Source organism: Eleftheria terrae (assembly GCF_030419005.1).
Taxonomy (GTDB): Bacteria; Pseudomonadota; Gammaproteobacteria; order Burkholderiales; family Burkholderiaceae_C; genus Caldimonas; species Caldimonas terrae.
This window is the reverse complement of record NZ_CP106952.1, coordinates 1-57,671: the sequence shown is the minus strand read 5'-3', so window position 1 is coordinate 57,671 and position 57,671 is coordinate 1. Positions and strand designations below refer to the sequence as shown.

At 69.9% G+C, this 57,671-nt stretch carries 31 protein-coding genes and 3 pseudogenes (1 of these 34 running past the window's edge); 25 read left to right on the top strand and 9 right to left on the bottom strand.

All coding sequences use genetic code 11. The annotated features are described in order from the left end of the window. The 5 genes and pseudogenes from N7L95_RS24625 to N7L95_RS24605 form a co-directional block, all read right to left on the bottom strand. Nucleotides 1-403: the start of a phytoene desaturase family protein gene (locus N7L95_RS24625; protein WP_301260726.1), read on the bottom strand. The gene continues 1,301 nt to the left of window position 1, outside the view; 403 of the gene's 1,704 nt are visible here — the first part of the coding sequence; its start codon is at nt 401-403; its stop codon lies beyond the left edge, outside the window. Between the two features lie 72 nt (nt 404-475). After that, nucleotides 476-2,143 carry a phytoene desaturase family protein gene (locus N7L95_RS24620; protein ID WP_301260264.1) on the bottom strand — a complete coding sequence of 556 codons (1,668 nt, stop codon included), beginning with the start codon at nt 2,141-2,143 and terminating at the stop codon, nt 476-478. Then, nucleotides 2,133-11,539, bottom strand: a pseudogene (locus tag N7L95_RS24615) (amino acid adenylation domain-containing protein). The gene N7L95_RS24620 and the pseudogene N7L95_RS24615 overlap by 11 nt, the downstream one beginning before the upstream one ends. 115 nt (nt 11,540-11,654) lie before the next feature. Continuing rightward, on the bottom strand, nt 11,655-12,461 hold the full coding sequence (locus N7L95_RS24610) for a sterol desaturase family protein (RefSeq protein WP_301260725.1): 807 nt from the start codon (nt 12,459-12,461) through the stop codon (nt 11,655-11,657). 1,258 nt (nt 12,462-13,719) lie between these two features. Beyond that, a pseudogene (locus tag N7L95_RS24605) lies at nt 13,720-13,959 on the bottom strand (NAD(P)-binding domain-containing protein); the annotation flags it as partial. A gap of 35 nt (nt 13,960-13,994) precedes the next feature. Between N7L95_RS24605 and N7L95_RS24600 the strand changes: the two are divergent. From N7L95_RS24600 to N7L95_RS24505, 20 genes are all read left to right on the top strand, one after another. Beyond that, the gene (locus N7L95_RS24600; RefSeq protein WP_363324889.1) at nt 13,995-14,369 is read left to right on the top strand and encodes a LysR substrate-binding domain-containing protein; all 375 of its coding nucleotides are present in this window, start codon (nt 13,995-13,997) and stop codon (nt 14,367-14,369) included. Between the two features lie 308 nt (nt 14,370-14,677). After that, a complete protein-coding gene (locus N7L95_RS24595; protein ID WP_301260263.1) occupies nt 14,678-16,231 on the top strand; it encodes a methyl-accepting chemotaxis protein in 1,554 nt (517 codons plus the stop codon). A gap of 1,104 nt (nt 16,232-17,335) precedes the next feature. Beyond that, nucleotides 17,336-20,956, top strand: a complete 3,621-nt coding sequence (locus tag N7L95_RS24590) for an IPT/TIG domain-containing protein (protein ID WP_301260262.1) — start codon at nt 17,336-17,338, stop codon at nt 20,954-20,956. Nucleotides 20,957-21,058: 102 nt separating this feature from the next. Then, nucleotides 21,059-22,603 carry a hypothetical protein gene (locus N7L95_RS24585; RefSeq protein ID WP_301260261.1) on the top strand — a complete coding sequence of 515 codons (1,545 nt, stop codon included), beginning with the start codon at nt 21,059-21,061 and terminating at the stop codon, nt 22,601-22,603. Between the two features lie 66 nt (nt 22,604-22,669). After that, nucleotides 22,670-29,035: an Ig-like domain-containing protein gene (locus tag N7L95_RS24580; protein WP_301260260.1), complete on the top strand. Its 6,366-nt coding sequence runs from the start codon at nt 22,670-22,672 to the stop codon at nt 29,033-29,035. Nucleotides 29,036-29,061: 26 nt separating this feature from the next. Continuing rightward, nucleotides 29,062-33,651, top strand: a complete 4,590-nt coding sequence (locus tag N7L95_RS24575) for an RHS repeat domain-containing protein (protein ID WP_301260259.1) — start codon at nt 29,062-29,064, stop codon at nt 33,649-33,651. A gap of 16 nt (nt 33,652-33,667) precedes the next feature. After that, nucleotides 33,668-34,210, top strand: coding sequence for an ankyrin repeat domain-containing protein (locus tag N7L95_RS24570; protein WP_301260258.1), 543 nt, complete (start codon nt 33,668-33,670; stop codon nt 34,208-34,210). A gap of 273 nt (nt 34,211-34,483) precedes the next feature. Then, nucleotides 34,484-38,506 (top strand): hypothetical protein, encoded by a 4,023-nt coding sequence (locus N7L95_RS24565; RefSeq protein WP_301260257.1) that lies wholly within the window; start codon nt 34,484-34,486, stop codon nt 38,504-38,506. 8 nt (nt 38,507-38,514) lie between these two features. After that, on the top strand, nt 38,515-38,973 hold the full coding sequence (gspG, locus tag N7L95_RS24560) for a type II secretion system major pseudopilin GspG (RefSeq protein WP_301260256.1): 459 nt from the start codon (nt 38,515-38,517) through the stop codon (nt 38,971-38,973). A gap of 34 nt (nt 38,974-39,007) precedes the next feature. Continuing rightward, nucleotides 39,008-40,261: a type II secretion system F family protein gene (locus tag N7L95_RS24555; protein WP_301260255.1), complete on the top strand. Its 1,254-nt coding sequence runs from the start codon at nt 39,008-39,010 to the stop codon at nt 40,259-40,261. Then, complete coding sequence (locus N7L95_RS24550; RefSeq protein ID WP_301260254.1) at nt 40,258-41,964, top strand: GspE/PulE family protein; 1,707 nt, start codon at nt 40,258-40,260, stop codon at nt 41,962-41,964. The genes N7L95_RS24555 and N7L95_RS24550 overlap by 4 nt, the downstream gene beginning before the upstream one ends. Next, nucleotides 41,951-43,411 (top strand): hypothetical protein, encoded by a 1,461-nt coding sequence (locus N7L95_RS24545; protein ID WP_301260253.1) that lies wholly within the window; start codon nt 41,951-41,953, stop codon nt 43,409-43,411. The genes N7L95_RS24550 and N7L95_RS24545 overlap by 14 nt, the downstream gene beginning before the upstream one ends. 1 nt (nt 43,412) lies before the next feature. Continuing rightward, on the top strand, nt 43,413-44,057 hold the full coding sequence (locus N7L95_RS24540) for a hypothetical protein (RefSeq protein WP_301260252.1): 645 nt from the start codon (nt 43,413-43,415) through the stop codon (nt 44,055-44,057). After that, a complete protein-coding gene (locus N7L95_RS24535; RefSeq protein ID WP_301260251.1) occupies nt 44,054-44,623 on the top strand; it encodes a hypothetical protein in 570 nt (189 codons plus the stop codon). Before N7L95_RS24540 ends, N7L95_RS24535 begins: the two co-directional genes overlap by 4 nt. A gap of 4 nt (nt 44,624-44,627) precedes the next feature. Then, a complete protein-coding gene (locus tag N7L95_RS24530) occupies nt 44,628-47,012 on the top strand; it encodes a secretin GspD/PilQ domain-containing protein (protein WP_301260250.1) in 2,385 nt (794 codons plus the stop codon). A 13-nt stretch (nt 47,013-47,025) separates the two neighbouring features. Next, the gene (locus tag N7L95_RS24525) at nt 47,026-47,502 is read left to right on the top strand and encodes a type II secretion system protein (protein WP_301260249.1); all 477 of its coding nucleotides are present in this window, start codon (nt 47,026-47,028) and stop codon (nt 47,500-47,502) included. Next, nucleotides 47,496-47,903 (top strand): type II secretion system protein, encoded by a 408-nt coding sequence (locus tag N7L95_RS24520; RefSeq protein WP_301260248.1) that lies wholly within the window; start codon nt 47,496-47,498, stop codon nt 47,901-47,903. The genes N7L95_RS24525 and N7L95_RS24520 overlap by 7 nt, the downstream gene beginning before the upstream one ends. After that, the gene (locus tag N7L95_RS24515; RefSeq protein WP_301260246.1) at nt 47,893-48,450 is read left to right on the top strand and encodes a type II secretion system protein; all 558 of its coding nucleotides are present in this window, start codon (nt 47,893-47,895) and stop codon (nt 48,448-48,450) included. Before N7L95_RS24520 ends, N7L95_RS24515 begins: the two co-directional genes overlap by 11 nt. Beyond that, entirely contained in the window at nt 48,447-49,370 is a 924-nt protein-coding gene (locus N7L95_RS24510; RefSeq protein ID WP_301260245.1) for a rhodanese-like domain-containing protein, read from the top strand. Before N7L95_RS24515 ends, N7L95_RS24510 begins: the two co-directional genes overlap by 4 nt. 2 nt (nt 49,371-49,372) lie before the next feature. Then, nucleotides 49,373-50,269, top strand: a complete 897-nt coding sequence (locus tag N7L95_RS24505) for a transglutaminase-like domain-containing protein (protein WP_301260244.1) — start codon at nt 49,373-49,375, stop codon at nt 50,267-50,269. A 310-nt stretch (nt 50,270-50,579) separates the two neighbouring features. Here N7L95_RS24505 and N7L95_RS24500 read toward each other — a convergent pair whose 3' ends face one another. The 3 genes and pseudogenes from N7L95_RS24500 to N7L95_RS24490 all read right to left on the bottom strand — a co-directional run. Continuing rightward, entirely contained in the window at nt 50,580-51,239 is a 660-nt protein-coding gene (locus N7L95_RS24500) for a PEP-CTERM sorting domain-containing protein (protein ID WP_301260242.1), read from the bottom strand. Nucleotides 51,240-51,606: 367 nt separating this feature from the next. Next, nucleotides 51,607-52,143 carry a DUF4291 domain-containing protein gene (locus N7L95_RS24495; protein ID WP_363324888.1) on the bottom strand — a complete coding sequence of 179 codons (537 nt, stop codon included), beginning with the start codon at nt 52,141-52,143 and terminating at the stop codon, nt 51,607-51,609. A 111-nt stretch (nt 52,144-52,254) separates the two neighbouring features. Continuing rightward, nucleotides 52,255-52,581 (bottom strand): annotated as a pseudogene (locus N7L95_RS24490) (hypothetical protein); the annotation flags it as partial. Between the two features lie 231 nt (nt 52,582-52,812). Here N7L95_RS24490 and N7L95_RS24485 point away from each other — a divergent pair. Further along, the gene (locus tag N7L95_RS24485; protein ID WP_301260722.1) at nt 52,813-53,274 is read left to right on the top strand and encodes a macro domain-containing protein; all 462 of its coding nucleotides are present in this window, start codon (nt 52,813-52,815) and stop codon (nt 53,272-53,274) included. Nucleotides 53,275-53,428: 154 nt separating this feature from the next. On the opposite strand, the gene N7L95_RS24480 is transcribed toward N7L95_RS24485, so the two are convergent. Further along, the gene (locus tag N7L95_RS24480; protein ID WP_301260241.1) at nt 53,429-54,460 is read right to left on the bottom strand and encodes an MBL fold metallo-hydrolase; all 1,032 of its coding nucleotides are present in this window, start codon (nt 54,458-54,460) and stop codon (nt 53,429-53,431) included. 90 nt (nt 54,461-54,550) lie between these two features. On the opposite strand from N7L95_RS24480, the gene N7L95_RS24475 reads away from it, so the two are divergent. The 4 genes from N7L95_RS24475 to N7L95_RS24460 form a co-directional block, all read left to right on the top strand. Then, entirely contained in the window at nt 54,551-55,492 is a 942-nt protein-coding gene (locus tag N7L95_RS24475; RefSeq protein ID WP_301260240.1) for a LysR family transcriptional regulator, read from the top strand. A gap of 214 nt (nt 55,493-55,706) precedes the next feature. After that, nucleotides 55,707-56,597, top strand: coding sequence for a hypothetical protein (locus tag N7L95_RS24470; RefSeq protein WP_301260239.1), 891 nt, complete (start codon nt 55,707-55,709; stop codon nt 56,595-56,597). Nucleotides 56,598-56,665: 68 nt separating this feature from the next. Further along, nucleotides 56,666-57,253: a PDZ domain-containing protein gene (locus N7L95_RS24465; protein WP_301260238.1), complete on the top strand. Its 588-nt coding sequence runs from the start codon at nt 56,666-56,668 to the stop codon at nt 57,251-57,253. 14 nt (nt 57,254-57,267) lie between these two features. Then, nucleotides 57,268-57,671, top strand: a 404-nt coding sequence (locus N7L95_RS24460) for a hypothetical protein (protein WP_301260237.1), incomplete at its 3' end; no start/stop codon positions are given.

Below are 57,671 nucleotides of genomic sequence, written 5' to 3'. Positions count from 1 at the left end.
CGGCCAGGCACTTCCTGAACTGGCGCAGGCCCTTGCAGAAGTCGCGGATCAGCTTGCTGTCGGCCGGGGAGAGCGACTTCAGGTGGGCCTCCAGCCGGTCCGGGTCGGAGTAGAAGTAGACCGAGCGGCCGTCGCGACCGCGCACGATGTTGAAGACGTCGAAGTGCCGCATCTGCTTGCCTTGCAGCGCGCCCAGCTCCAGCCAGATCTGGTGCATCTCGTTGCCCGGCCCGTTGCCGAGCAGCCAGCTGATGCAGCAGTCGAAGGTGAAGTCGCCGCGGTCCCAGGCGGTGCAGCAACCGCCGGGGATCTCGTGCATTTCCAGTACGTGGCTGCGGTAGCCGTTCATCTGCGCGTAGCAGCCGGTGGACAGGCCGCCGAGGCCGCCACCGATGATGAGCATCGTCTCTCGCGTGGATTTCGCTTGTGGCATGTCTGTGTGTCCCTGCCGGGCCCTGCGGCCCGGCGTGAGTGCTCAGGCCTCGGCCTGCTCTTCGCTGTGCAGCAGCCCGAGCTGCCCGACGTGCCAGGCCTTGCCGCCCTGGCTGGGATAGGCCTGGAAGGCGCGCCCCTGCTCGTCGCAGATGTACTGCACGACATAGCGCCCGGAGGAGGCGGCCCGAATCAGACCGCCGCCGCCGATCCACTGGCCGGCCATGTAGAAGCGCTGCAGCCCTGGCAGCTGCATGCGGCCCTGGTTGAGCAGCTTGTTGGCCAGGTCTTCGGCTTCGGTGAAGGCCTTCCAGGCCAGGATGCTGCCGTTGTGGTTGCCGGTGTAGCGTTGCGTGGTGGCCGGCGAGGAGACGTTCACCACCTCCACCCGCTCGTTCAGGCCCGGGTAGAGGCGCTCCAGGTAGGCACGCACGAAGTCGGCCACCCGGCGCTTCTGGGCCCAGTATTCCTTGCGGTCCTCGCTGCGCAGCCGGTGCCAGTAGGCGTAGTCGCTGAAGTAGGTGCAGTGGATGACCGAGCGGCCCGGTGGGGTGAAGCTGTCGCTGTAGTGCGAACGCAGCTGCACCACCAGGCTGCCCTGCGGTGCGCTGGGCAGCTGCTGGCGCTCGCTGTCCGACAACAGGTAGGTGGTGGTGTGCGGCTCGCTGCGGTCGAACTCGCCCTGCACGCCGAGGAAGACCGACACCACGCCCGGGTAGAGGATGTCGGGGCGCAGCAGCAGGTCCTTGTACAGCTTCTCCACCGTGTCGTTGACATAGCGGCCCTGCAGCATCTTGTAGATGGTGGTGTGGCCGTCGCAGGCAGAGACGACATAGTCGGCGTAGTGCCGGGTGCCGTTCTTCAGCTCAACGCCGACCGCCCGGCCGTCTTCCACCAGCACCTTCTCGACACGGGCGCGGTAGTGCACCCTGCCGCCGAGCGACTTGTAGCGTGCCTCCACCGAACGGGCCAGCGCCAGCGATCCGCCTTGCGGGAAGCCGGCGTTGTTCTTGTGTGCGCAGGCCAGGTTGTAGAGGTAGGGCAGCACCGGGAAACAACCCGGGTCCTGGAAGAAGATGTTGCGCATCGCGCGCCGCAGCAGCGGGTCGCGGAACTTGTCGGCGAAGGTGTCCATCTGCATGGCGCCGCTGCGCCAGAACAGCCGGAAGGACGGCAGGATGCCCATCCATTCACCCAGGCGCTCGCGCCAGGTCTTCAGCGGGTCGGGCTTGAGGACCGGGTACATCTCCAGCTTGACGAAGCGGCGCACGTCGGCGCAAAAGCTGCGGATCAGCGCCTCGTCCTGTGGCGAGACCTCCAGCAGGTGCTGCTCCAGCCGGTCGGGGTCGTTGTAGAAGGTGACCTCCCGGCCGTCCGGGCCCACCACCCGGTTGAACATTTCGAAGTTCACCACCGTCTTGCCGTCCAGCGCACCCAGCTCCTGCCACACCTGGTGCGCCGCATTGCCGGCCCCCGAGCCGATCAACCACTCGATGCAGTAGTCGAAGGTGTAGCCCTTGCGGACCCACCCGGTGCAGCAACCACCCGGCATCACGTAGGACTCGTAGATGCGGCTGTCCATGCCGTTCATTTGCGCATAGACGCCGGTGGACATGCCGCTGATGCCGGCGCCGATCACGATGACGCGCGGCTTGCCGGCGCCGGGGCGCCTGGGCTCGCACCAGTCGAGCGGAAGGTCTTCACGCGACATGGTCGGCCTCCCCGGTCAGGATGCGGCGGGTCAGCCCCGCGTTGCGGCCCACATGCTCCTTGCCCAGCATGTCCGCGTGCTTGCCGAACCCGCAGAACACCGCGGTGGCGGTGCGGGAGCTGCCATGCCAGGTGCCCTTGGCGCCGGCGGCGTAGAAGCCGACCTTCTCCTCGTCCGAGATCACGTTCACCGCGGCCGCCACCATGCCGAGGTTGGGGCGCCGGCTGACGAAGTCGATGTAGTCGCGTGCCTGCTCCCGCGTCTCGTTGGCCACGATCTCCGAGCCGGTGTGGCGGCGCAGGTGGTCGGCCAGCTCACGCTCGAAGGCATCGAAGTCCACCAGGGCCGGATCGAAGGACTCGGCGATGCGGTACGAGTCCATGATCACCACGTCCGGCACGTCCCGGCCACGGCGTTCCAGCTCCTTGGCCACCTCGAAGGCCAGGTTGCCGCCGAGCGAGTAGCCCATCAGCCGGCAGACCCCGGTGTCCTGGATCGACTCGATCAGGTCGGCGTAGCGTTCCACCTTGTCGTCGCCCACCAGGTAGTTGAAGGACACCAGCTCGTAGTCCTGCAGGTGCAGCGACAACTCCCGGTACACCAGGCCGTGCCCGCCCGCCGGCGGGAAGCAGAAGATCCTGGCGCCCTGGCCGACATTGAAGCGCAGGTAGGGTTGTGCCCCGGAGATCCGGCCGGTGATGATGTGCTCCACCGTGCGCGCCATGCCGCGCAGCGTGGTCAGCTTGAACAGCTCGCTCACCGGAATGGCGATGTTGAACTCGGTCTGCAGGTGGTAGATCAGCTCGATCAGCTTGATGGAGCTGCCGCCAATCTCGAAGAAGTCCTGCTGCAGGCCCACCGCCTGCAGCCCGAGCAGGGCGCCCCAGTGCGCCGCGACGCGCTGCTCGTAGAGCGTCACCGGCGGCTCCAGCGCGGTGTCGGCGGCGCCGAACTGCGGTGCCGGCAGCGCCTCCAGGTCCACCTTGCCATTGGGCGTCAGCGGCAGGCTCGGCAGCTGCACGAAGCCGGCGGGCACCATGAAGCCGGGCAGCCGGGCCGCCAGGTGGTCGCGCAGCTCCGACCAGTTCAGCGTTGCCCCTTCGCTCGGCACGCAGTAGGCGCACAGCTGCTGTTCACCGCCCGGGTCGAGCCGGGTGGCCACCACCGCCTGGGCGACGGCGGGCCACTCGGCCAGGCCGGCCTCGATCTCGCTGATCTCGATGCGGTGCCCCCGTACCTTCACCTGGCGGTCGGCGCGGCCCAGCAGCTGCACGCTGCCGTCGGCGCTCCAGCGCGCCAGGTCTCCGGTGCGGTAGAGGCGCAGCTGGCGGGCAGCGTCGCCGCGGCCAAGCGTCAGGCTGACGAAGCGACGGGCGGTCTGCTGCTCGTCGCCCAGGTAGCCGGCCGCCACACCGGCGCCGCCGATCCACAACTCGCCCGGCACGCCGGGGGGCACCGGACGCGCCTGCTCATCGAGGATGTAGAGCGCGCTGTTCGGGAAAGGCCGCCCGATCGGCACCATCTGGCCGGGGTCGAGCCCGTCGGTGGGACCTTCGAAGTAGGTGCTGTCGATGGTGGCCTCGCTGAGGCCGTAGGAATTCACCACCCGCGTGTGCGCCTCGCACAGCGCGCGCAGCCGGCGGTATTCCTCCACCTTCCAGACGTCCGAGCCGACGATCATCAGCCGCAGCATCGGCAGGCGCTTGTGCTCGCGCTCGCAGAAGTCCATCAGCGCTCGGGCGATGGCCGGGACGAACTCGGCGCAGTCCACTTCCTCCACCGTCATGGTGCGGTACAGCGCGGCGGTGTCGAACAGCAGGTCGCGGCCGGCCAGCACCAGCTTGCCGCCGGAGCACAGGGCCCGCACCAGGTCGCCGGCGAACACGTCGAACGAGAAGCTGGCCATCTGCAGGTGCGCGTGCACCTCGCTGCCGAGCCGGTAGGCCTGGTGCCAGGCCGCCTGCGCCGAGGCCAGGTTGCCGTGCGTCACCTGCACCGCCTTCGGCCGCCCGGTCGAGCCGGAGGTGTAGATCACATAGGCCAGGTCGTCCAGGGCAGGGGCCGGTGCCGGCACGCTGGCCGGCGTGCCGGCATCGAGCGCGAGCCGCGGGTCGGCCAGCGACAGCCGCTCGCCGGCCCAGCCCGCCAGGCCGGCACCACCGCCTTCGTCGATCAGCACGAGGCCCGCCCCGGCGTGCTCGGCCATGTAGACGAGGCGCTCGTCCGGATAGTTGGGGTCCAGTGGCAGGTAGGCGCCGCCTGCCTTCAGTACCGCCAGCAGCGCAACGATCAGCCGGGGCGATTTCTGCATGCACAGGCCGACGATGCTGCCGCGTTCAACGCCCAAGGCGCGCAGCCGGTGCGCCAGCTGGTTGGAGCGGCGCTCCAGCTCGCCATAGCTGAGGCGCTCACTCGGCCCCCCCGGGCGCGGCGCCGAGACGGCCACAGCGCTCGGCCGCTGTGCCGCGACGCGGCTGACCAGCGCGGGCACCGGCAGCTCGGCAGCCACGCGCTCGCCGGCGCCGCTCCACTGGTCGAGAATCCGACGGCTTTCCTCGGCGCCCAGCATGTCGAGCTGGGCGATCGGCTGCTGCGCCGGTGCCTGCGTCAGCGCCTCCAGCAGGCCCGTGTAGTGCGATGCCACGCGCTGCACGGTCTCGGGCAGGAACAGGTCGGTGTTGTACTTGAAGACGCAGTGGAAGCGGCCTTCGGCTTCGTCCTCGTAGACCGACAGGGTCAGGTCGAACTGGCCTTCTTCCTCCGGCAGCTCGATGTACTCCAGCCGGAAGCCGTACTTCTCGGTGGCGACCTTGTGCGACAGCAGGATGAACATGGTCTGGAACACCGCCGAACGGCTGGCGTCGTGCTTCAGCCCGAGCTTTTCCACCAGCAGCACGAAGGGGTACTCCTGGTTGTCCAGGCCGTTCAGCACGGTGCGCTGCACCTGCGCCAGCAGTTCCGCCACCGTGGGCGTCTGGCTCAGGTCGACGTGCAAGGGCAGCGGGTTCACGAAGTAGCCATAGACCGACGCGAACTGGCGCTCGGTGCGGCCGGTCACCGGGCTGCCGACGATCAGGTCGCTCTGGCCGGTGTAGCGCTGCAGCAGCAGGTAGTAGGCGCTCATCAGCACCATGAACACGGTGGCGCTGTGCTCGCCGGCCAGGCGGTGGATGCGGGCGCTCAACTCCGCGTCGAGCACGAAGAACTCGGAGGCGCCGTTGTGGGTCTGCACCACCGGCCGGGGCTTGTCGGTGGGCAGGTTGAGGATGGGCACCTCGGCCGGCAGGTGGCTCTTCCAGTAGCCCAGCATGCGCTGCGCCTGCGGGCCGGCCAGCAACTGGTTCTGCCAGTTCAGGAAGTCGAGGTAGCGGGCGCCCACCGGCGGCAGGGCGGCCGGCTCGCCGCGCCGCAGGCCGTCGTAGATCGCCAGCAGCTCCTCGATGAAGGTGAAGGTCGAGATGGCGTCCGAGATGATGTGGTGGACCGCCTTCATGATGATCCAGCGGTCCTCGCCGCGCTTGAACAGCCGGAAGCGGATCAGCGCGTCGTGCGCCAGGTCGTAGGGCTTGCGGTACTCGTGGATGATGGCCTGGTAGATCTCGTCCCAGCTGCGGTCCTGCACGTCGTGCAGCGCGACATCGAGCTGGCCCTCGGGCGCGATGCGCTGCAGCGCCTGCCCGTCTTCCATCACGAAGTGGGCCCGCAGGCTGGGGTGGCGGGCCACCAGCTGTCGCACCGCCTCGAACATCAGCTGCGGCTGCAGCACGGTGCGTACCTCCACCGCGCCGCCGATGTTGTAGGCGAAGCCCTCCGGATCGAGCTGCTTCAGGAACCACAGCGCCTTCTGGTTCTGCGTCAGCGGATAGGCCGCTTCGTCCTCATGGAGCGGCGCTGCCTCGCCGCTGGCGCTGCCGCCGTCGTCGGCCGCGATCAGCTCGCTCAGGCCGTCGTGCAGCTGGTCGATCAGCTCGTCGACGGCCGCATTGCTCAGCAGGGTCACCATCGGCAGCGCGTACTTCAGCTCGGTGTGCACGCGCGCCCGCAACTCCATGGCCAGCAGCGAGTCGAGGCCCAGGGTGTTGAGGCTGGTGCCCGGCTCGACCTGCTCCACCTTCACCTTGAGCACCTGAGCCGCCACGGCGCTGAAGCGCTCGGCCAGCAGCGTGCGGCGGCCGGCCGGGCCGGCATCGCGGAAGGCCTCCAGGAAGCTGCCGCTGTCGGCCTGCGCGGTGGCGGCGTCGCGTGCGGCCAGCTCGCTCACCAGCGGGGGCGGTGAGGCGTACCACGACAGGAACAGCGGCCAGTCCACCACCGTGGCCACGAGCAGCTGCGCCCGGTCCTGCCCGATCACCCGCTCGAGCACGTCCATGCCGGCCTCCGGCGACAGCGAGCTCATGCCGCGGCTGTGCCGGTAGTGATCGATCAGGCCCAGCTCCTCGATCATGCCGGTGGCCCAGGGGCCCCAGTCCAGGCTGAGGGCCGGCAGGCCACGGGCGCGGCGATGGTGCGCCAGCGCATCGAGGAAGGCATTGCCCGCCGCATAGTTGGTTTGCCCGGCGGTGGTGAGCAGCGAGGCGATCGAGGCGAACAGCACGAAGTGCTCGATCGGCTCGTCGGCCAGGTGGCGGTGCAGCAGCCAGGCGCCGGCCACCTTGGGGTCGTGCACCCGGGCGAAGGTCGGCTCGTCCATCTCGGCCAGCAAGGTGTCGTTGACCTGGCCGGCGAGGTGGAAGACGCCGCGGATCGGCGGCAGTCCCTGGCTGCGGAAATCGGCCAGCCAGGCCTGCAACGCCGCTTCGTCGGTGATGTCCAGCGGCGCCAGCAGGGCCTGCGCGCCCAGCCGCTCCAGCTCCTTGACGAACTGCACTTGGCGGCCGGTGGGGGTGTGCGGGTCGAGTTGCCGCCACTGGCTGCGCTCGGGCAGGCGGCTGCGGCCCACCAGCACCAGCTTGCGCGCACCGCGGCGCACCAGCGTGCGGCACAGCAGCCGGCCCAGGGCACCGAAGGCGCCGGTGACCAGGTAGCAGCCGTCGCTGCGCAGCCGCAGCGGCAGCGGCCGGGTCAGTCCGGCAGCCGGCTGCAAGCGGCTGCTGTAGCGGCGGCCATTGCGCAGCGCCACTTCGTCCTCGTCATGCCGGCGCAGTTCCTCGAGCAGGGCCAGGGCTTCCGCCGGCCGTTGCCCGGACCAGGGGCCGCTGGCCGGGTCGAGGTCGATCAGCTTGCCGCGTTGCGCCATCAGCTCCTGGTACCACAGCACCCGGCCGACGCCCCAGGCCGGCGCGCCCAGCGGCTCCACCGGATCGCCGGCGGCCACCGCCTGGGTGCCGCGCGTGACGACGTGCAGCCGCGCCGGCAGCGGCTGGGCCAGCAGGGCCTGGCCGAGGGCGACCAGCGACTGGCTGCCCAGCGTGCGAAGCCGCGCCAGCTGCGCCGGCTCGCTCGCGTCCAGCGCCGGCAGGTCGAGGTTCCAGAGGTGCACCAGCGTGTCGGGCGGCGGGCCATCGGCAGCGGCCAGGTCGGCCAGCAGGCGCCGCAAGTGCTCGGCGTTGCCCGGCTCCACGGTCGCCTCGTCATGCGACCGGGCCAGCTCATAGGCAGCACCCGCGCGCACCAGGTGCACCCGGGCGCCGGCCGCACGCGCCTCAGCGGCCAGCGCGTCGCCCAGGCCCGTGGTGTCGGCGAACACCAGCAGGCGCTGCGGGCCGGACTGGGCCGGCGAAGGGGCCGCGGTGGCCTCGCTGCCAGCCGGCGCCTGGGTGTCTTCGGCGGACGGCAGCTCGATCCAGCGCAGGTCGGCCAGCCACTGGTCGATGGTGGCCAGGCTCACCTTGGCAGCGGCCTTCTCGATATTGGCCGCGCGCAATCCCACCACCTGGCCCAGCGGCCGGCCGTCGTCGGCATAGAGGGCAAGGTGGCCGAGCAGCTCGTCCTCCCCGCCGGTGGTGACGCTGGCATGCACCCATAGCGGCTGGTCGCCGATGGGCTCGGTGCGCAGCAGCTCGAGCGACAGCGGCAGGCGAATGCCGGTGGTGCCAGGCTGCGCCTCCTGCTGCAGGATCTGTGGCGTCAGCAGGGCCTGGAAGCAGGCGTCCAGCAGCACCGGATGGAAGTGGTGGCCAGCGGCCGACCGGCCCAGGAGGTCGGTGGGCCGGATGCGGGCCAGCGCCTGGTCGGCCGAGATCCACACCTGCTCGATGCCCTGGAAGCCCGGGCCATAGTGGTAGCCCAGCGTGCCCAGCGCGTCGTAGCAGGCCGCCCGGTCCAGGTGGCGCAGCGCGCCGGCCTGCAGGGCCGGCAGGTCGAGCGGCGGCAGGCGCAGGCTGTACTGCCCGGCGCGCACGCAGCCGGTGGCATGCACCGTGCGCTCCTGGCCGGCCGCCGGCAGGGTGGCCACATTGAAGCTCGCGCCGTCCGAGGAGAAGGAGAACTGCACCGCCTTGGCCTCCTGCTCGGGCAGGAACAGCGCCTTGCGAAACTCGACGTCGGCGATGGCGGCTGCGCTTCCGCCGGTCATGGCCCTGAGCGCCTGCAACGCCATCTCGAGGTAGCCGGCGGCGGGAAACAGCACATTGCCCTGGATGCGGTGGTCACGCAGGTAGGGCAGTTGCTCGGCGTCCAGCCGGGCTTCCCAGGTCGGCTCGGCATGGGCCATCCGGCGACCGAGCAGCGGGTGATCCAGCTGGCCGAGGCGGATCTGTTCCACCGGCTGCGGCGCCACCCAGTAGCGGTCGCGTTTCCAGGCATAGCAGGGCAGCGGCACCGGCCGGCCGGCCGGATACTGGCGCCGCCAGTCGATCGCCACGCCGCAGCCGTGCAGCGCGGCCAGCGAGGCGGTGAAGCGGGCCTGCTCGTTCTCCTGCCTGCGGATCGAGGGGACGGTGGTCGCCTTCGCCTGGCGGGCCGCGAAGCACTCCTGGATGGAGTGGCCCAGCACCGGATGCGGGCCGATCTCCAGGAACAGGTCGTGGCCGTCGTCCAGCATCCGGTCCACCGCCGAACGGAAGCCGACGCTGTTGCGCACGTTGAGCCACCAGTAGTGCGCATCGAGCTCGCTGCCCTCGGCCCGGCCCGGCTGGCCGGTGGTGTACAGCGGCACCTGCGCCGGGCGGGGCGCCAGCTCGGCAAGCGCGGCGAGCAGCTCGTCCTTGATCAGCTCCATCCGGGCGCTGTGGTACGGCACCCGCACCGCCAGCCGCTTGGCGAAGAGGCGCTCCTCGCGCAGCTCGGCGGCGATCTGTTCGAGCGCGTCCTCGTCGCCCGCCAGGGTCAGGGCCGTGGGACTGTTGATGGCCGCCACCGACAGCCGGCTGCCATAAGGCTGCAGGCGCTGCAGTGCGTCGGCCTCTGTGAGGCCGACCGCCAGCATGCCGCCGGTGTCCACCAGCTTCTGCTGCAGGCGGCTGCGGTGCAGCACCACCATGACTGCCTGCTCCAGCGTGTAGACGCCCGCTTCGTAGAAGGCGGCGACCTCGCCGGTGCTGTGGCCGACGATCGCGTCCGGCTGCACGCCGTGCGATCGCCACAGCGCTGCCAGCCCGATCTGCACCGCGAAGTTGGCCGGCTGGGCGAGCCAGGTCTCGCTCATCTGCGACTCGGCTTCGCCGGCTTGCAGGCCCTCGATCAGCGACCAGCCGGCCTGGCGCATGATCTCGCGGTCGCAGCGCTCGATCACCTCGCGGTAGACCGGCTCGGCCTCGAACAGCTGGCGGCCCATCGCCCACCATTGCGGCCCCATGCCGGTGAAGACCCACGCCAGGCGCTGCCGCTCGCCCTCGCGGCGCTGGCCGCCAACGACGTGCGCGTGCGACTCGCCCTGCAGGAAGCCGGACAGGCGCTGCTGCAGGTCCTCGCGGTCGCGATAGACGAAGGACAGCCGCGACTCCAGGTGCTGGCGCCGATGCGCCAGGGTGTAGCCCAGGTCGTCGAGCGAGACCTCCGCCTCACCGCTGCGGGCCAGTTCATCGCGGATGCCGGCCACCATCGCGGCAAAGGCCGCCGTGTCGCGCGCCGTCAAGGGCAGCACGCGCCAGTCGGGCCGGGCGGCTTGCCCGGGCCCGGCAGGCGCCGGCTCCGCCGTCGCGGGCGCTTCTTCGAGCAGCACATGCGCGTTGGTCCCGCCGAATCCGAAGGAGTTGACGGCCGCACGCGCCGGCCCTTCATGGGCCGGCCAGTCGGTCGGCTGGGTGGGAATCTCGTACGGCAGCGAGGCCGGATCGATGCTCGGGTTGAGCTGCTGCAGGTTGATGTGGGGCGGGATCTTCCGGTACTTCAGGCTCAGCGCCGTCTTGATCAGGCCGGCCACGCCAGCGGCCGCCTCGGTATGGCCGATGTTCGTCTTGACCGAGCCCACATAGCACTTGGCGCCCGGCTGCCGGCCGATGGACAGCGCCCGCCCGAGCGCCTTGGCCTCTATCGGGTCGCCGACCGGCGTGGACGTGCCGTGCGCTTCCATGTACTGCAGGCTGCCGGGCAGCACGCCCGCCTCGGCACAGACCCGCTCGATCAGGCGCACCTGCGCATCGGGGTTGGGCACCGTGATGCCATTGGTGCGGCCGTCCTGGTTGGCCCCGCTGCCGATGATCACGGCATAGATCGGGTCACCGTCGCGCAGTGCGTCGCTCAGGCGCTTGAGCACCACCAGGCCCACCCCTTCCGCGCGCACATAGCCGTTGGCGCTGGCGTCGAAGGTGCGCGACTGGCCCTCCGCCGACAGGAAGCCGCCCTTGGTCTCGGCATGGTGTACTGCGGCGTCATGTGCAGCAGCGCGCCACCGGCCAGGGCCAGGCTGCTTTCGCCGCGGCGCAGGCTGGCGCACGCCAGGTGCACCGAGACCAGCGAGGAGCTGCAGGCCGTGTCGATCGACATGCTCGGGCCGCGGAAGTCGAAGCAGTACGAGATGCGGTTCGACAGCATCGTCATCATCGTGCCGGTGGCCGTGTGGGCTGCCAGGGTCTCGAAGCTGAGGTCGGCGAACTGGACGATCTTGTAGTCCAGGGTGAAGCCGCCCACGAACACGCCGACGTCCTTGCCGGCCAGCTCCAGCGGATGCTGGCCGCCGTCTTCGAGTGCTTCCCAGGCCGCTTCCAGCAGCTTGCGCTGCTGCGGGTCCATGTAGTCCGCCTCGCGGGGGCTGATGCCGAAGAAGGCCGGGTCGAACTCGTCGAAGCCGCTGATGTAGCCGCCGCGCCCGGCCACCAGGCGGCCGGGCTTCGCCTTGTCGGCGCTGCGCAGCGTCGTCACGTCGTAGCGGTCGGCCGGTGTGGCGGTGATGCAGTCGCGGCCTTCGATCAGGTTGCGCCAGAAGGCACGGGGGTCCGACGCGTCGCCGGGAAAGCGGCAGCCCATGCCGATGATGGCGATTCGTTCATCGGACGCGGCGTTGCTGGGGTCGATCATGCTCGGGGTCCTTCCGTCAATGGGTCGTGATGCGGGGGGCGGTGGTGGGCGAGCCCGAAAGTCGGGCGAAGGCGGGCCTCGCACGCACGGTGCGAGACGCATCGCTCCTTCGGGCTCAGTGGCGGGTGGGGCGGCGCTTGCGCCAGGGATGCAGCAGGGTGGCTCCGATGGCCCCGGTGGCGGGGAACGAGTCGGGCTCTGCCAGGCCGATGCCGCGGGGACGGCGTTGCGGCTGCCAGGTGAAGCTGCCGAAGAGCCGGTCCCAGATCGACAGGTCGGAGCCGTAGTGGCCGGCTTCATCGAGGTCGGTGCTGTGGTGCAGCCGGTGCTGCTCGGGGCTGGCGAGCAGGTGGTTGAGGCGGCCGAGCCGGACGTCGATGTTGGCGTGCGTGAAGTAGCCCTGCGCGATGACGAACAGTCCCACCGCGAAGCGCGCCGTCTGCGACAGCCCGAGCAGCGACAGCGTGGCCTGTACCACCAGCTGCGCGATCAGCACGTCGGCCAGGTGGTTGACGCCGTTGTTGGCCACGTTCACCTTCTGCGGCACATGGTGCACCCCGTGCAGCCGCCACAGCCACGGCACGGTATGGCCCAGCCGGTGCACCCAGTAGCTCGCCAGGGAGCCGGCAAGCAGGGCCAGCAGCAGTTCCAGGGGCAGCGGCAACCTGCCGTGCTCAGGCCCTTCGCCGCTGAAGACCGCCAGCAGCACGGCCTGGGCCATCGCACCGCCCACCACGGTCAGCAGGAAGTAGATGCCGTAGTGGCCCCATTCGCGTGCGGTGGGGTGCCAGCTCCTGTCGTAGGGAATGAACCGCTCCAGCAGCGCCAGGTAGCCGATGGTGGCGAGCAGGAAGGCGAAGCTGACCGTCCCGCGGTCCAGCCGCCAGGCCTCTGCCAGCACTGTGGTGCCGCAGCAGGCCATGAGCAGCAGCGGGTAGGCGGCCCGGCGGAGGTGGCGGCGGGAGGCATCGAGTTCAGCCGGGCCGGGTGGCGCCACGGTGACCGGACCCGCATCGGGGAGGGGGATCGAGCCTGCGGGCTCGTCGGTCGGGGAAACCGTGCCCTTGGCGACGGTCGGGGTGTCCTGCAATCGCATGGCTTGGGTCCGTGTGGAAAGACGAATTGCTTATGTTCTTAGCAACTCGACAAATGTGTTCCTCAAGTGATTAAGGAATGAATTCACTGCCGGATCTAACGGTACTGAAAAGCAGCAGCATCAAACAGTTGGTCCATCAGGCAGGTGGATGAGATGACAGGGATCCTGGCTTCGATAAGAAAGCAGTCAGGTGGGTTGTGCTATTTGAGCGCGCGGGGCAGGTGCGGGGCCCGCGTGTTGAATTAGTTTTGCCATTCTTGGGGCTGAACTAATCCGGCGTATCGCGTGTTGGTCTTGACGGTCGGTTTGGGTGCGATATAGGAGGCGACCCGCTCGACGCTTCAAATTGGCAAATCAAGCGGAAAAGGCGTGGGCCGGCCAAAGCACGTCGCCCGGCCTTTTTCGATGACATGGGAGAAAACCGCTCCGACGGCGAGGAAAAGGTCTGCCTGATCGCACGGCACTCTGGCGGCGAGTGAAGACACCGGCGATCGCGCGCCGGCAATCAACGCTGCTTGCCGGTGGCGATGGAATGGAGAGCGGGTGAGGCGGACTTGCCGCCGGGTGCAGCCCGGCAGCGAAACCGATGGCGGCGCAATAGCGGCCGCTGCTGCCGGGCCAGCGTGCCGGGATAAGCCGGCACCGATTCAGGTCGCGGGTACTCGACGCTGCTGCTTGGAGAATCCAGCGCTCGCCTAAGGCCGTTCAGGAAATATTAAGAGCGGCTAACAAAACTCAGCGCAGCGGTTCTGGCTAGGCGCGCCGCCGCAGACAGTACGACCGGTACGGCAAGGCGGCGCAACGACGCCAGAAGAGTTTTGTTAGCCGCTCTAAGCAGGCGCGGGTCGAGGCGCCAGGGATGATCGCCAAACGCTGGCCGGCCAGATAAGGCCTGTCGAGCCATGCACGGAAGGCCTCGGTCGTCCGCCGGGTTGGCTTTGCGAAATAGAAAGTGCATATATTCGACATGCGCTCCACCGGTGAAGGTAGATATTGCAGATCGACAGCAAATGCTGCGGCCGCACCACGTGCGGCGCCGCCAGCCCACCCATCGCCGCTGATGCGCGAAGAGGTCGTCAGTGCCTCAGCCGACGTTCACCAGATTCAATACGGCCAGCGGGCCGCCGGGAAACTGAGTGAGCCGGCCTTCCTGCACGCCGCCCAGGTCGATCGGCGCGAAGCCCAGGCGCGTAATCAGCTCGCTGACAGTGCGCTTGGCCTGCGCATCCGCCCCCGACAAGAACAAGGCGCGCCGGCCACCGTCGGCCCGCGGGTCGGCGGCCAGAACCTCCGCCGCCAGGTGGCCGAAGGCCTTCACCACCCGGCCCCGCCGGGCTGGCCCAGCTGGCCGGCGTGGTGATGCGCTCGCCGCTGAGCGGCCGGGTGCAGCCGCGGCTGCTGCGCAACGCGGCCGGGGCGAAGATGGCTGCGGTGCAGAAGCCGGTGCTGACGGTCAACGACCCGGTGGCGCTTTGCCGCGCGACAGTGCTGGGGCTGGGCGTCGGCCTGGTGGCCGTGCCCCATGCGATGCCGTACCTGCAGGGCGGCGAGCTGGAGCGGCTGCTTCCGGACTGGGACGCCGATCTCGGGCCCGTCTCGCTCTACTTCACCAGCCAGAAGCTGCTGCCGGCCAAGACGCGGGCATTCGTCGACTTCATCACCGAGGCGTTCCGGGCGCGGCCGCTGCCACAGGCCGGGTCTGCCGCGCCGGGGGCGAGGCGGAAAACGCGCTGAACGATCGGGGCCCCCGTGGCGGCCCAGGGTGTTGCGGGCGGCGCCGCCGCGGACGGCGACAGTGCCGCTGCCGGGCGCAGAGGGCGCCGGCCCTCAGGCAAGAGCGGCCGGCGGCCGTGCGAGGTCCTTGGTCAGCACCGTGCGAAGTGTGCATTCCTACCGGGCGATCGTGCTCAAGCTGGCCGGCCCGCGGCCGAAATTACCTGAGCTCGCGTGCCCCAGCTCGTGTCGTTGCGGCCCTCTTTGGGGCCATGGCAAGCCCGGCGCGGCCAGAGAGCAGCCCCGCCATCGAGACAGGAACAACGATCTTGGTCAAGAACCTTTCCATCAAAGCACGGCTCGTCTTTGTGCTGTCTTTCCTCGCCCTTCAGCTGGCCACGGGTGCCCTCATCGGCATCTTCAGCCTCCGCGAGGCCAATACCTTGATGGCGAGCATGTACGACGACCGGCTCGTTGCATTGGGTCAGCTGGACCGCGTCATCCGCCTGTTGAACCGCAATCAGACCCTGCTGTCGCAGGCGCTCGTGTTGCCGGCCGACAAGGTGGCCGCGCACCTGAGCGCGGTGGAGGAGAACGACACTGTCATCGCCCGGGTGTGGAAGGAGTACATGGCCACCTACCTCACGCCGGAAGAGAAAGCCCAGGCAAGTGAGTTCGAGGCGGCACGGCAGAAGATGCTCCAGGAAGGCGTGCAGCCGACTGTGGCCGCATTGCGAAGCGGCGATACCGCCAAGGCGACGGAACTGATGCTGGGGCCGGTGACAGCGATGTTCACGCCGACGCGGGAAGCCGGTGACCACCTCATCAGCCTGCAGCTGCGAGAGGCGGCTACCCTGCGTGCCCAGGCGCAGTCCCGCTATGAGCTGGTGCGCAATTCATGCACCGCCGCCGTCATCGCCGGCCTGCTGGTGGCGCTGGGCTTTGGCGTGTGGCTGGTGCGCTCCATCGTCGGCCCGCTGTCGACGGCCGTGCGCATCACCGAGCGTGTCGCCCAGGGTGACCTGACGCAGCGCATCGAAGCGACCACCTCCGACGAGACCGGCCAGCTGCTGGCCGCACTCAAGCGAATGAACGAGAGCCTGGTCGGCATCGTCTCGCGAGTCCGCAACAGCTCCGACAGCATTGCGACCGGTTCCACCCAGATTGCCATTGGCAACCAGGACTTGAGCCAGCGCACTGAAGAGCAGGCCAGCAACCTGCAGCAGACCGCAGCCTCGATGGAGCAGTTGACCGCAACGGTCAAGCAGAACGCCGACACCGCGCGCGAAGCAACCCAGCTGGCCCACGGCGCCACCGAAGCCGCGGCCGAAGGAGGCCGGGTGGTGGGGCAGGTGGTGGTCACGATGAACGACATCACGCAGGCCTCGCACAAGATCGCCGACATCATCGGCGTGATCGACGGCATTGCCTTCCAGACCAACATCCTGGCCCTCAATGCCGCCGTGGAAGCCGCACGCGCTGGCGAGCAGGGCCGGGGCTTCGCGGTCGTGGCCGGCGAGGTGCGCAGCCTGGCGCAGCGGTCGGCCCAGGCGGCCAAGGAAATCAAGGTGCTGATCGGTGACAGCGTGACCAAGGTGGAAAGTGGCTCGAGGCTCGTCAACGAAGCGGGCGAGTCGATCACCAACATCGTCAGGCAGGTCAAGCGCGTCAACGACTTGATCGAGGAAATCGGCTCGGCCACCGTGGAGCAGAGCAGCGGCATCGGCCAGATCGGTGATGCGGTCAACCAGCTCGACCAGGTCACCCAGCAGAATGCGGCGCTGGTCGAAGAGAGCGCTGCAGCCGCTGAAAGCCTCAAGCACCAGGCGGCGGAACTGGCGCGCATGGTGTCGGTGTTCCAGCTGTCCGAGGCCACGGCCTGAGCGGTCGAGCCACCGTCATGTTGCAGGGCCCGGGCCGTGTCGGACGGGCACCGGCCACGCGCAGAACCAGAGGGCAGCGCGTGCTCGAGCCGCGGGCGGGTGGCGGAGACCCTCTACAGAGCGACTCGCTCCGGCTGGCGATGAGCCACCGCCGGGCCTGCGCCGCTAACGCCGGCCGCAGCGTCCGGCGGCGTGATCCATCAAGGACGCCGTGGGGGCCCCCTGTCGGTCCCCATGGCAGCCCCGTCGGCATCGCGTGACTGCGCGTTGCTGCCTGTGGCTGCTCTGCTTTCGGTGAGCCATCCCGCCGCCCCTTGGGCATCCACCCTCCATGAGTCGCCGGCGTCCGAACGAGGTGCGTGATCGGCGCGTTTCGCGTGGTCCGTGCGACACGGCAGCACTGGCGGAACAAGAAGGGCAACGCGGGATCGCTGCGTGGCGGCCTGGCTGACTGGCGCTCCCGCAAGGGGAGTGACCTGCCCTGCGAGTCCCGATCGTCCGACATCGGGCCGACATCCAAGCGGCCCTCCCAGCCGGAGTTCATGCAGGCACCGCACCGCACCGCACCGCACCGCACCGCACCGCACCAAAGGGCGAATGGCCCATTTCCCACGAAGTTCCCTGCCATTCGTGATCAATTCCCGGTTTTGTGCCTCGTTGGAGGCATCGCTCCCGTGGAAGCAGGAGCAATCCCTTGTTCGTGGGGGCGGGAGAGGGGCGAGTTTGGATACAGTTCGCCGAGCCAAGAAAAATAGGTGAGGAAACGTGCCAAACCCATCGCGCCAGAAATCGCCCCGAGGCGCACGGCCCATGGCTGTGCAAAGGATGTCAGTGCTTCTGGCATCCATGGCCGCGTGCTGCACGCATCTCCCTGCCGCCGAACAGGGGCCGGCGCGAATGCCGCGTCGCCTGTTTCCGGCACTTGCATCTCCATCCGCGGGATGAGGTAGCGGCGTCGCTCGGTTGAGCGGCCCCGTCCTGCCTCCTGCCTTCCCTCTTGCCAACCCACCGGGAGCCCGGTTGATGTGGTCGTGTGCGCGTGTGGCGTTCCCGCGGACGCCTGTTCTTCACCCAGCGATGGTCGTGGCCGGCGCAGGGCGGTGTGTGGCCGCTCTCGTGGTGCTGCTGCTGATGCTGCTTGCCGTGCCGCACGCAGCGGCGCAGACGCGCGTCTCGGGGGCCATACAGGTCCACACCCGATGGAGCCTGGAAGGCAGTCCCTACCTGCTGGAGGGGCCGGTGTCGGTGCAGGGCGGCGCGACGCTGTCCATCGACGCCGGCGTGGTGCTCTACATGGGCGCAGGCAGCCAGCTGGAAGTGCAGGCGGGTGCCGTGCGGGCCACGGGGACCGCGGCGGCGCCGATCCGCGTGCTGTCGGACAAGACGCGCCTGGGCCAGCCGGCCGCGCCGGGTGACTGGGGGCAGTGGGTGTTCACCAGCGGCGCGTCGGCATCGCGGCTCGACCATGTGGTGTTCGAGCATGGCCGCGGCCTGGTGGTGCTGGGTGCCTCGCCGGTCTTCAACCACCTGGCGATCCGCCACCAGCAGGGGGCGGCCATCACTGTCGACCTGGCCGCTTCGCCGAGCGGCATCGGCAACCAGGCCAGTGACAACAGCCTCAACGGCATCGCGGTGCCGGCCGGCGACATCACCGGCACCGTGAAGTGGGGCCTGCGCGGCATTCCTTACGTGGTGGCGTCCGGCACCGTCTCGGTGGGCGCCTCGCCGGTCATCAGCGGTATCAGCCCCGCCAGCGTGGAGCAGGGCCAGACGGTGACGCTGTCGGTCTCCGGCAGTCGCCTGCAGGGCGCGGGCGCCGCCAGTTTCGACCAGGCCGGGCTGGCGCTGACGCCCTTCTCCGGGGGCTCTGCCAGCCAGGTGCACTTCCAGTTGAAGGTCGATGCGGCCGCGCCACTGGGCACGGCCGGCTTGCGGCTGCAAACCGACGCGGGGGAGGTGACGCTCGACAAGGCGCTGACCGTCACGCCACCCTTGCCGGTGGTGACGGCGCTGAGCCCCAACTCCATCCTGGCCGGTGCCGGGCTGACCCGCTTGTCGGTGCAAGGCCGCAACTTCGGTTCGCAATCCCAGGTGCTGCTGGATGCCACGGTCGTGCCCACCGAGTACGTCAGCGCTGCCGAACTGCGCGCCACCGTTCCGAGCCAGAGCGCTCCGGGCACCTTGCGTGCGCAGGTGCGGTCGCCCGATCCCCGCAGCCCGGGGCAGTACCTCACCTCCAACAGCGAGTTGCTGACGGTGGAGGCACCGGTGCCGCCGACCGTCAACATCGAGCCCAATCCCATCGCGCTGCCGCCAGACGGCAAGCCGCGGCAAATCACGGTGCGCTTCTCGAAGGCCGACTACCGTGACCACACGCTGGTCTTCTCGACCTCCGACCCCGGCAAGGCCAGCGTCGAACCCAGCCGCCTCACCATTGCAGCGGGCCAGACGAGTGGCAAGTTGACCATCGTGTCCAAGCTGGCCGGCTCGGTCACGCTCACGGGCGAGTCCGAGACGCTGGCGCGCATCAGTGTGCCGGTGTTCATCACCACCGATTTCCGCGGCGCCAGCACGAGTTTCGCCCGTCCTGTCGGCGTGTTCGTCGAAGGTGGTGGTGTGGTCTCCACCTCGCCGGTGACCGTCACGCATTCGAGCGTGGGCGTCTCGGTGGGCGCGGTGCTGACCGGCAGCGCGCCGCGTGGCTGGGCGTTGGGCAGTCGTGCCAGCTTCACGGTGAGCGGGCGTGGCATTCCGGCCGGCGCTCGTGTCGCCCTGGTGCCATCCGCCGGCCTGACGCTGGACAGCCCGGTGGTGTCGCCGGACGGTTCGCAGCTGCAGTTCACGGTGTCCGCGGCGGCCGACGCACCCACCGGCGCCAAGCGCATCGAGGTGAGGGACGCCGCTGGCGCGCTGCTGGCCTTCTCCGATCCGGCCCAGTCGATGGTGCAGCTGATGTCCGGCCTGCCGACCATCGTATCGGTGGCGCCCATCGATGCGGTCCCCGGCTCGACCGTGCGCCTGGTGGTGCGCGGCCAGCACCTGCACCAGGGCCTGTCCAGCCTGCAACCGGCCGATGGCCTGGTGCTGGACGCCCAGCCCCAGGTGAACGCCGATGGCACCGAGCTGACCGCCTCCCTGCAGGTGCTGCCTGGTGCGCCCACCGGCGTGCGGCTGGTGCGCGTGGCCACGCCAGCGGGGCAGAGCACGGCCGAGGGCAGCGAGGCCAACCGCCTGCGCATCGTCAGTGCGCTGCGTGAAACCGTCACGCCGGTTGCCTCCCGCCTGGTGGGAGTGGTCGTCGGGCAGGCCACCCGGCCGCCCGAGCCCCAGTCAATGGCGCAGCACACGGTGCTGGTGGGTGTGCTGCGCGGCGTGGGCGTGGCGGAAGTCGCGCCGACCAGCGCGGTGATCGGCACCTCGGTGACGGTCGAGGTGCGGGGCGTGGGCCTGCGCGGGATCACCTCGGTGGCCTTGCAGCCGGCCACTGGCCTCACGATCGAAGGCTCGCCGAGCATCAATGACGAAGGCACGTTGCTGCGGTTCGTCGTGAAGGTTGATGCCGCGGCCGAGCTGGGCTTGCGCCGCCTGGTGTTGAACAGCGCGGCCGGGCCGGTGGCCTTCGCCCGCGCCAGCGACGGCAGCTTCCTCGTCTCGGCGCCGGTGCCCGAGCTGGACTCGGTCGAGCCGCAGGTGCTGCTGGCCGGCCAGGCCTCGGCCAAGGTGACGCTGCGCGGTCGCAACCTGGGCAACGTGGTCGGCGTCCGGCTGGTGCCGGCCGACGGCGTGTCCGTGTCCGGCCCCTTCGAGTCAAGCGCCGACAACACGGTGCTGAGCTTCACGGCAAGCGTGGGCGGTGCGGCGCCCTCGTCCACCCGCACGGTGATCGTCGCCACTGCTGCCGGCGAATCGAGCCCCGCGGCCACACCCGCCAACACGCTGCGCATCGCCAAGCAGGCGGGCCCGACCTACAGCGCACTGGTGGCGCCGCAAGTGGGCGTGCTGGTCGGCCGGGTGGCCACGCAGGACCCGGTCGCAACCCAGGTGATGGCGACGTCGGTTGGCGTGGTGATCCCGCTCCAGCAGGAGCCGGTCACCACCCCCCGGACGGGTACGAGCACACGGGTGGGACTGGTCGTGGGCGAGGTGGTCCGCTCGATGACGCCGGACGGCTGGCTGCAGGGCGCGTCGGGCGAGGTCGTCGTCACCGGCAGCGGGCTGGACGCCGTCACCGCGGCGGCCGCGCTGCCGCCCACGGGCCTGCTGTTCGGCACTCCGGTGGTCGAGGACCAGGGCCGTCGCCTGCGCATTCCGCTGTCGGTCGCTCCGGACGCGCCGCTGGTGCAGCGCCGCCTGCAATTGCTGACGGCTGGCGGGACGCTGACCTTTGTCCTGCCCGAAACGCCGGTGTTCGGCATCGGGCGGCTGCCGAGCATGAGTTCGGTCTCGCCCATCGTGCTGGAGCAGGGCAAGGCGGTGCGCCTCACGGTGCGCGGCACCGCGCTGCAGGGTGTGGCCCGCGTCGGCCTGGAGCCGGCCGACGGCGTGGCCGAGGTCTCGGCGCCCGAGTGGTCGCAGGACGCGCTGGGTGAATTGCTGACCGTGACGGTGCAGCTCGATGCCGCCGCCACGCTCGGCCAGCGGGCGCTGCGCCTGTTCGTGCCGGGGGGCGCCACACCGGCTGCCGCATCGGCGATCAACACCGTCAAGGTCGTGGGTCCTCAATAGGACCCGGGAGCCGCCATGTCCCTGCCCTTGTTCTCCCCTGATGTTTTCCAGGCGCCGCTGCGCGCCGCTGTCTTTCGCTTCCTTCGTTCGAGGAGTCACACCATGAACCAGCCTATTCGCAAGCTCACGCCGACTCCGAAACTCGGTGCGTCGGTCGCGGCCCTCATCGCCATGCTGTGCGCCGGTGGCGCGCAGGCCGCCTTCAACAGCGGCAGCACCGGTGCCGACGGCGCCTTCAACCCGGTGGTCAACACCGAGGTGCAGTTGCCGCCATCGGGCATCCTGAACTACACGAGCGTCAACATCCCGGCGGGCGTCACGGTGAAGTTCAAGCGCAACCAGGCCAACACGCCGGTCTATATCCTGGCCAGCGGCGATGTGACGATCGCCGGCGCCATTGACGTCCGCGGCGGCGACAGCACCGCCACCGGCACTTATGGCGACGGCGTGCTGGGCGACGACGCCCTGCCGGGCCAGGGTGGCCCCGGCGGCTTCGACGGCGGCCGCGGTGGGCGTGAAGACGCGGCCCAGCGGCCAGAAGTGGTCCGCGCCGGCGGCGGCCTGGGCCCCGGCGGCGGGGTGGGCGGCATCGAAGGCGCCGACGGCTGCAACATCAGCCGCTACCACAAGTACATCGGCTCGGGCGGCGCCTATGCGGCCGACACCTATTCGTCGCGTTCGAACCAGGCGTACTGCGGCAACATCATGCCGCCGCTGTCCAAGGCCTACGGCTCTGCCCTGCTGCAGCCGTTGATCGGCGGCTCGGGCGGTGGCGGTGGCCGCGGCGGTTCCTCCTTCCCCGGCTCGGGCGGCGGTGGCGGCGGCGGTGCCCTGCTGATCGCGTCCTCCGGCACGCTGCGCATCACTGGTTCGATCGACGCCACCGGCGGCGACGCGGGCGGCGTGGCCGGTGCCAACGCCGGCGGCTATGGCGCGGGCGGCTCCGGCGGTGCGGTGCGGCTGGTGGCTACCACGGTCACTGGCAACGGCAAGCTGTACGCCAACGGTGGCTGCCTGAACGTCAGCAACCAGCGTCGCCAGGGCTGCGGCTGGCAGGGCAACTACGGCGAGCAGGGTGGCTCGCCCGGCCGCATCCGCATCGAAGGCGAGGCCATCACCTTCAACGGCAGCTCGGAGCCCGCCTATGTCGGCGACACCCCGGGCCCGGTCTTCATTGCCGAGGCGCCCAGCCTGCGCATCGCCTCCATCGCCGGCCAGACCGTGCCCGCCAACCCCACCGGCAATGCCGACGTGACCTTGCCGGCCACCACCACCGGGCCGGTGGAAGTGCAGTTCCAGACCATCAACGTGCCGGTGGGCAACACCGTGCTGCTGCGGGTGGTGCCGGCCTACGGCAACACCACCGAGGTGCTGAGCCCGGCCATTGCCGGCAGCACGGCGTCGGGCACCGCCTCGGTGTCGGTCACGCTGCCGCAAGGCCCCAGCACCCTGCAGGCCACGGCCACCTACACGGTGGTGGTGGCCGAGGGCCACAGCCTTTCGCACCTGGCGCAGAACGAGGCGGTCGAGAAGGTGGAAGTGACCGTGTCCCTGACCGGCGAGACCACCGCCCGGCTCATCACCGCGAGCGGCAAGTCCTACAGCGTGCCCTACGGCGCGCTGCGCGCGGCCGGCTTCCAGGGCTGATGCGGCAGCAGGGCATCCGTTAGCAGCAGGGACCGCGGGGCGGGCAGCAACACAACAGCGATCACCATGACGACTACCGAGGTCAGCAGGCAGGCCGCGGCGCGCTCCAGCGGCGCGCACGGCAACGCGAACGAGCGCAGGCGTGCGCGCCTTCGGGTGCTCGGGCCACTGGGCCGTGGACTCGGCCGGGCGTCGCTGGCGATCGCCGCGCTGCTGTCCCTCGGCGCCGTGGCGGCCGAGCTGACGCTGGAAGAGGGCGTGGTCGTCAAGTTCGGCAGCGATGCCCGCCTGGTGGTGCGCGACAAGCTGGCCACCGGCGCCGCCGTCACGCTCACCAGCCAGAAGGACGACCGCACCGGTGGCCCGGCGCTGCCGCTGCCGCAAAGCCCTGCCGCGGGCGACTGGCGCGGCCTTCGACTGGAAAAATCGGCCGCCGTGCAGACCCCCGCCCTGAAGGGCGTGAGCCTGCGCTTTGCCGGTGGTACGGATGGCGCCGGCCTGGCAGTGCGCGGCTACAACCCGGAGCTGCAGTACCTGCAATTCACCGACAACACGGTCGGCCTGCGGCTGCTTGACCTGGCCTCACCGGCCATCACCGGCTCCAGCTTCCTGCGCAACGGCACCGGCCTGGAGGCCCTGGGCGGCAGCGTCCCCAGCATCTCCAGCACGCAGTTCTCGGGCAACACCCGGCTGGCCATCGACAACAAGGACCCGGCCCGTCCCATCACCGCCACCGGCAACTGGTGGGGCCACGACAGCGGGCCGCGCGACGCGACAGGCAACCCGCAAGGGCAGGGCGATGCGGTGTCCGCCGGTGTGGGCTATGGCAACTGGCTCGCCTCGGCGCCGCTGCTGAACCCCAGCGTGTTGCTGGCGGCGCCGGCGCCCTACTTCGAGCAGCGCAGCGTGCTGCTCGACCTGTCGTGCGTGAACGCCACCGAGTACCGCGTTGCCGAAGGCAGCGGCTTTGCCGGCGTCGCCTTTCAGCCGCTGGACAACGGCCGCCTGACGGTGCCGTACACCGTCTCCGAAGGCGATGGCCGCAAGGCCATCAGCGTGCAGTTCCGCAATGCCACCGGTACCGTGGCCACCGCGGTGCTGGCTGGCGGCGTGCTGGTTGACACCCAGCCGCCTGCCGTTTCGCTCACCACGCCGGCCGACGGCAGCGTGGTGGCCCAGCCGATCACGCTCGAGGCGAGCGTGGCGGACGCCTCCGGCATCAGCCGGGTGGACTTCCATGTGGACGGCAAGCTGCTCGGCAGCCGCAGCTCCGCACCGTATACCCAGGCCTGGGACAACCAGGCCCTGAGCGACGGCCCGCACACCATCCGGGCCGTGGCCACCGACGCCGCCGGGCGCGTCAGCGAAGCCACCAGCACGGTCATGCTCTCGCGCACGCCGCCCGCCCCGGATACCGAGGGGCCGCAGCTGGCCACCGTGAGCCTGGGCGGCAGCCCGCTCGCCAACGGCGCCACCCTGGCACGTGGCGGCAGCCTGACCTTCAACGCCAGCGACCGCAGCGGCATCTCGCGCATCGAGCTGCTGCTGGACGGCGTGGTGGTGGCCACTGCCACCGGCAGCGGCAGCTACACGGCCGCGCTCTCGCTGGACAGCGTGGCCAACGGCCCGCACAGCCTGGCGCTGCGTGCCACCGACTCGCTTGGCAACCTGACGCTGGTGAGCTGGAACGTCACCGTGGCGCATGCGGCTCCCGAGGCGCCGGCCTTCACCCAGCCGAGCGACGGCTTCGTCACTCGCACTGCGGCGCTGGTGGTGGCCGGGCGGGCGCCGGCCGGCACGACTGTGCAGGTGCTGCAGAACGGCCAGCCCGCCGCCAGCGTGCAGGCCACCAGCGACGGCCGCTTCAGCGCCGGCTTGACGCTGTTGCCCGGCAGCAACCGCCTGCAGGCGAGTGCCACCGACACGCACGGCACCAGCGCACTGTCTGCTGCGGTCAGCGTGACTCTTGACGTCACCGTGCCGGGCAGCCCCGGCACGCTGAGCGCCGCCGCGCAGGCGGGTGGCAAGGTGCGCCTGAGCTGGCAACGCGCGACCGACCCGAACGCGGTCGGCTACGACGTCTACCGCTCGTCCAGCCCGTTCAGCGTGATTGGCGAAGCGGTCAAGGTCAACGGCAGCCGGTTGGCCGGCACCACGCTGGACGACCTGCCGACCCAGGACGGCACCTGGCACTACCGCGTCGTGGCGGTGAATGCGGCCGGCACGCCGTCGGAGCCGTCCAACCCGGTGCAGGCGTTGTCGGACAGCACCTTGCCGAAGGCCTTGTCCATCGCCTACACGCCGCTCGGCAAGGTGGATGCCGCCAGCGGCCGCATCGGCCAGGGCCGGGTCAACCTGGTGGCCACGGTGAGCGAGGCGCTGCAGGCGCCGCCCTACCTGTCCATCGTGCCGCAAGGGGGGGTGCCCATCCCGGTGGAGCTGAGCAAGACCGGCGACACCTCCTACGCCGGCAGCTTCCTGGTGGACGCCGGCACCGCCTCCGGCCTGGCCAGCGTGCTGTTCTCGGCGCGCGACCTGGTGGGCAACCGCGGTACCGACATCGACGCCGGCGGCACGCTGCGCATCGACACCGAAGGTCCGGCCCTGTCCAACATCCAGCTGACCCCCAGCGCACCCATCAAGGTGGACCGCGGCGCGGCCGTGGTCGCCACCTTCACCTTCAGCAAGCCGCCCAAGCCGGGTGCGACGCCGCAGCTGCGCTACCTGCTGTCCGGGCCGGTGCGCCAGCCGGTGGCCATCGACAGCCTGAGCGCGGTGAATGCGACCACCTGGCGCGGCAGCTTCACGCTGCCGAGCGACGCCGGGCTGGGCGGGCCCGAGACGCTGAGCTTCTCGGTGCAGGCCATCGACGAGCTGGACAACATCTCCACCAAGGTGCTGGCCTTCAACCGCTTCCAGGTCTACCAGGGCGAGCTGCCGCCGGCCAACGTGCCGCTCGGCTTCACCGCCAAGGCCCAGCCTGGCGGCAAGGTGCGGCTGGACTGGCAGGCGGTGGACGAGGCGCAGGCCTACCAGCTGTATCGCCAGGCGCCGGGCGAGGACGGCCTGCAGCCCCTGGTGCGCGCAGGCGGCACCAGCCATGTGGACCAGACGCCGCGCGACGGCAGCTACCGCTATGCCATCGCCTCGGTGCGCATGGTGAACGGGCAGGAGGCGGTCTCGGGCCAGAGCGCACCGGTGGAGGTGCAGAGCAGCGCCAATGCGCCGGGTGCGCCGCAGAACCTGAGCCTGCGCCTGACCGGCCAGGGCATCGTCGCCACCTGGCAGGCGCCGCTGGCGAGCACGGTGGACAGCTACCGGCTGTACCGCGCTTCGGGCACCTCCATTGGCAGCATCGATGGCCTCACGCCGCTCAAGAGCGGCATCCGGCAGACGGCGGCGCTGGACGCGTCCCCGTCGCCCACGCAGGGCGCCTACGTGGTGACCGCGGTGGATGCGGCCGGCAACGAATCGGCGCCGTCCAATTCGACCTACCTGAACGCCAGCCTGCTGCCGGTGCGCGACCTGCGGGTGGAGCAGCTCGGCAAGGAGCTGCCGGTGATCCGCTGGAGCGCGCCCAACGGCAACGTGGCGGGCTACAAGGTCTATGTCGGCCCGGACGGTGCGCGGACCCTGCTGACCCCCGGCACCGTGAGCGCACTGAGCCTGACGGACACCGGCTACACCAGCGGCGAGCGCCGCTACACGGTGGCCACGGTGGATGCCAATGGCGTGGAACTGCCGCGCAGCGTGCTGATGCCCAGCCTCAACACGCAGATCGCGGCCGGCCTGCCGCTCAAGCGGGGCGTGATGAACAAGCTGCAGGTGCAGGTCACCAACACCTCTGCGGCCACGCTCGACGGCGTGCGGGCGGTGGTGCGCCTGCCGGTGGACCGCGAGGCGACGCAGTTCAAGGACCACAAGTCGGCCACCGTCAGCCTGGCGCCGAACCAGACCCTGCTGGTGCCGGTGATCGTCGGTGGCTACACCGAGCTGCCGTCGCGGGTGCCGGCGCAGCTCGGCGTGGAGATCGAGCCGGCCGAAGGCGAGCTGGTGAAGATCACCCGCAGCGAGACGCTGGAGGCCACCGACAGCGCGCTGGTGGTCGGCATGGCCACCGACGAGTTCACTCGCGGCGGCAGCGGCAAGGTCAAGCTGACGATCGAGAACACCAGTGAGGTGGATGTCGAGCTGCTCACCGCCACCCAGAACGGCAAGGGCGAGTCCACCGAGCTGCGCTTCAAGATCCTGGACGGTGACAACAACGTGCTGGCGGTGCAGTCCTACCGGCAGGTGCTGGGCGCCAATGTGGTGACGCTGACCAACGGCCTGACCGTGGCGCGCATTCCGGCGGGTGCCAACTACGTCTCCGACGTGTTCGAGTTGAACGTGCCGGCGTCCAGCCCGAACAGCATCCGCGTGAAGCTGGAGGTCGACACGTTGCGCTACCACAGCGGCGAGGCGGACGAGATCCGCATTGCCGGCCGTGGCTCGGAGAAGACGGTATCGCTGGTGGACACCGCCTATGTCGGCGAGGTGACGCAGGTGGCACCGCTGAACTCGTTCGGCGACGAGGACGTGCTGATCACCGGCCGTGCACTGGACCGCCGCAGCAACCAGCCGCTGCCCAACACCCGGCTCAAGCTGGTGCTGAACCAGCAGGGCTTCGAGCGGGTGTTCAGCGTGCTGACCGATGCGACCGGCAGCTTCACCTACACCTTCAAGCCGACCGTGACCGACGCCGGCCTGTACAAGGTGTCGGCGGTGCACCCGGACATCACCGACCGGCCGGAGCAGAAGGCGTTCACCATCAACCGCGTGACGGTGGGGCCGACGCCGTACAAGCTGGACATTCCGCGCAACTACACGTTCAGCATTCCGTTCACGGCGAAGGCGGGGGCGGGCACCGCGGCGACGGGGCTGCGCTTTGTGCTCGACGCCGCCGCACAGCCGACCGGCCGCCTGCCCGAGGGCGTGACCGTCGAGCTGCCGGCGCCGGTGAGCCTGGCGGAGCGGCAGACGCTCAACGTGCCGGTGAAATTCACCGCGAACAACGAGGCGCAGCCGTCGGGCAGCCTCATCCTGAACGTGGTGAGCGACGAGCATCCTGGCAGCCCGATCGCCGTGGTGAAGGTCGACTATGTCTTGTCGGAGGCCAAGCCCTACCTGACCAACACGCCGAGCTTCGTCGAGACGGGCCTGGCGCGGGGCAGCAGCGAGATCGAGAGCGTGACGGTGCAGAACAAGGGCCTGCAGGATGCGTTGAACCTGCGCTTCAGCCTGACCAAGGCCGATGGCAGCCCGGCGCCGGCCTGGGCCGCCATCGTCAGCAGTGCGAACGGCTCGCTGGCGGTAGGGGCCAAACGGGTGATCGATCTTTCGTTCACACCGCCGGCCGACACCGCCGAAGCCGTCTACGAGTTCAAGCTGCAGGTGCAGGGCGACAACGTCCCGGCACAGGCCATGAACGTGTTCGCCAGCGTGACGCAGAGCGGGCAGGGCCATGTGTTGTTCAAGGCCTCTGACATCTACACCGCCACGGTCGACAAGCAGGGCAAGCTGATCCAGGGCCTGGCCAACGCCCGCATCACGGTGCAGAACGAGGACGTGGCCTCGGTGACGCAGGAGCTGGTGACCGACAGCCTGGGCGAGGCCCTGTTCCAGAACCTGCCGGCCGGCCGGTACAAGTTCCGCGCCCACGCCGCCAACCACCAGGAGGTGGGCGGCCGGCTGCTGGTCAAGCCAGGCATCACGGTGAACCAGCCGGTGTTCCTCGACTACAACCTCATCACGGTGGAGTGGAGTGTTCGCGAGATCACGATCCAGGACCGCTACGACATCGTGCTGAACGCAACCTTCGAGACCGATGTGCCGGCCGCGGTGGTCGTGTTGCAACCGGCCAGCGTGAACCTGCCGAAGATGAGCGCGGGCGATGTGTACTACGGCGAGCTGAGCCTGACCAACCATGGCCTGGTGCGCGCCGACAACGTGCAGAAGACGCTGCCGCAGAGCGACGCCTACTTCCGCTACGAGTTCTTGGTGGACGTGCCGGCGCAGCTTGAGCCGAAGCAGCGCGTGACCATCCCCTACCGCGTCATCGCGCTGCAGCCGCTCGACCAGGCAGCGACCAGCGGCACGGCCAGCGGCGGTGGCTGCTACAGCTACAGCAGCCGCCTCAGCGTGAGCTGCACCTTCCAGTGCGCCAACGGCGCCACCTCGAACTGCGGCTCCTCCATGTCGTGGTTCGCCGTCAGCAATAGCTCCTGCCCGGGCGGCGGGGGCGGCGGTGGTGGTGGTGGTGGTGGCGGCTGGGGCGGCGGTGGCGGCTGGGGTGGCGGCGGCGGCAGCACCACACTTCCCCTGCCCGGCAAGAAGTGCGTGTTCGTGCCCAAGGGGGGCGGTAAGGGCGACTACTCATGCAAACGCGGTTGAACCCGATGGCGATGCTGAAAACGACCATGCGAATCCTAGATACCACCGGATCTGTCGCCACCGGCGCCTTCCACGGCGCCATGGCGCTGGCGCGGCGCAGTGCCGCGGTCAGCGCCGCAGCCTTCGCTTTGTGCATGCCGCAGGCGTCGCAGGCGCAGTCGGACAATGGCGCGAACATCTCGCTGCCCAACGGTTTCGTGTCCGTCACCGTGGAGGACATGGAGCTGCAGACGCCAGCAGGCCCGGTGAAGTGGCTGCGGACCTGGGACGGCGTCGAATGGAAGTTCAACCCCCATTGGGAGAGCCTGAGCCACAGCTGGGGCAATCTCACCGGCAGTACCACGGCGGACAGCGGAGCAAACGTGTCGTCGGGGTCGGCTGGAAGTGGCAGTGCGAGTGATCCCAAGCTGGCTTCCGGCTCGCCGGGCAGTGCCGGCTGCTGGGTCTGGGTCGACGAGGACTGGCAACCTTCCACCGGTACCGTTCTCGTCGGGCAGATTCCCCACCGGGAGCCGATGCTGACCGCGCGGACGGCGCCCTTCAATCGAACCATCGGCGACAACGTGCTGGCGTCACAGGACACCTATGCGCCCTTGGTGCGGGTCAATGTGGACTACGCTGCGCTGTGCATGGGCACCGGGATAGCGGGCGGTGCCCAGGACATGGAAGCGGTGCGGCGGATCAATGAGCTCTACGTCGGTGACGGCGGACGGATGGCCTTCAACAACCGTAGCACGCTCGAGAAGCGGGCGGTGAAGGCCTTGCCGGCGACGCCGTCAACCGCGGGAACCACGCCGCTGCAGGGCGGCCAGGTCCAGCTGGCGCCCGTTGTGATCGAGAAGGGCTACCGGTGGGTCGACCGCTCGGGAGACTGGATCGACTACAACACCCCAGGCCAGGTGGTGGCCTACGGCGACCGCAATGGCAACGCTGTCTGGCTGCAGCGCGACACCGAGGGCATCCTGCGGGGCGTCGTCGATGCGACTGGCCATGTGTTGCTGACCTTGCACTACCAGGGCGGCCTGATCTCCGAGGTGCGCGACTATCCCCGCGCCGACAACGCCCTGGACCTGCCGGCGCGCAGCGTCAAGTACCAGTACGACGAGTTCAATCGCCTGGTGAAGGTGACCGGCGTCCAGGGGCACGACACCCAGTACGCCTACGACCCCAACCACAAGCTCACCCGGATCACCGATGCCGAAGGGCGGCAGGAGAACTTCGCTTACGCGGGCACCTCGATCAGCAGGCACACCGCGCCCGACGGCGCGGTGACCGACTACGTCTTCGAGTTCGATGACACCCACAAGCAGTTCATCAGCAAGGTGAAGGGGCCGGAGACGGAGACCGGCCGGCTGGTGGAGGACGTCACGCACAACCGCGCCGGGCAGCTGGTGCGGCGCATTGTCAACGGACGCATCGACGAAGAGTTGCGTTACGACACCGGGGCTCGGGCCGAGGTCAGCACCAATGCGCGGGGCTTCAGCACCCGCACGACGAAGAACGAGTTCGAGCAGGTGGTCGAGATCGTCCACGCCGATCGCAGCTCGATCAAGCGCAGCTATTCAGCCGTCCACCTCGAGCTGACCGAGGAGACGGACGAGGAGGGCGTCAAGACGCTCTACGAGCACGACAGCAAGGGCAACCTCCTCAAGAAGACCGAGGCCGCCGGCACGCCGGCCCAGCGCGTCACTGAATACGGGCTGAACGAGTTGGGCCAGGTGATCCGCGTCACCGTCAAGGGACGCACGGAGGCGGACGGCACGGTGACCGCCGACGCCGTGTCCTTGATCGAGTACGACACGCTGGGCCAGGTAGCGAAGGAAACGGATCCGGAAGGGCACGTTCGCCGCTACACCTACAACCGGGCCGGGCACCTCGTGCGCTACGTGGACCCGCGCGGCAAGGCCACCCGCTACGAGGTGGATGCGCGCGGCAAGCTGCTTCGCACGACCGACGGCCTGGGCCGGGTGCGCAGCTTCGCCTACGACAAGGTCGGCAACCGGATCAGCGAGACCGATGCGCGGGGCAAGGCGGTGCAGACGAGCTACGACGCGATGAACCGCGCCGTCCAGACCACCAACGCCGTTGGAGGCACCGCCAAGACCCAGTACAACGGCCAGGGCCTGCCGGTCCTGGAAACCGACGAGGACGGCCGCACCACGCGGACCGCCTACGACAACTTCCTGCGCATGACGCGGCAGATCGACTCGGCGGGCAACGAGACGCGGTTCGGCTACCAGGTGGCCGACGGCAGCGCTGCAGGGCAGCTGGGCAGCCTGTCGGATCCGACCGAGGTCGCCTACCCCACCTACACGCAGCAGCTGCGCTTGGACGAGCATGAGCGGCCCACAAGCCAGACGCTGCTCTATGCCAACAGCCGGGAGTCGCAGACGGTCAACAGCGCCGTGGCCTACGACCGGCGCGGGCTGGTCACGAAGGAAACGGACCCCAGCGGCCATGCCTATGAGCACAGCTACGATGCCCTGCGCCAACGCACCGAGACCCGCGACACCATTGGGGGCAAGACGCAGTTCTACTACGACGTCCGCGGCAACCTGATCCGGCTCGTCGACGCCAAGGGCAACGCCTACCGCTTCGAGTACGACCGCAACAATCGGGAGGTCAAGCGCACGCTGCCCGGTGGGCAGGTGATGCGGTCCGCCTACGACGGGGCCGGCAACCTCGTCGAGAAGGTGCTGGCTTCCGGCGTGCGGCATGTCCATGAGTACGACGCGGCCAACCGGCTGGTCGAGACCCGCCAGTACGCGACAGATGGCGCCTTGCTGCGCACGACCACCCAGACTTGGGACGGCAACGACAACCTCACCGCCTGGACCGATACCGACACGTCCAGGCCGGGCGCCCCGCGCACGGCATCCGCCACGGCGACCTACGACGACGCGAACCGCAAGACCGCCGAGGCGGTGGCCTATCCCACCCCGGACGGGGCTGCCTATTCGCTGGGCTACCAGCAGGCGTACAGCCCGGCGGGCAAGAAGACGCGGCTGACCTGGCCCGACGGCACGGTGATCGAGTATGGCTGGAGCAGCCATGGCGAGCTGGAGTCGGTGTCCATCCCGGGTGAAGGCATCGTCAGCGTCAACCAGTTCAAGTGGACGGTGCCGGAAAAGATCACCCTGCCCGGCGGCGTGACGCAGAACAAGGTGCACGACGGGCTGCTCAATGTCGAAGGCCTCAAGGTGAAGACGCCGGCCCAGCAAAGCGTGCTGGAGCTGGAGCACCGTTTCGGCAAGCTGCAGGAACTCGACAGCCGTGTGCGCACCGACGCGATGGCCGGCAAGAGCAGCACGCGCAGCCAGGCCTACGGCTACGACACCGAGCTGAGGCTGGTGCGCTCCACCACCCAGGCGGGCATGCTGGGCGAGGAGAGCGAGAGCTACACCCTGGACGCCGCCGGCAACCGGGTGGCGCAGGGCAGCCAGCCGGGCGCCTGGACCTACGACGCCAACAACCGGCTGCTCAAGCGCGGGGATGGCGCCTGCACCGATGTCGGCACCACCTGCTACGACTGGGACGACGCTGGCAACCTCGTCAAGAAGACCAGTGCACTCGGCACGACGCTGTTTGCCTACGACGCCTTGAATCGGCTGGTGGAAGTCAAGACCGGCTCGGGTGAGATCGTGGCCCGCTATGGGTATGACCCGCAGGACCGCCGGCTGTGGAAGGAACAGTTCCGCGACCAGGCGGGGCGTGCCCTGGCGCAGGCAAAGCGCACCTACTACCTGTATGCCGACGAAGGCCTGATTGCGGAGGCCGTGCAGGCCATCTCGCTGCAGGCGGACGGCAGCGTCGCGGTGGCCGGCTCGCCGTCCATCACGACCCAGTACGGCCCGAAGCCCGACAGCGACTTCACTACCGGCGTGCTGTTCGTCAAGACGCTGGGCAGCGATGGCCAGCCGGTCGTCGCCTACTACCACCACGATCACCTGCAGACGCCAATCCAGGCGACCGACAAAGCGGGCAACGTGGTATGGGCCGCGCACTACGACGCCTTTGGCGCGGCGTCGGTGATCACGCCGGCCGCTGCGCCGGGCCGGCCGACGATCGAGTCGAACCTGAGGCTGCCGGGTCAGTACCAGGACGAAGAAACCGGCCTGCACTACAACTTCCGCCGCTACTACGATCCGCAGACGGGCCGCTACATCACCGAAGACCCGATCGGCCTCGAAGGGGGACCCAACCTCTTCCTGTACGCCAACGGCAACCCGATGATGCTCACCGACCCGACCGGGGAGTGGGTGACGGTGGTCATTCGCCTGATCCCGGTGATCGCGAGGTTCGTCTGCCGGGCGTCGCCACGGGTGTGCCGCGAGCTGTACCGCTGTCTCACCAATCCGGCGACTTGCAAGAAGCGCTTCTGCCGGGTCATGCGAAGCAAGACGCTCTATCACCCGGTGTGCGATCTTCCGGGCTGTGACGGCATGAAAACGCCTATTGGACGAGACGTGGCACTGAACGCGGCCAGGGCCTGCCTCGCATTGCGCAGCATGGTCAAGCAGGTGTGCTATGGCGGCAAGGCGGATGCCGACCATGAGAAGGAAATCCGGGTCGCCAGGGAGAAGATCCGGCGCTGCAAGCAATACTGCCGGCTGTGAAGGACGGAGGACGAGCATGAGCAAGGAATGGCCTCTGGACGATGTGAAGAACCGGCGGTGGGAGGCGGTCCTCGGCTACGTCGACGACCTCTGCGTCGACGCTGACGGGAACGGGCTTTCCCTGCTGCTGTGCTCGGTGGCCTACTTCGATGCGCCGCCCGAGCTGATCGACGCGCTGGTCCTGGGGGGCGCCGATCCGTCTTACCGCAACATGGGGCGCACGGATGTCCGGTTCGGGTCCGGCCTGGAGCCGGGGTCAACGCCCATTGGCCAGACGGTGCTCGGTGCATCGCGGGACCGTCATGACACGCTGCCGGCCTTGCGGCGGCTGATCGCTGCCCATGCCGATGTGAACGGCTTCACCTATTCCGGCTACACGCCGGTCCAGCTGGCCATCGTGATGGGCCAGCATGCGCATGCCCGTATGTTGCTGGAGAGCGGGGCGGACCCCTGGGCACCTTCGGCCGATCCGGATCGGCCGACCGCTTTTGATTTCGCCGACGATCCGGCCGCCATCGAGTTGCTCAAACCGTTCGCTCAGCGAGGCCGGCCGGCCTAGCGCGGCCCCTGCGCCGCCGGCATCGCCAAGCGCCGACCACCACCGATCTATGTCAACACCATCTCCCGTGCGCCGCCACCTCGGCGAGCCGCGTCTCACTGTGCCCGACGCACAGCATCCGGCGCGCCTCCCGAACGCCACCACCGGCCCGGCCAGCTGCCCGGCCGCATCCGATGCCGCCGCTGCAGGCGTGGGGGGCCGGCCATGAACGTCATGTCGCAAGCCAGCAGCCGTCAGCAACCGCGAAGCGAGATTCAAGGAGGGAAGGGCGAAATGGGAGCAACTCCTCACCAAGGCGGACCGTCGTGGCCGTACCTGCGAGCTGGCTGGCACGGCTGGGCCCGTGCGGCTGCTGCCTCCCTGCTGTGGCTGGGCCTGGCCGCGGCCGCCCCGGTCCAGGCGCAGGAGACGGTCTGCGCACGAGTCAAGATCGAGATCAAGCAAGAGCTGACGCTGGAGCGGCAGGCCTTCGACGCGGAGATGAAGATCAACAACACCACCGACAGCGAGACGATCCAGAACGTCTCGGTCGTGGTGAAGATCACCGACGAGCTGGGCACGCCGGTGCCCGTCAGCAGCAATCCGAACGACCTGGCGGCGAAGTTCTTCGTCCGCGTCTCGGCCAAGGACAAGATCTCGGACGTCGACGGCACCGGCTCGGTGGCTGCGAAGACGACGTCCACCATCAACTGGCTGATCATCCCGGCGCCCGGCTCGGCGGGTAGCTCGCCGCTCGGCAAGAAGTACCTGGTCGGCGCGACGCTGAAGTACCGCTTTGGCAGCGAGGACACGGTGCTGGAGGTCTCGCCCGACGTCATCACCGTCAAGCCGATGCCGCTGCTGACGCTCGACTACTTCCTGCCGGAAGCCGTCAATGCCGACGATCCGCTGACCGCGGAGATCGAACCTGTCGAACCTTTCACGCTCGGTGTTCGGGTGAAAAACTCGGGCATGGCCGCCGCGAAGCATCTCAGGATAGACTCCGCCCAGCCGAAAATCGTTGAAAATCAACAAGGCTTGCTGATCAACTTCAAGTTGACTGGCAGCTATGTCGACGACATGCCGGCGCAAAACAGCCTCCTGATCGACTTTGGCGACATCGCCGCCGGCTCTAGCAAGATGGGCCGCTGGAACATGGAAACCACGCTGGCCGGCAAGTTCACCGAGTTCACTGCACGCTTCAGCCATGCCGACGAGCTGGGCGGCGCGTTGACCTCGCTGATGCAGGCGACCCACACCCATTTCCTGATCCGCGACGTGCGGGTGGACCTGCCCGGGCGGGACCCGGTGCGCGATTTCCTCGCCCGCGACGGCGACTTCCTGCGCGTCTACGAGTCCGACAGCACCGACACGCTGGTGACCGATCGCAGTGCGGTGGCCCAGCTCACCGGCGGCACCGGGGGCCAGGGGGGGTACCGGCTGTCGATGCCGGCCACCGATGGCTTCGTGTACGCACGGCTGCCCGATCCCTTCAAGGGCCAGAAGGCACTGGGCCAGGTGCTGCGCTCGGACGCCAAGGCCCTGCTGCCGGAGAACGCCTGGCTGTCCAAGACCCGCAATGCACAGAGCAAGCAGTGGGAGTACTGGGTGAACGTCTTCGACGTCAACACCACGGGGGTCTACGAGGCTGCATTCGAAGCGCCGCCGGCGACGGCCCGGCCGCCCCAGGTCCAGTTCGTGCCGGACCGCCTGGTCGAGGAAGGCAAGCAGGTCTCCTTCCTGGTCGAAGCCAGCAGTCCGGATGGCAAGGCGGTCAGCCTCTCGGCCGCGCCGCTGCCTGCAGGCGCCAGCTTCACCCCGCAGGCGATCGACCCGACCGCCCCTGGCCTCTCCCGCGCCGTCTTCGACTGGACACCCCCGAAGGGCGCCGCCGGCAGCTACCTGATCGTCTACACCGCCACCGACGGCCAGCTCAGCGCCAGCCGCTCCGCCAGCATCAAGGTCAACAGCAGCGAGCCGCCCCCGGGCCCCGGCACGCCGGCCATCGCCGCGCCGGCCTCCGGCACCGAGATCGCCAAGCTGCGCCCGGCACTCAGCGTGCTGGCCTCGACGCAGTCGCGCGACCCCACCGTCAAGATCCAGTTCGAGCTGTACAAGGACGAGGCGATGACGCAGCTGGTGGCCAGCGCGCTGGTCGACAAGGCGCCGCACGCCCCTGGCGAGGGGGCCGGGCCGGTGGCGATGCCGACCTCCTGGACGCTGCCGCAGGACCTGGACGACAACACCCCCTACTGGTGGCGGGCGCGTGCCTTCGACGGTGCCCAGACCTACAGCGCCTGGGCCACCGCACGGTTCTTCGTGAACCTCTACAACGATCCGCCGGGCAGCTTCAACCTCACCAGCCCGGCGCCCAAGGCCGAAGTGGCGAGCGAGCGGCCGGTGCTGAGCTGGACGCACAGCGTCGACCCCGAGCGCGACCCGCTGGTGTACAGCGTGGCCGTCTACCGTGACGCTGCCCTGACCGACCTGGCGGCAAGCGCCAGCCGCCTGCCGCCGGGCGAAGGCGGCAGCACCAGCTGGACCGTGCCTGCCGCGCTCCTCAACCACCGCACCTACTACTGGGTGGTGGTGGCCGAGGACAGCCACGGCGCACAGACGCCCAGCATGGCGCGCCCCTTCATCGTCAACACCGGCAACACCGCGCCAGCGGCGCCGGTGATCGCCGGGCCGGCCGCGGGCGCACAGAACGCGGCCGAGACGGTCACGCTGTCACTGCACAACAGTGCCGATGCCGAGGGCGACCTGGTCACCTACGTGTTCGAGCTCGACACCGCCGACACCTTCGATTCGGGCGACAAGCGCAGCTCGGGCGAAGTGATCCAGAGCGCAGGCGCCGTCACCTCGTGGACCGTCGGCCAGCTGCTGGAGAACAAGCACTACCACTGGCGCGTGAAGGCGCAGGACGGGCGTGCCGAGTCGGCCTGGGTGGCCGGCGATTTCCTGCAGAACGCCCGCAACGACGCACCGCCAGCGCCCACCGTGAAGAACCCGGGCAACGGCGCCTGGTCCGCCACCGTGCAGCCGACGCTGGAAGCCAACGCGGTGCAGGACCCGGAGGGCGAGGCGGTGCGCTACCAGTTCGAGGTCTACCGCGATGCCAAGCTGGGCAGCCGCGTCATCGACGGCGTGGCCACCAGCACGGCCTGGCCGGTGCCGGTGGCCCTGCAGGACAAGGCCACCCACTGGTGGCGCGTGCGCAGCATCGACGCGCAGGGCGCCACCAGTGCCTGGGGGCCGGCGACGGTGCTGTATGTCAGCACCGGTCCGTACAGCGATCCCAGCATCCAGATGACCGCGCCAAACGCCATCGTGGCCCCCGAGGTGGTCAGCAGCGGCGGTGTGGAGCGCCGGCAGGTCACCCTCCAGTGGCTCGGCAACGACCCGAACATCGACCCCACGGTGGCGCTGTACCACTCGCGCAGCAACAGCGGCTATGCCGGCACCCGCATTGTCGACGGCATCAAGCAGCCGGCCGGCAGCCACGCCGGCTCGCATGTCTGGGACGTCACCGGCCTGGAGCCCGGCACCTACTACCTCTACGCCGAGATCTACGACGCGCGCGGCATCGGCCGGGCCTACGCGCCGGGCGCGGTGGTCATCGCGCCGGCAACGCCGGCCGGCCGCATCGTCGTGACGGCGCCGGCCAGCCCGCTGGTGACCACCGAGGCGGGCGGCACGGCGAGCTTCACCGTGCGGCTGGCGAATGCGCCAACCGCGCCGGTGCAGGTGCCGGTGGCGCCGTCCAACCCGTATGAAGGAAAGGTGACGCCGCAGGCCTTGACGTTCACGCCGGCGAACTGGTCGGTGGACCAGACGGTGACCGTGACCGGCCAGTACGACTGCACGCCGGACGATGTGGTGAACCACGCCGTCATCACCGGCAAGTCGGTGTCGCTGGACCCGAACTACATGGGCCTGTCCGGTGCACCGGTGCCGGTGACCAACCAGCCGCAGGCCAGCTACCAGGGGGGCACCACCGACCCGCAGATCCATGTCTGCCGGCTGGTGGTGGTGAACCCGACCGGCCGCTACACCGCGCAAGGCTATGAGTACATCATCAGTGCCGAGCTCACCAACCTGGGGCCGGCCGTGAAGGGCGTCAACGCGCATTTCCTGTCCGGCACGATGGGCCTGCGGCCGGCCCGGCCGTCGCAAGCCTTGCGTTTCGGCGCGGTGGCGCAGGGCGAGACGGTGCGCTCGCTCAATACCATCGCGGTGTACTCCTACATCAACATTCCCAAGAGCGTGTTCTTCGGCGGCGCCGGCTCGCGCTGGGGCTTGCAGATCGTTCCCTGAAAGGACCTATGTCGACGTTCGAACCGAAGAAGCCGGCATGCAGCGCCTCCCTGTCCAGGCGCGGCGCACGCGGCTTCACCCTGCTGGAGCTGCTGGTGGTCATCGTCATCATCGGCCTGCTGGCCGCCTATGTCGGGCCACGCTACTTCTCGCAACTGGGCAAGTCCGAGCGGCAGACGGCCAAGGCCCAGGTGGAAGGCTTCGGCAAGGCGCTCGATGCCTATCGGCTCGACACCGGCCACTACCCCAGCACCGAGCAGGGCCTGAATGCCCTGGTCGTGAAGCCGGCCGACGAGGCCCGCTGGAACGGCCCCTACCTGCAGAAGCAGGTGCCGGCCGATCCCTGGGGTCGGCCCTATGTCTATCGCTCGCCGGCACAGGACGGCGGCGACTTCGACCTGTTGTCCCTGGCCAAGGACGGCCAGCCGGGTGGCGAAGGTGATGGCGCCGATGTGTCCTACCGCTGAGCTGGCGCCAGCCGGCCCGGCAGCTTGAGATGACATGAAAGCCGCCCCCTCCCTCGGCCCTGCCGCGCCGGCTGCCGCCGCCGGCAGCATGGCCCCGGCCAGCGTGCGGCTGCGCGTGCGCGGTGCGGCATCGCGCGAAGAGGTGCTGGAGTTCCGTGCCGCCAGCACCGCTGAGGCGGTGCGGCAGGCGGCGTCGCGCGGCTTGCAGGTGCTGGCCATCGAGACGCCGGTGCTGCAGGCGAGTGCGGCGGCCACGCGGGCCGGGCGCTTTCCGCTGTTGCTGTTCAGCCAGGAGCTGCTGGCCTTGCTGGAGGCCGGCCTCAACCTCACCGAGGCGCTGGCCGCGCTGCAGGCCAAGGAGCGGCAGCCGGCGGTACAGGGCGTGCTGGCCGAACTGCTGACGGCGCTGCGCGAGGGCCGGGCCCTGTCCGACGCGCTGGGCGAACGGCCGCAGCACTTCCCGGCCGTCTACGTGGCCACCGTGCGTGCCTCCGAGCGCACCGGCGACCTGCCCCATGCGCTGGCCCGCTACATCGCCTACCAGCTGCAGTTCGAGGTGATCCGCAAGAAGCTGGTGTCGGCCGCGATCTATCCGCTGATGCTGCTCGCGGTGGGCGGCTTCGTGACCCTGTTCCTGCTGGGCTACGTGGTGCCGCGCTTCAGCGCCGTCTACGAGTCGGCCGGGCGCGACGTGCCGTGGATGTCGGCGCTGCTGCTCGCCTTCGGCCAGCTCATCCACCGCCACTGGATGGTGGTGCTGCCCGCGCTGCTGGCCGGCCTGGTCCTGCTGGGCTGGGCACTGGCGGCACCGGAGCGGCGGGCGGCGCTGCTCTCGCAGGTGCTGCGGCTGCCCTGGCTGGCACGCCAGTCGGAGGTGTTCCGGCTGGCCCGCTTCTACCGTGCCGTCAGCCTGCTGCTGGCGGCCGGCATCTCGCTGCCGCGCGCCATGGGCATGGTGCAGGGCCTGTTGAGCTCCGCGCAGCAGGTGCGGCTGGCGGCCGCCCGCCTGGCGGTGGAGCAGGGGCAGAGCCTGTCGGTGGCACTGGTGGCGGCCGGGCTGGCCAGCCCCATCGCCGAATCGCTCCTGAAGGTGGGCGAGCGCTCCGGCCAGATGGCCGAGATGCTGGAGCGCGCCGCGCGGTTCCACGACGATGAATTCGCGCGGTGGATCGACTGGGCCTCCAAGCTCCTCGAGCCGCTGTTGATGACCGTGATCGGCGTGGTGATCGGCACCGTGGTGGTCCTGATGTACATGCCGATCTTCGAACTTGCCGGAAGCCTGCAATGACGCTCGCCAACCCTGTGCAGCCGCGCCCGGCGCAGGCCGCGGTGACGCCGGCCCTGCTGGCTGAGGCGCGGGTCCTCGCTGCGGGCCAGGAGCGGCCGCTGCTGGCCTGCCTGGAAACGCTCACCGGCCTGGACGGCCATGCCGTCATGGCGGCGCTGGGCGAGTTGTTCGGCTACCCCGTCCTGACGATGGCCGAGCTGCACGGCCTGCTTCCGCGCTTCGAGCGCATCGGCTATGCCGAATGCGTGCAGCGCCGTGTGCTGTACGGCGCCCCCTCGGGCGGGCGGGCCTGCCTGGTGCTGGCCGACCCCCTGGATGCCGGCTCGGAGCGCTGGGCGCTGGCCCGCATCGGCCTGCAGCCAGGCGCCGGGGTGCGGGTGGTGCTGGCCCATCCGGACGACCTGCAGGCCTACCTGACCCAGCAGGAGAGCCAGCTGCGCGCGATGGACGGCTTCGCCGCCCAGGCCGACGGCGCCAGCAGCGAGGAAGTCGCCGCCGTCATCACCTTGTCCTCGATCAGCGACGACGAGAACCCGGTGGTGCGCCTGGTCAACTCCACCATCTACGACGCCCTCAAGCTGCAGGCCAGCGACATCCACCTGGAATGCGACGCGGGCTGCCTGCATGTGCAGTACCGGCTGGACGGCGTGCTGGTGCCCATCACCCAGGTGCAGGGCCAGGAGATGGCCGAGCAGGTGGTCTCGCGCATCAAGGTGATGGCCGAGCTGGACATTGCCGAGCGGCGAGTGCCGCAGGACGGCCGCTTCAAGGTGCGGGTCAACGGCCGCGACATCGACTTCCGCGTCTCGGTGATGCCCAACATCTTCGGCGAGGACGCGGTGCTGCGCCTGCTCGACCGGCAGTCGCTGACCGAGCAGGCCAAGAGCCTCCGGCTCGACCACCTGGGGCTGGATGCGGCGACCATGGCCGCCATCCGCCGCCTGGCGGCGCAGCCCCACGGCATGGTGCTCGTGACCGGGCCGACCGGCTCGGGCAAGACGACCACGCTGTACGGCGCCATCACCGAGATCCACAACGGCCGCGACAAGATCATCACCATCGAGGACCCGGTGGAATACCGGCTGCCGCGGGTGCTGCAGATCCCCGTCAACGAGAAGAAAGGCCTGACCTTCGCCCGCGGGCTGCGCTCCATCCTGCGGCACGATCCCGACAAGATCATGGTCGGCGAGATCCGCGACGACGAGACCGCGCAGATCGCGGTGCAAGCCGCACTGACTGGCCACCTGGTGTTCACCACGGTGCACGCCAACAACGTCTTCGACGTGCTGGGCCGGTTCCTGCATATGGGGGTGGACGCCTACAGTTTTGCGGCGGCGCTCAACGGCATCGTGGCCCAGCGCCTCTTGCGCATGAACTGCCCGCACTGCCTGGTGGAGGTCGAGCCCAGCCCTGAGGCGCTGCAGGACGCCGGCCTGCTCGGGCAGGACCTGTCCGGCTGGCGGCTGCGCGCCGGCAGCGGCTGCGGCCACTGCCGCGGCACCGGGTACAAGGGCCGCAAGGCGGTGGCCGAGGTGCTGCAGCTCAACGACGAGATGCGTGAGCTGATCGCCTCCCAGGCCCCCATCTCGGTGCTGAAGGAGCATGCCCAGCGCGCCGGCCTGCGCCCGTTGCGTGGCGTGGCCCTCGGCTGGGTGGCCAGTGGCGACACCACGCTGGAGGAGGTGGGCCGTGTGGCGGGCTGACGAAGGCTTGGTGCTGGTGATCGGCGCCGCCGCCGTGCAGGGGGCGTGGCATCGCGGCGCGCGCCTGCTGGACGATGCGGGATCGCTGGTGCCGATCGCCGCTGCGATGGACGCGGCGGCGGGGGCGAGCCTGGCGGCGGCGCTGGCCGCAGTGCAGGCGGCCGTGCAGGCCGCGGTGCAAGGGACGCTGCAGCACACGATGCAGGAGACGGGAGCCGACGGCGAAGCTGCGCCCCACGCCGCCGCGGTGCCCGAGTCCGCCCGCGGGAGCCGGCCGCGCGGCGGCCTGCGCGTGCTGGTGTCGGAGCGCTGGCTGGCCACCGACACGGTGCCCTGGAGCGCCGAGCTGGCCCGCCCGGCCAGCGCGGCCGCCTACCTGCGGGCGCAGCTGCTCGCGGGCGGCTTCGACCTGGGGGCCGACGACGAGGTGCGTTGCGACGAGGCGGGCTGGCGCCAGCCCTGCGCGGCCGTGGCTTTCCCGCGTTTGCTGGTCGATACGCTGCGGTCGGTGGCAGCACGGCACCGGCTGCGGCTGGAGTCCGTCATGCCGCTGGGTGCGGCTGCCTGGCAGGCGTTGCAGCGGGAAGGCGGGCCGCGGCGGCCGGCGCTTGGCGTCCTGGAGCCAGGCTGGCTGAGCCTGTCGCTGGGCAATGAGGGCCACTGGGCGCCGCGCGCCCAACAAGGCCATGACGGGCAGGATGGCCTGGCCGAGCAGTGCCTGGCCGTGCAGTGGCGGCGCCTGCAATTGCGCGAGCCGGCTGCTGCCAGCCTGCCGGAGCTGCCGGTGCTCGACCTGCGCGGCGCGCCGCCGGAGCCTGGCGTGCCGGCGCTGCAGGCGCTCTCGATGCAGGCCTGGTCGCCCCGCGGCGCCACCCCGGTCCACACGGCTGCCGCGCTCGCCCTGGCCGGGCGCCGGGCGCGGCATCCGCTGGATGCGGTGCAGCGGCCGGTGGCCGCGACGCCGCTGCAGCTGGCCATGGTCGCTGCGGCGCTGCTGCTGGCGTCGGCCGCGCTGTGGCAGGCCGCCGGCACGGTGCGGCAGCTGGCGGCGGCCGAGCAGGCCCTGGCCGAGCTGCGGCCCCGGCCGGTGGAGCGTGGCCCCCAGGCCCTCAGCCGCGAGGAGCAGGGCCGGGTCCGGGTGGTGAACGCAGCGATCCGGCAGCTCAACTTTCCGATGGCCGCGCTGCTGCGCGCTGCGCAACCGCCCCGCGACCTGGAGGTGGCGCTGCTGGCGATCGACACCGCCTCCACGCCCGAAGGCGCCAGCGCGCAGTTCTCGGCCAAGCTCACCGCGCAGACGCGCAACGGCGGCGACATGGCCCGCTACCTCGCCTTCCTGGCGGAGCGGCCGCCCTTCACCGGCGCCTACCTGGTTCAGCACGAGGTGGTCGAGGTGGAGGGCCGCGCCTGGTATCGATTTCGAGTGGACGTGACATGGCAGGACTGACATGGCCGCACTGATGCAGGCCGCAGGCGGCATCGCCGCGAGCCGCGCCGGATGGACCGTGCGCCGGGCCCTGCGGGCAGCCTGGCGCCGTTGGGGCGCCCTGGGCGGGCTCGTCGCCTGCTGCCTGCTCGCGGCGGCGATCGCGCAGGCCAGCCAGCGACAGCAGCTGGCCCGCTTGCTGCAGGTGCAGGCGCGCTGGGTGGCTGCGCAGGCCGAGCCGTCGCAGCCGGCCTTGCAGCCGGTGGACGACGATCGCTCGCGCCTGGGTGCCTTCGATGCCTACCTGCCGCCATCGCAGGACATGGCCGCTGCCTTGCAGGACCTGCTGCAGCTGGCCGAGCGCGAGGGCCTGGTGCTCAAGCGCGGCGAGTACAAGGCGCAGCCGGAGCCGCAGGGCGGTTTCCTGCGCTACCGCATGACGCTGCCGCTGCGCGGCGACGCGCAGGCCATCCATCGGTTCATGACCGGCGCCCTGCGCCAGCAGAAGACGCTGGCGCTGGAGTCCGTGCAGTTCAAGCGCGAGCATGCCGGCAGCGGCGAGATCGAGGCGCGCATGCAATGGGTGCTGCTGACCCGCCTGCCGGGGCGTGCCGACGGCCCCTCAGCACCGCAGGCGGCAGCCGCCCTGGCCGGGAGCGGGCGATGAAGCGGCAGCACCTGGCACTGGGCATTGCCCTGGCGGCCACCCTCCTGGCGGCCTACTTCGCGCCGCAGGAGGAGGCCGAGCTGGTGGCGCCGGTGGCGCGCAGCGGCGGGGCCGCGCCGCCGTCGGCGGCCTCGGCGCCGGCTTCGCCGGCACGGCAGGCCGCGGCCCATGTGCTGCGCATCCGGCCGCGCGACGGTGGCCCGGCCGATGGCGAAGACGCCGGCGACTGGCCCTTCGCGCGCGCCGGGTGGTCACCCGCGCCGGCGGCGCCCGTGCCGGCGGCGGCTGCCACGGTGGTGGCGGCGGTCGCGGCCCCGGCGGCACCGCCCGAGCCCGCCGGCCCGCCGCCGCTGCCGTTCACCGTGCTGGGCCGCTATGCCGAGGCCGGTGGCGGCGAGCCGGTGGTGTTCCTGCAGCACAACGACGAGAGCCTGGTGGTGCGCGTCGGCGACACGATCGCCGAGCACTACAAGGTGGAAGGACTGGAGGGCGGGGTCCTGACCCTGCTCCACCTGCCGACGAACCAACGACAGACCCTGGACCTCGGCAGCGGGCAGGGAGGGTGAGAGCTTGACGAAAATTGCAGAAGCAAGACCGCGGCAGCAGCGGGTGTTGACCGGCGTGGGGGCGTGGCGCAGGCCGGCCGTGCTGCTCGGCCTGCTGGCGCTGCTGGCCGGCTGTGCCGGCCCGGCGGCCTACCGGCAAGGCCGCGAGCTGCTGGCCGAAGGCAAGGTCAACGAAGGCCTGGCCAAGCTCGAGGAAGCGGTGAAGCACGAGCCGCGCAATGCCGAGTACCGCATTGCGCTGTCCACCCAGCGCGGTTCGGCCGTGAACCGCCTGGTGGCCAGCGGCGAGGCGGCCCGGCGCGAGGGGCGCCCCGCGGATGCCGAGAAGGCCTACCGGCAGGCACTGGCCATTGACCCCCACCATGCGCTGGCCCAGCAGGGGGTGGAGGCGGTGGTGGTGGACCGCCGGCACCGCCAGCGGGTGGCCGAGGCCGAGGCGCTCTTCAAGCAAGGCGGCGAGGCCAACCTGCAGCAGGCGCTTGACGCGCTGCGGCCAGTGCTGGCGGAGAACCCGCGGCAAAAGGAGGCGCTGCACCTGAAGGCGCGCATCGAGGAGGTGCAGGTGCGCGAGCACAAGGCCGAGGCGCGGCTGGCGGCGGTCTACCGCAAGCCCATCACGCTGGAGTTCCGCGAGGCGCCGCTGCGCTCGGTGTTCGACGTCATCGCCAAGGTGTCGGGGCTCAACTTCTTCTTCGACAAGGACCTGCGGCCCGACCTGAAGGCCAGCATCCTGGCCAAGAACACCTCCATCGAGGAGGCGGTGCGCCTGATCCTGGTGACCAACCAGCTCGAGCAGAAGGTGCTGAGCGAAAACACCGTGCTGATCTACCCCAACACGCCGCAGAAGCTGAAGGACTACCAGACCCTGTCGGTGCGCACCTTCTACCTGACCAATGCCGACGTGAAGGCGGTGTCCAACACCATCAAGACCATCGTGAAGACCAAGGACCTGGTGGTCGACGAGCGGCTGGGCCTGATCATCATGCGCGACACGCCGGACGCCATCCGCATGGCCGAGCGCATCGTCGCGCTGCAGGACCTGAGCGACCCCGAGGTGATGCTGGAAGTCGAGGTGCTGGAAATCAAGCGCTCCCGCCTGCTGGAGCTGGGCATCCAGTGGCCGGACCGGCTCAGCCTCTCGCCGCTGCAGGCCCAGGGGGCCAGCCTGACGCTGGACGCCTTGCGGGGGCTGGACGGCCGCAGCATCCAGGCCTCGACCGGCGGCTTCACCATCAGCGCACGCAAGGAGGACCAGGACGGCAACATCCTGGCCAACCCGCGCATCCGCGTGCGCAACAAGGAAAAGGCCAAGATCATGATCGGCGACCGGGTGCCGGTGATCACGACCACCTCGACCTCGACCGGCTTCGTCTCCGAGTCGGTCAACTATGTGGACGTGGGCCTCAAGCTGGAGGTGGAGCCCAACATCTACCTCGACGAGGAGGTGGCCATCAAGATCAACCTGGAGGTCTCCAGCCTGGTGCGCGAGGTGCTGAGCAAGAGCGGCAGCCTGTCCTACCAGATCGGCACCCGGGGCGCCACCACCGTGCTGCGGCTGAAGGACGGCGAGACCCAGATCCTGGCCGGCCTCATCAGCGACGAGGACCGGTCCACCGCCAACAAGGTGCCGCTGGCCGGCGAGCTGCCGATGCTCGGTCGCCTGTTCGGCAGCCGCAAGGACGACACGCAGCGCAGCGAGATCCTGCTGTCGATCACGCCGCGGGTGGTGCGCTCCATCCGGCGGCCCGACCTGCTGAGCGCCGAGTTCGAATCGGGCACCGAGAGCAGCGTGGGCAGCGACAGCCTGCGGCTGCTGTCCGCCCCGCCGCCGGCCGAGGCCGGTGCTGCGAAGGAGCGGGCAACGGGCTCGGCGCCGACCGTCCCGCAGGCCGGCACGGCTGGAACGGCTGGCACAGCGAGTGCGGGCGCCGCTGCTGCGATGCCGGCTGCTGCGGGTGCCGGCGCGGCGCCGCAGTTGAGCTGGCAGCTGCCGGAGCAGGTGAAGGCCGGCGAGCAGTTCACTGCGGTGCTCAACGTCACTGCGCCGGAGGCCCTCAAGGGCCTGCCGCTGCTGCTGGGCTATGACGCACAGTCGCTGCAGGTGGTGAACGTGCAGGAAGGCAGCTTCCTGAAGCAGGGCAATGCCACCACCACCTTCAGCCACCGCATCGACGCGGCCCAGGGCCGGGTGTTCGTCGCCGCGGTGCGGCAGGCCGCCTCGGCAAGCGACACCGGCGTGAACGGCTCGGGCAGCGTGGTGGCCGTGACGTTCAAGGCCTTGAAGGCCGGTACCGCGCCCAGGCTGCGGCTGCTGTCGGTCTCGCCCGAGCCGGCGCCCGCAGTGCCGGCCGCGCTGCCGCCCGAGCGGTCGGTGCAGGTGCTGCCGTGAGGCGGGGCCGGGCATGAGGCGCGGGCAGCGCGGCTTCACCTTCATCGAGCTGATGGTGACGCTGGCCATCATGGCGGTGCTGGCGCTGGTGTCGGTGCCACTGGCGCAGACCGCGCTGCAGCGCGAGAAGGAGCGGGAGCTGCGCTCCGCCCTGATCGCGCTGCGCGAAGCCATCGACGCCCACAAGCGCGCGGCCGAGCAGGGCCGCATCGAGCTCAAGATCGGCGACAGCGGCTATCCCCGCACGCTGGAGAGCCTGGTGGAGGGTGTGCCGGACCAGCGCAGCCCGGTACGCCAGCCGATGTACTTCCTGCGCAAGCTGCCGCGCGACCCCTTCCATCCCGACGCGAGCGCCCCGGCGGCGGCGACCTGGGGGCTGCGCAGCTATGCGTCGCCGGCCGATGACCCGGCCGAGGGCGAGGATGTGTTCGACGTGTACTCCAAGTCATCCAAGGTCGGCATGAACGGCGTGCCGTACGCGCAATGGTGAAGCAGCCCCGGTCCATCTCCGGCGTGGGCCCTGCCCGGCGCGGCTTCACCCTGATCGAGATGCTGGTGGTGATGGCGGTGGTGGCCTTGCTGATGACGGTGGCCCTGCCTCGCTACTTCGGCGCGCTGGAGCGCTCCAAGGAGGTCGCGCTGCAGGAGAACCTGAGGGTCATGCGCGTGATGATCGACCGCTTCAACGCCGACAAGGGCCGCTACCCGGAGCAGCTGAGCGAGCTGGTGGAGCAGCGCTACCTGCGTGCGGTGCCGGTGGACCCGATGACCGAGTCCGACAGCAGCTGGATCACCGTGCCTTCCAGCGACCCGGAGCAACCGGGCATTGCCGATGTGAAGAGCGGCGCGAGGGGACAAGCCAGTGACGGCCGCTCGTTCGATGCCTTCTAGCTCGCAGCCGCTGCGCCGGTGCCGCCAGGCCGGCTTCACCTATGTGTGGATGCTGTTGCTGGTGGCCTTGCTCGGCCTCGGCACCGCGGTGGGCCTGGATGTGGCGGCGACCGCCGAGCAGCGCGAGCGCGAGCGCGAGCTGCTGGCCATCGGCCGGCAGTTCCGCAACGCACTGGGCCGGTACTACTCGCGCCACAGCGCAGGCATGGGCGAGTACCCGGCCAGCCTGGACGACCTGCTCAAGGACAACCGCACGCCCGGCATCACGCGGCATCTGCGCAAGGTGTTCGTGGACCCCATGACCGGCAAGGCCGAGTGGGGCGAGGTGCGGCTCAACGGCCGCTTGGTCGGCCTGCATTCGCTGTCAACCAGGACGCCCATCAAGCAGGACCGCTTCGAGCCCGACGACATGAGCTTTCGCAACGCCCGGAAGATCAGCGACTGGGTGTTCACCTATCCCCCTGACCTGCTGCTGCGCCTGCCGCCGGACACCGCCTCCGGCCTCGCGCCGGCGGCCAGTGCCGCGGTGCCGCCGCCTTTGCCATGACCCGAGTGCCTCTTCCCGCTTCCGTCGTTGCCCGATCGATGGCGCTGGTCTGCCTTGCGCTGTGCCTCCACGGTGCCCGGGCGCAGCGCCACGACGGCACCGTGATGCCGTCCGCGCTGCAGGGCATTGCCCCGGCGGGCGAGCAATGCCGGCGCGACCCGGTGGCCGCAGCCGATACCGCTCGCGCGGGCCGTGAGGCCGCGCCGGACCTGTCCTGCGCCTGGACTGTCCAACAGCTGCAGGCGGCCAGCGGCCGTGCCGGCCTGCTGCTGGCCGACACCCGCAGTGCGGCCGAGCGGGACGGCTACCGCATCCCGGGCAGCATGCCCGTCGGCCTGACGGAGCTGCGCAGCAAGCCCTACTGGCGCGACAAGCCGGTGGTGCTGGTTGGCAACGGGCAGGGCGAGCGCGAGTTGTACGCCGCCTGTGCCGAGCTGAAGCAGCGCGGGTTCCGCGAGGTGCACGTGCTGCGCGGCGGCATGCCGCGCTGGCTCGGTGAAGGCCAGCCGGTGGAAGGCCGTCCTCCGGCGGCCGGCCGCCCGGGGCTCCTGGATGCCGCGGGCCTGTGGCAGGAGAGCCGCTTCGAGGGCAATGTCGTGTTGATCGCTGCCGAGCAGTCGGCCCTTCAGAGCGACCTGCCCGAGGCCCTGTTGCTGCCGCAGATGAACCTGGCATCGCTGAAGGCGGCACTGGCCCGCCGGGCTGCCGAGCTGCGACGCGCGCCATTTGCCGCGCTGGTGCTGGTGGCGCCGGCCGGCACGCCGGACGCCACGGTGGCCGAATGGCAGCGGGGCTTGCAGCCGGCGCCGGTGTGGGTGTACCGCGAGCCGGCGCAGGTGTTCTTGCGCTACCTGCGCAGCCAGAACGCGGTGTGGCTGGCGCAGCAGCGCGGCCCCAAACAACCGCCCTGCGGCCTGTGAGCATGGACCGGTCGCCTTGCACCGGCCGTCGTGCCTGGCTGCGTGCCGGTGCCGCCTGCCTGGCGCTGGCAGGCGGTGCTGCCCGGGCATCTCCGCCGGTCCTGCAGGGCCCGGCCGGTGTGGTGGTGCCGCGGCAGCTGCGCTTTGCCCTCACCTTGAGCAACCCCTTCGGACGCGAGCTGGGACCACAGCGCTTGTGGATGTACCTGCCGCTGGCCGAGACGCCGACGCAGCGGCTGGTGGCGGCCCGGGTCTCGGGCGAGCACCGCCTGCATCGCGATCCGCTGCGCCATACGGTGCTGGAGTTGCCGCTGGACCGGCTCCCGCCCTACGGTGCCCGCACGCTGACGCTGCTGCTGGATCTGGAGATGCGGGACGCGCCGCTGCCGGGCGACCTGCCCGAGCGTGCGGCCTGGCTGGCGGCGGAGCGCTACATCGAAGCGGACGCGCCAGCGGTGCGCCGGCTGGCGGCCCAGCTGCGCCGTGCCGACGAAGCCGCCACGGCGCGCGCGATCTACGACTGGGTGCGCCAAGGCCTGAGCTATGCGGGTTATGTCGAGAGCGACCAGGGTGCGCAGCAAGCCTTGCTGGAAGGCCGCGGCGACTGCACCGAGTACGCCTACCTGGTGGTGGCGCTGGCCCGTGCGTGTGGCATTCCGGGGCGGATGGTCGGTGGGTTTGTGGTGGATGCGAATGCTGCCCCCAAAGCCGAGGACTATCACAACTGGGCCGAACTGCACTGGGACGGCGCCTGGCGGCTGGTGGACGCACAGAAAGGCCACTGGCTGTCGCCTGCCGAGCACTACGTGGCCTTTCGCCACTACCGGGACCGGCCGGTGAACCCGATCGGCCTGGCCCATCGCTTCAGGGTGGAAGGCGAGATGCAGGTGCGGCTGTAGGCCGTGTGCCGGCCCTGGCCAGGCAGAGCCGTGCCGGCGGCGCGAGCCCGCTTCCCGCCAAGGGCGGCTGCCCGTGATGGAAGGGGGCCGGGAAGCGTCGGGAACGGGGGGCGCCCTCCCAACGAGCCGGCCGGTGGTGGCCCGGACCGGCCTGTCGGCCATGGAGGCGAGGACGGGGCCGAAGCCGCACGGCCGCTTGCACCACGCTGGCGTATGGCAGCCCGGGCCAGTCCACCGGCACTGCCGTGCGCGGCAGTACCGCGTGGTCCCCGGCTGGGCCGGCGCCTTCGGCACGGTCGGCCACACGCCATCAGCCGGCATGCCGCTGCCGGCGGTTCCTCCAGGCGGTATGCGCCAGCGTGGCGCCGAGTCCGGCGAGGAGCAGGCCCCAGGTTTCGGGTTCCGGCACGGTGGCCAGGTAGAGGTTGTCCAGCGTGAACTCGTAGTCTGCCGGGCCGCCGCTCGGATTCACGATCGGCGTGAAGGTGACCGAGCTGAGCCCCTCCCAATCGAGCAGCACGGTGGTGAACCGGGCCGTCTGCGGCATGGTGACGGTGTGGTGGAGATCGGGCAGCCCGGCACGGGTTCCGGTCAGCACGACGGCACTGGCCCAACGGAACCAGAGCGAGGGCTCGGTCCAGGAGCCGGCGATGTCGAAGGCGCGCAGGGAAAACGGGCGGTGGTTGCTGGCCGTGATTTCAAACACCGAGTCGTTCGCCGAAAACAGGTTGGGCGTTCCGTTGTTGATCAGGTCCGGCTGATACGAGCCGGCCATCACAAAGTAGCCTCCTCCGGTGAGGGTGAAATCGAAGCCGGCTTCGGAGTACCGGGCACCGATGCCCTCCAGCACGACATGGGGGGCGTCGTCGAAATCGACGGTCGGAAGGCGTCGGTTTCCGGCGTCGGCGTGCAGCGCACAGAGCGCGGCGACCAGGGGCGCACCAAAGCGCAAGGCGGATCGGGTGGACATGGGCAGTTCCTTCATCTGGGCAGACATGGAATCCGCGTGGCATGGAAACGCCGACGGTTCACATTCGGCGATTGATTGCGCACGGGACGTCCACTCTGGGGGAGGGCTGGAACTTGGTCACCTGGCATATCTTCTTGCTGCGGAAGACGGCCTCGCTGGACCGAGTCCATCGTGGAGCTTGCGCTGACGACGCTGTGGCCCGCCCCGCACCGGCCTGGCAGCCAGCGGCGAGAGGAGACGCAGGGGCCGGCGAAAGATGCAGGGCGCACCGGCATGTCGGATCCGCTGGCGTGGAAGGAGGCGGCTGGCGGGTTCGGCGAGTGCCCGTCGCTGGCCAGCCGCGTGGCCAGGTAGCGCCAGCATCGGTTCACCCGGATGCGCGGGCCGCATCGGCGCCTGCGCTGTACACCCGCTCCACCGGCGTCACCAGTTCCGCCGAGCCGTCGGTGGCCCACGGGCGTTGCGACGCGACGAACTCCGTCATGTCGATGACCTCCAGCAAGCCGTCCGTCGTCATGGCCTTGAGCATCGAGCCGCGCAGTCCCAATTGCACCGCACGGCGCGTGACCGGGGCACCGCTGGGCGCGTGGTCCGGGTCCCATTGCAGGCGGACTTCCGACCCTGCGACCGCCTCAGCCCAGGCTTCTCGCGTCGCATGGTGGCTGGCGCTGAAGGAGGAGGCCACCGCCTGTGCCAGCACCTCGTCGAAAAACGCGCGCCGCAGCCGCAACGCCAGCACCATCTGCTGGCCTTCCTTGGTGCCCCATCCGCAGCGGTACATCATCCACAGGAAATTCGGCTTGATCCAGCTCATGCGAGAAAAGCGGTAGTCCGGTCCACCGAAGCGGCCATGCTCGATCGCATAGCGGGCAATGCTCGGCCGGTATGCCTGGTAGACGATCACCGACTCGTCGTCATGGTGCGCCAGGATGTGCTCGCCCGATGCCGGCCACACTGCCTGCTGCTCGAGGTAGGGCGCGACCGGAAGGGGCGGCTTCAGAAGATGGCTTCCCCGTGCATCGAACTGCCAGGCCACTTCGATGGGCCCCACGATCTGGTCGTTGAACGCCTCCAGCTCCTCGGCCGGCACCCACCATTCGGTGTGGTGGCTGGCGCCCACCCGCTGCACCGGATAGCGCTCCATGAAGGCGCGCCGCACCCGGAAGCGGGTGACGAACCCTTCTCCGCTGCTGCGCACATTCCAGTCGCGCGCGATCTCAATGGCATACCGCTCATCGCTGACCGGATAGAAGATCGGTTGGTCCGGCAGGCGCGCCGGCCAGCGCTTGAAGCCGGAAGCAGCGACCAGGGCGAGCTCCTTCGGGCCGGTCGGGCGGTACATCACGATGGTCGGTTCACGCGGCTCGTTGGGGCAGACCACGGAGGATCGGGGCTCACTTGAAAGACGGCCAGCTTCGCCACCTTGGTTGTACAATGCAACTTTCACAAGTTGTACAATACAACCGAAATGCCGAGTTGGCAATCGATCCCCGGCGATCGCACCCTGCCGTGTACCGAGGGTGCTCATGCCGAGCGCCATCGGACTGAGTCAACGCCTCACCCTCTACACATGATGAAGACGATCACCGGTGATCTCCTGGATCTTGCCGTGGAGGGACGCTTCGACGTCATCGTCCATGGCTGCAATTGCTTCTGCAACATGGGCGCCGGCATCGCCCGGCTCATCAAGCAGCGCTTCCCGGCCGCCTATGCCGCTGATCTCGCCACCACCAAAGGAGACCGCGGCAAGCTCGGCACCTTCAGTGCCGCGGAAGTCCACACCGAGGGCGTGAGCTTCGTGATCGTGAATGCCTATACGCAGTACGACTGGCGAGGTGAGGGAGTCAAGGCCGACTACGCCGCCATTCGCAGCGTCTTCGCCGCGGTGCGTGAGCAGTTTGCGGGCCGGCGCGTGGGCTATCCCTTGATAGGCGCCGGTCTTGCAAGGGGCGATTGGACGCGTATCGCCGCCATCATCGATGCGGAGATGCAGGGCGCGGACCACACATTGGTGACCTTGCCCACCGCAAGCTGAACCGGAGCGCCCTCCTCGGCGCGTGATAGCGCGCGAGCTCGGGCTCGGTCGCTGCCGGCCGGGCTGGCCGTGCCGGCGCTCTTCATCCAGTGGCTGCCACCGCGCACAGGACTGGAGTCGTCCCGTGTGGCCTCGCCCTTTCCGTGCCGGCGGCTCAGTCCCGCAACCCGGACACCGAGTAATTCACCGGCACCCAACCGTAGCCCCGGCCGATGGCCCGCACCCGACCCAGGCCCGGAAAAGCGACATGCGCACTGGCGATCAAGGTGCCCTCGCGGGCGGCCGCAGACAAGGCCTGCCGGCGCTGCGCGGCGGCTCCGTCGTGGTCGATGTCGAAGCGGATCGTCACACCCGGCCGTGGGAACTGCACGTCCTTGGCATGGATCAGGTCGCCCCAGACAAGCAGGCGCTGTCCCTGGCTGCGGATGTCGTAGAACGAATGCCCCGGCGTGTGGCCGTGTGCGGCCACGGCCCGGATGCCGGGCACGATCTCGGCACCCGGCTCGAACGGTTGCACCCGCTGGCGTGACAGGTAGGGCGCCAGCACGGCGGCCGCTTCTGCGAAGGCGTGGCGCTCGCTCTCGGGCACCTGTTGCGCGTGCTGGGCATTCAGCCAGAAATCATGGTCGCGGCGGTCCATGCGCACCACCGCGTTCGGAAACACCGCCTGCCCGTCGATGGTCAGCCCGCCGGAGTGGTCGCCATGGATATGGGTAAGCAGGATCAGGTCCACGTCCTCGGGCCGGTAGCCGGCCGCCTGCAGGTTCTTCACCAGGCGCCCGCCGGCCGTCGGCCCGAAGAGGGCGCCCGCACCGGTGTCGATCAACACCAGCTGGCTGCCGGTGTGGATCAGGTAGGCGTTGATGGAGGTCTCGACCTGCGGTGTCAGGAAGGCTTGCTGCAGGAGTCCTTCGATCGTCGCCGGCGTGGCGCGCTTCAAGAGGCGGTCCAGCGGAATGGTCACCGTGCCGTCGGACAAGGCGGTGACCTCGAAGTCGCCCAGCATCATGCGGTAGTAGCCCGGCGCCTGGGTGCGCACCTGAGGTGGCGCTGCCAGCGCGGCGCCGGCGGCCGTCAGCGCCAGTGCCGCCGACAGGCCGGTACCGGCCGCGAGAAGCAAGTTGCGCAGCGAGCGGCGAAGGGAGTCGCGAGGGGAGTGGCGAAGGGAGAGGGACGGAGTGCTCATCGGTATGTCGATCACGGGATCGTCAAGGTTGCGGAACAGACCGGAGGAATGATCCAATCCGGCTTCTCATCACGCCAATCGATTGATCTGATGACCAATATCAGGGAACGCGATTTCAGGGGCCTGGACCTCAACCTGCTGGTGACGCTGCTGGTCTTGCTGCGAGAGAAGAGCGTCTCCCGAGCGGCCGCCTGCCTGCACCTGGGCCAGCCCGCCGTCAGCGGCGCCCTGGCCCGCCTGCGCGAGTGGTTCAAGGACGACCTGCTGGTGCGCAGCAAGGGTGGCATGCAGCCGACCCTGCGCGCCCGCGAGCTGCAGGCGGCACTTGGACCGGCGCTGGAGGAAATCCAGGCCGCGGTGTCGCGGGTGCCGGTGTTCGAGCCCCGCAGTGCCACCCGCACCTTCCTGCTCGGCCTGCCGGACTGGGTGGATGCCTGGCTGCTGCCGCCCTTGCTTGCGACGCTGCAACAGCAGGCGCCCGGCGTGAAGCTGTCGGTGGTGGCGACCGACCCGTTCCGCGTCGCCGAGATGCTGTCCGGCGAGGAGATGGACCTGGCCGTCGGCGCCTTCGCCGAGGGGCCGCCGTGGCAGCGCACCCGGCCCCTGCGCAGCATGGGGTTCCGCTGCGTCTGCCGGCCGGGTCTGGTGCGCGGACGCCAGGCCCGCCTGTCGCTCGAGCAGTACACCGCGCTGCCCCACCTGCTGGTGACCTACCGCGGCGCCTTCCACGGCACGGTGGACGAGGCGCTGGCGCCACTGGGTCGGGCGCGGCGCGTGGCGTACACCAGCCCGCGCTTCTCGTCGCTGCCGCCGGTGCTGCAGCAGGTGGCCGCCCTGGCCACCGTGCCGGAAGTGCTGGCGCCCCTCTGGCAGCGCGACTTCGGCCTGATGTCGTGGCCGCTTCCCTTCGACATCGCGCCGTTCACCGTGTCGATCGCGCACCACCGCACCCGCGACCGTGATCCGGCATTGCAATGGCTCTGTGGCGTGATCGAGTCGCTTGCCGTCGATGAGGGGCGCGGCGCGGGCTGAGCGCGCTGCCGGGAGGGCGGGCATGGCTTGACGCGAGATGCAGCGCGGCCAGCTCACGCCGCCCGGGTAAACCCGCACGTTTACCTGTTTGAGGCGCCGGCTCCATACAAGTCATCCCTCGTCGCGGCGATGACACTTTGCGCTGGCGGCCGGGGTCCGCAGGGACAGCGCAGATGCACCGGCTCGTCGACATCCACGCAGAAGGAGTAGACGTATGTCCATGCAGTTCAATCGAGCGCTGAAGGCGATGACGGGCCTCGTGCTCGGCACCTGCGCGCTGATGGCGGCGGCGCAGACCAGCTTCAGCAGCACGTACACCGGTGGCACCGGGTCTTGCGGCAGCACCTACCGCATCACCGGCAAGGAGCCGAGTGCGCCGGGCAAGTACCCCGTGTTCGTCTACATCGGCGGCACCGGCGAAAGCTACCGCAGCAACTGGGCGGAGGCCGCCATCGACGCCGCCGTGGCGCGCGGCATGGTGGCGGCCAGCGTGGAGTACGACAACGGCACCTTCGGCAGCTGCACGACGATCAGCTCGCGTGCCCGCTGCATCTTCGACCCCGCCAGGGCCAGCAGCGCCATCGCGCGCCTGTGCGCGCGGGACAAGGCCGATTGCGCCAAGGGCGTGGTCACCGGCGGGCTCAGCCAGGGCTCCATCATCTCGGTGCTCTCGCGCAACCACGAGCCGCGGGTGCAGGCCTCGTTCGGCCAGGGCACCGGCACGGCCTACAGCGTCTACGACCTGAGTGCCTGCATGGCCGACGGCCGTCACACCCAGAGCAGCGACCGCCTGCGCATCATCAACGGCGAACGCGACCTGTTCGTCGGCGGCACCGAGGCCAGTGCGCGCGCCTCGGCGCAGCGCGTCACCGGCCTCACCGGGTGCTCGGGCACCAGCTGCTTCCGCAGCAACGGCTCGGGCTGGGCAGTGGTCAAGGACGCACAGGTGGCCGACCTCTATGCCGACCATTGCTTCATGGGGACCGGCGGCCTCTATGGCAACCAGTGCCTGGGCCTGCTGGTCGACCCGTACTACGAGTATGGGTCCGGCGCCTGGGCGCTGCCGGCCACGATGGACTGGCTGAAGAGCTTCACCCAGCCATGAGCGAGGCCGCAGGTTCGGCCGGCGCACGCAGGCCAGGCTGGCACGCTGGTGGACGTACCGCGGCTGCCGTGACCGTTGCACTGGCGCTCGCGGCGACACTTGCATGGTGGGGCGCCGGCCCCGTCGCGCAGGCGCCGCTGCCCGTTGGCCGGCAGCCTCTGCCTGAAGCGGCCACCGGTCGGCCCGCCGGGGAGTTGCCGGCGGTGGCGGAAGCAACGGGTACGCACGCGGCGCTTTCGCGCGGGCCGGGTGGTGCGGGGCAGCCGTCTGCCGCCACGCCCCCGAGCGTGCGGCGGCCTGACCCGGTGGCCCGCGCTGAAGAAGCGCTGGAAGGCGACCTCCGTGCCCTTAACCGGGATGTGAACGTCGCGCTCCTCACCTCGCGCAGGCCGCGGCTGGCCGAGGCGCTGCTGCGCGAGGTGGCGCTGCAGCCTGGCGCCCGCGGCGGCTTTGTCGTGCGGCATGTGCAGCCGGGCAGCCCTTCGGCGCGGCTCGGCTTGCGCGCGGGCGATCTCCTCTACACACTCGACACGGCAGCGAATACCGCCGTCGACGAGCAATCCATGGTGGCCTTGACGCAGCAAACGACGATCGAGGTGGAGGTGTGGCGCGACGGGCAATGGGTCACACTGGTGCTGAACCTGAACCACGACTAACCGGCGAACCAGGCATGGCATCGAAGGCAGGCGGCAAGGCGGCGGACCGGCGGGCGGCGTCCCCGGGCAGTGCCCGGCGGGAGCCCGAAGGGCACATCCGCATGTACAGCGGCGAGGGCTGCCTGCTCACGCTGTGCAGCTTCCGTGGACCGATCCTCAGGCACAACGCCCAGGTGCTGATCGCCCTCGGCGAGCCGCCCCTGGTGCTGGGCGCGGGCCGATCGACCGGGGCCGGCGGCTTGGCGGCCGTGCGGCCGTTCACCGAGCTCCGGTTCGACGGCAACGGCGGTCCTTTCGCCTGCATCGACATCCTGCCCACGCATCCGGCATGGCGGGTGTTCCAGCAGATCGCCGGTGATGGCGTGATGTGGCTGCCGCCCGAGCGCTATGGCGCCTGGATCCGCCGGCTGCGCGAGTT

Excerpts from the sequence above, each read along its gene's own strand:
- N7L95_RS24620 (WP_301260264.1), bottom strand. The coding sequence starts at position 2,143 with ATGTCGCGTGAAGACCTTCCGCTCGACTGGTGCGAGCCCAGGCGCCCC.
- N7L95_RS24610 (WP_301260725.1), bottom strand. The coding sequence starts at position 12,461 with ATGGCCTGCTGCGGCACCACAGTGCTGGCAGAGGCCTGGCGGCTGGAC.
- N7L95_RS24600 (WP_363324889.1), top strand. The coding sequence starts at position 13,995 with ATGCGCTCGCCGCTGAGCGGCCGGGTGCAGCCGCGGCTGCTGCGCAAC.
- N7L95_RS24585 (WP_301260261.1), top strand. The coding sequence starts at position 21,059 with ATGAACCAGCCTATTCGCAAGCTCACGCCGACTCCGAAACTCGGTGCG.
- N7L95_RS24580 (WP_301260260.1), top strand. The coding sequence starts at position 22,670 with ATGACGACTACCGAGGTCAGCAGGCAGGCCGCGGCGCGCTCCAGCGGC.
- N7L95_RS24575 (WP_301260259.1), top strand. The coding sequence starts at position 29,062 with ATGCGAATCCTAGATACCACCGGATCTGTCGCCACCGGCGCCTTCCAC.
- N7L95_RS24570 (WP_301260258.1), top strand. The coding sequence starts at position 33,668 with ATGAGCAAGGAATGGCCTCTGGACGATGTGAAGAACCGGCGGTGGGAG.
- N7L95_RS24565 (WP_301260257.1), top strand. The coding sequence starts at position 34,484 with ATGGGAGCAACTCCTCACCAAGGCGGACCGTCGTGGCCGTACCTGCGA.
- gspG (WP_301260256.1), top strand. The coding sequence starts at position 38,515 with ATGTCGACGTTCGAACCGAAGAAGCCGGCATGCAGCGCCTCCCTGTCC.
- N7L95_RS24555 (WP_301260255.1), top strand. The coding sequence starts at position 39,008 with ATGAAAGCCGCCCCCTCCCTCGGCCCTGCCGCGCCGGCTGCCGCCGCC.
- N7L95_RS24550 (WP_301260254.1), top strand. The coding sequence starts at position 40,258 with ATGACGCTCGCCAACCCTGTGCAGCCGCGCCCGGCGCAGGCCGCGGTG.
- N7L95_RS24540 (WP_301260252.1), top strand. The coding sequence starts at position 43,413 with ATGGCCGCACTGATGCAGGCCGCAGGCGGCATCGCCGCGAGCCGCGCC.
- N7L95_RS24535 (WP_301260251.1), top strand. The coding sequence starts at position 44,054 with ATGAAGCGGCAGCACCTGGCACTGGGCATTGCCCTGGCGGCCACCCTC.
- N7L95_RS24525 (WP_301260249.1), top strand. The coding sequence starts at position 47,026 with ATGAGGCGCGGGCAGCGCGGCTTCACCTTCATCGAGCTGATGGTGACG.
- N7L95_RS24520 (WP_301260248.1), top strand. The coding sequence starts at position 47,496 with ATGGTGAAGCAGCCCCGGTCCATCTCCGGCGTGGGCCCTGCCCGGCGC.
- N7L95_RS24515 (WP_301260246.1), top strand. The coding sequence starts at position 47,893 with ATGCCTTCTAGCTCGCAGCCGCTGCGCCGGTGCCGCCAGGCCGGCTTC.
- N7L95_RS24510 (WP_301260245.1), top strand. The coding sequence starts at position 48,447 with ATGACCCGAGTGCCTCTTCCCGCTTCCGTCGTTGCCCGATCGATGGCG.
- N7L95_RS24505 (WP_301260244.1), top strand. The coding sequence starts at position 49,373 with ATGGACCGGTCGCCTTGCACCGGCCGTCGTGCCTGGCTGCGTGCCGGT.
- N7L95_RS24500 (WP_301260242.1), bottom strand. The coding sequence starts at position 51,239 with ATGTCCACCCGATCCGCCTTGCGCTTTGGTGCGCCCCTGGTCGCCGCG.
- N7L95_RS24485 (WP_301260722.1), top strand. The coding sequence starts at position 52,813 with ATGAAGACGATCACCGGTGATCTCCTGGATCTTGCCGTGGAGGGACGC.
- N7L95_RS24480 (WP_301260241.1), bottom strand. The coding sequence starts at position 54,460 with ATGAGCACTCCGTCCCTCTCCCTTCGCCACTCCCCTCGCGACTCCCTT.
- N7L95_RS24475 (WP_301260240.1), top strand. The coding sequence starts at position 54,551 with ATGACCAATATCAGGGAACGCGATTTCAGGGGCCTGGACCTCAACCTG.
- N7L95_RS24470 (WP_301260239.1), top strand. The coding sequence starts at position 55,707 with ATGTCCATGCAGTTCAATCGAGCGCTGAAGGCGATGACGGGCCTCGTG.